53 protein-coding genes and 12 tRNA genes (1 of these 65 running past the window's edge) are annotated in these 57,671 nt (G+C 44.6%); 38 read left to right on the top strand and 27 right to left on the bottom strand.

What is annotated here, in order from left to right; all coding sequences use genetic code 11:
- The 4 genes from DWX33_RS15695 to meaB form a co-directional block, all read left to right on the top strand.
- On the top strand, window positions 1–967 hold the 3' end of the coding sequence (locus DWX33_RS15695) for an alpha-2-macroglobulin (protein ID WP_122380652.1). 4,715 nt of this gene lie to the left of the window's left edge; the window shows 967 of its 5,682 coding nt (coding positions 4,716–5,682); its start codon lies beyond the left edge, outside the window; its stop codon occupies window positions 965–967.
- 192 nt (window positions 968–1,159) lie between these two features.
- Window positions 1,160–1,537: a DUF1573 domain-containing protein gene (locus DWX33_RS15690; RefSeq protein WP_005858893.1), complete on the top strand. Its 378-nt coding sequence runs from the start codon at window positions 1,160–1,162 to the stop codon at window positions 1,535–1,537.
- A gap of 27 nt (window positions 1,538–1,564) precedes the next feature.
- Entirely contained in the window at window positions 1,565–2,674 is a 1,110-nt protein-coding gene (locus DWX33_RS15685; RefSeq protein WP_008772628.1) for a DUF1573 domain-containing protein, read from the top strand.
- A gap of 9 nt (window positions 2,675–2,683) precedes the next feature.
- Window positions 2,684–3,781: a methylmalonyl Co-A mutase-associated GTPase MeaB gene (meaB, locus tag DWX33_RS15680; RefSeq protein WP_122380651.1), complete on the top strand. Its 1,098-nt coding sequence runs from the start codon at window positions 2,684–2,686 to the stop codon at window positions 3,779–3,781.
- A 49-nt stretch (window positions 3,782–3,830) separates the two neighbouring features.
- Here meaB and DWX33_RS15675 read toward each other — a convergent pair whose 3' ends face one another.
- The 6 genes from DWX33_RS15675 to porQ all read right to left on the bottom strand — a co-directional run bounded on the left by DWX33_RS15675 (window position 3,831) and on the right by porQ (window position 10,995).
- Window positions 3,831–5,303, bottom strand: coding sequence for a PD40 domain-containing protein (locus tag DWX33_RS15675; protein WP_122380650.1), 1,473 nt, complete (start codon window positions 5,301–5,303; stop codon window positions 3,831–3,833).
- A 3-nt stretch (window positions 5,304–5,306) separates the two neighbouring features.
- Window positions 5,307–7,058 carry a DUF6057 family protein gene (locus tag DWX33_RS15670; RefSeq protein WP_005867939.1) on the bottom strand — a complete coding sequence of 584 codons (1,752 nt, stop codon included), beginning with the start codon at window positions 7,056–7,058 and terminating at the stop codon, window positions 5,307–5,309.
- A gap of 81 nt (window positions 7,059–7,139) precedes the next feature.
- Entirely contained in the window at window positions 7,140–8,120 is a 981-nt protein-coding gene (gene pfkA, locus DWX33_RS15665; protein ID WP_005858904.1) for a 6-phosphofructokinase, read from the bottom strand.
- Window positions 8,121–8,217: 97 nt separating this feature from the next.
- Window positions 8,218–9,090, bottom strand: coding sequence for a 4-hydroxy-3-methylbut-2-enyl diphosphate reductase (locus DWX33_RS15660; RefSeq protein WP_005867938.1), 873 nt, complete (start codon window positions 9,088–9,090; stop codon window positions 8,218–8,220).
- A gap of 184 nt (window positions 9,091–9,274) precedes the next feature.
- Complete coding sequence (gene cmk / locus DWX33_RS15655; RefSeq protein WP_122380649.1) at window positions 9,275–9,964, bottom strand: (d)CMP kinase; 690 nt, start codon at window positions 9,962–9,964, stop codon at window positions 9,275–9,277.
- 20 nt (window positions 9,965–9,984) lie between these two features.
- Entirely contained in the window at window positions 9,985–10,995 is a 1,011-nt protein-coding gene (gene porQ, locus DWX33_RS15650; protein WP_008772632.1) for a type IX secretion system protein PorQ, read from the bottom strand.
- 207 nt (window positions 10,996–11,202) lie between these two features.
- On the opposite strand from porQ, the gene DWX33_RS15645 reads away from it, so the two are divergent.
- The 8 genes from DWX33_RS15645 (at window position 11,203) to DWX33_RS15610 (ending at window position 16,362) form a co-directional block, all read left to right on the top strand.
- Window positions 11,203–11,895: an energy transducer TonB gene (locus DWX33_RS15645; protein ID WP_122380648.1), complete on the top strand. Its 693-nt coding sequence runs from the start codon at window positions 11,203–11,205 to the stop codon at window positions 11,893–11,895.
- A gap of 80 nt (window positions 11,896–11,975) precedes the next feature.
- Entirely contained in the window at window positions 11,976–12,950 is a 975-nt protein-coding gene (locus DWX33_RS15640) for a polyprenyl synthetase family protein (RefSeq protein WP_122380647.1), read from the top strand.
- 3 nt (window positions 12,951–12,953) lie between these two features.
- Complete coding sequence (locus tag DWX33_RS15635; protein WP_048928151.1) at window positions 12,954–13,739, top strand: TatD family hydrolase; 786 nt, start codon at window positions 12,954–12,956, stop codon at window positions 13,737–13,739.
- Between the two features lie 147 nt (window positions 13,740–13,886).
- Window positions 13,887–13,974, top strand: a tRNA-Ser gene (locus DWX33_RS15630).
- A gap of 80 nt (window positions 13,975–14,054) precedes the next feature.
- Window positions 14,055–14,789 carry a MotA/TolQ/ExbB proton channel family protein gene (locus DWX33_RS15625; RefSeq protein ID WP_005867929.1) on the top strand — a complete coding sequence of 245 codons (735 nt, stop codon included), beginning with the start codon at window positions 14,055–14,057 and terminating at the stop codon, window positions 14,787–14,789.
- Window positions 14,790–14,798: 9 nt separating this feature from the next.
- Window positions 14,799–15,272: a hypothetical protein gene (locus tag DWX33_RS15620; protein WP_005867928.1), complete on the top strand. Its 474-nt coding sequence runs from the start codon at window positions 14,799–14,801 to the stop codon at window positions 15,270–15,272.
- A 32-nt stretch (window positions 15,273–15,304) separates the two neighbouring features.
- Window positions 15,305–15,895 (top strand): biopolymer transporter ExbD, encoded by a 591-nt coding sequence (locus DWX33_RS15615; protein WP_005858924.1) that lies wholly within the window; start codon window positions 15,305–15,307, stop codon window positions 15,893–15,895.
- On the top strand, window positions 15,895–16,362 hold the full coding sequence (locus DWX33_RS15610) for a biopolymer transporter ExbD (protein WP_005867927.1): 468 nt from the start codon (window positions 15,895–15,897) through the stop codon (window positions 16,360–16,362). The genes DWX33_RS15615 and DWX33_RS15610 overlap by 1 nt, the downstream gene beginning before the upstream one ends.
- A 56-nt stretch (window positions 16,363–16,418) precedes the next feature.
- Here DWX33_RS15610 and DWX33_RS15605 read toward each other — a convergent pair whose 3' ends face one another.
- Window positions 16,419–16,967 (bottom strand): GNAT family N-acetyltransferase, encoded by a 549-nt coding sequence (locus DWX33_RS15605; RefSeq protein ID WP_005867926.1) that lies wholly within the window; start codon window positions 16,965–16,967, stop codon window positions 16,419–16,421.
- A gap of 144 nt (window positions 16,968–17,111) precedes the next feature.
- Between DWX33_RS15605 and DWX33_RS15600 the strand changes: the two genes are divergently transcribed.
- Window positions 17,112–17,582, top strand: a complete 471-nt coding sequence (locus DWX33_RS15600) for an Lrp/AsnC family transcriptional regulator (protein ID WP_005858930.1) — start codon at window positions 17,112–17,114, stop codon at window positions 17,580–17,582.
- Window positions 17,583–17,665: 83 nt separating this feature from the next.
- Here DWX33_RS15600 and asnS read toward each other — a convergent pair whose 3' ends face one another.
- The 3 genes from asnS to purB are packed head-to-tail and all read right to left on the bottom strand — an operon-like array spanning window position 17,666 to window position 21,977.
- Window positions 17,666–19,072 carry an asparagine--tRNA ligase gene (asnS, locus tag DWX33_RS15595; RefSeq protein WP_008772638.1) on the bottom strand — a complete coding sequence of 469 codons (1,407 nt, stop codon included), beginning with the start codon at window positions 19,070–19,072 and terminating at the stop codon, window positions 17,666–17,668.
- 14 nt (window positions 19,073–19,086) lie between these two features.
- Complete coding sequence (locus DWX33_RS15590) at window positions 19,087–20,574, bottom strand: pseudouridine synthase (protein WP_122380646.1); 1,488 nt, start codon at window positions 20,572–20,574, stop codon at window positions 19,087–19,089.
- Window positions 20,575–20,633: 59 nt separating this feature from the next.
- Window positions 20,634–21,977: an adenylosuccinate lyase gene (gene purB, locus DWX33_RS15585; RefSeq protein ID WP_005867921.1), complete on the bottom strand. Its 1,344-nt coding sequence runs from the start codon at window positions 21,975–21,977 to the stop codon at window positions 20,634–20,636.
- 236 nt (window positions 21,978–22,213) lie between these two features.
- Here purB and DWX33_RS15580 point away from each other — a divergent pair.
- The 8 genes from DWX33_RS15580 to DWX33_RS15545 all read left to right on the top strand — a co-directional run bounded on the left by DWX33_RS15580 (window position 22,214) and on the right by DWX33_RS15545 (window position 24,557).
- Window positions 22,214–22,288: transfer RNA gene (locus tag DWX33_RS15580), tRNA-Val, on the top strand.
- 33 nt (window positions 22,289–22,321) lie between these two features.
- Window positions 22,322–22,396, top strand: a tRNA-Val gene (locus DWX33_RS15575).
- Window positions 22,397–22,428: 32 nt separating this feature from the next.
- A tRNA-Val gene (locus DWX33_RS15570) sits at window positions 22,429–22,503 on the top strand.
- A gap of 32 nt (window positions 22,504–22,535) precedes the next feature.
- Window positions 22,536–22,610, top strand: a tRNA-Val gene (locus DWX33_RS15565).
- Window positions 22,611–22,642: 32 nt separating this feature from the next.
- Window positions 22,643–22,717: transfer RNA gene (locus DWX33_RS15560), tRNA-Val, on the top strand.
- A 32-nt stretch (window positions 22,718–22,749) separates the two neighbouring features.
- Window positions 22,750–22,824, top strand: a tRNA-Val gene (locus tag DWX33_RS15555).
- Window positions 22,825–22,856: 32 nt separating this feature from the next.
- Window positions 22,857–22,931, top strand: a tRNA-Val gene (locus tag DWX33_RS15550).
- An 87-nt stretch (window positions 22,932–23,018) separates the two neighbouring features.
- On the top strand, window positions 23,019–24,557 hold the full coding sequence (locus DWX33_RS15545) for a lipopolysaccharide biosynthesis protein (RefSeq protein WP_122380645.1): 1,539 nt from the start codon (window positions 23,019–23,021) through the stop codon (window positions 24,555–24,557).
- On the opposite strand, the gene DWX33_RS15540 is transcribed toward DWX33_RS15545, so the two are convergent.
- Together DWX33_RS15540 and DWX33_RS15535 are read right to left on the bottom strand one after the other, a co-directional pair.
- Window positions 24,554–25,762 (bottom strand): glycosyl transferase, encoded by a 1,209-nt coding sequence (locus DWX33_RS15540; RefSeq protein ID WP_122380644.1) that lies wholly within the window; start codon window positions 25,760–25,762, stop codon window positions 24,554–24,556. The two genes, DWX33_RS15545 and DWX33_RS15540, sit on opposite strands and share 4 nt — an antisense overlap.
- A gap of 309 nt (window positions 25,763–26,071) precedes the next feature.
- Window positions 26,072–26,512 carry a DoxX family protein gene (locus DWX33_RS15535; RefSeq protein ID WP_121961455.1) on the bottom strand — a complete coding sequence of 147 codons (441 nt, stop codon included), beginning with the start codon at window positions 26,510–26,512 and terminating at the stop codon, window positions 26,072–26,074.
- Window positions 26,513–26,713: 201 nt separating this feature from the next.
- Here DWX33_RS15535 and DWX33_RS15530 point away from each other — a divergent pair, with 201 nt between their 5' ends.
- Complete coding sequence (locus DWX33_RS15530; protein WP_121961456.1) at window positions 26,714–27,136, top strand: GNAT family N-acetyltransferase; 423 nt, start codon at window positions 26,714–26,716, stop codon at window positions 27,134–27,136.
- A gap of 113 nt (window positions 27,137–27,249) precedes the next feature.
- On the opposite strand, the gene DWX33_RS15525 is transcribed toward DWX33_RS15530, so the two are convergent.
- A tRNA-Arg gene (locus DWX33_RS15525) sits at window positions 27,250–27,323 on the bottom strand.
- A gap of 196 nt (window positions 27,324–27,519) precedes the next feature.
- Here DWX33_RS15525 and asnA point away from each other — a divergent pair.
- Both asnA and DWX33_RS15515 read left to right on the top strand, forming a co-directional pair.
- Window positions 27,520–28,557, top strand: coding sequence for an aspartate--ammonia ligase (asnA, locus tag DWX33_RS15520; protein WP_022193225.1), 1,038 nt, complete (start codon window positions 27,520–27,522; stop codon window positions 28,555–28,557).
- Window positions 28,558–28,578: 21 nt separating this feature from the next.
- Window positions 28,579–29,250 (top strand): uracil-DNA glycosylase, encoded by a 672-nt coding sequence (locus DWX33_RS15515; RefSeq protein WP_005867913.1) that lies wholly within the window; start codon window positions 28,579–28,581, stop codon window positions 29,248–29,250.
- 70 nt (window positions 29,251–29,320) lie between these two features.
- Here the strand turns inward: DWX33_RS15515 and DWX33_RS15510 are convergent, their stop codons facing one another.
- The 3 genes from DWX33_RS15510 to DWX33_RS15500 all read right to left on the bottom strand — a co-directional run bounded on the left by DWX33_RS15510 (window position 29,321) and on the right by DWX33_RS15500 (window position 35,147).
- Entirely contained in the window at window positions 29,321–32,065 is a 2,745-nt protein-coding gene (locus DWX33_RS15510) for a putative LPS assembly protein LptD (protein ID WP_044544688.1), read from the bottom strand.
- Between the two features lie 65 nt (window positions 32,066–32,130).
- Window positions 32,131–32,673: an HDIG domain-containing metalloprotein gene (locus tag DWX33_RS15505; protein ID WP_005867908.1), complete on the bottom strand. Its 543-nt coding sequence runs from the start codon at window positions 32,671–32,673 to the stop codon at window positions 32,131–32,133.
- 59 nt (window positions 32,674–32,732) lie between these two features.
- On the bottom strand, window positions 32,733–35,147 hold the full coding sequence (locus DWX33_RS15500; protein ID WP_122380643.1) for a DPP IV N-terminal domain-containing protein: 2,415 nt from the start codon (window positions 35,145–35,147) through the stop codon (window positions 32,733–32,735).
- A gap of 95 nt (window positions 35,148–35,242) precedes the next feature.
- On the opposite strand from DWX33_RS15500, the gene DWX33_RS15495 reads away from it, so the two are divergent.
- Window positions 35,243–36,436, top strand: coding sequence for an exo-beta-N-acetylmuramidase NamZ domain-containing protein (locus tag DWX33_RS15495; protein ID WP_122380642.1), 1,194 nt, complete (start codon window positions 35,243–35,245; stop codon window positions 36,434–36,436).
- Between the two features lie 6 nt (window positions 36,437–36,442).
- Window positions 36,443–38,500 carry a TonB-dependent siderophore receptor gene (locus DWX33_RS15490; RefSeq protein ID WP_122380641.1) on the top strand — a complete coding sequence of 686 codons (2,058 nt, stop codon included), beginning with the start codon at window positions 36,443–36,445 and terminating at the stop codon, window positions 38,498–38,500.
- Window positions 38,501–38,549: 49 nt separating this feature from the next.
- Here DWX33_RS15490 and DWX33_RS15485 read toward each other — a convergent pair whose 3' ends face one another.
- The 3 genes from DWX33_RS15485 to DWX33_RS15475 all read right to left on the bottom strand — a co-directional run bounded on the left by DWX33_RS15485 (window position 38,550) and on the right by DWX33_RS15475 (window position 40,878).
- Window positions 38,550–38,999, bottom strand: coding sequence for an META domain-containing protein (locus tag DWX33_RS15485; protein WP_005858959.1), 450 nt, complete (start codon window positions 38,997–38,999; stop codon window positions 38,550–38,552).
- Window positions 38,999–39,424: an META domain-containing protein gene (locus DWX33_RS15480; RefSeq protein ID WP_005858961.1), complete on the bottom strand. Its 426-nt coding sequence runs from the start codon at window positions 39,422–39,424 to the stop codon at window positions 38,999–39,001. The genes DWX33_RS15485 and DWX33_RS15480 overlap by 1 nt, the downstream gene beginning before the upstream one ends.
- A gap of 83 nt (window positions 39,425–39,507) precedes the next feature.
- Window positions 39,508–40,878 (bottom strand): MATE family efflux transporter, encoded by a 1,371-nt coding sequence (locus DWX33_RS15475; protein ID WP_044545557.1) that lies wholly within the window; start codon window positions 40,876–40,878, stop codon window positions 39,508–39,510.
- A 144-nt stretch (window positions 40,879–41,022) separates the two neighbouring features.
- Here DWX33_RS15475 and DWX33_RS15470 point away from each other — a divergent pair, with 144 nt between their 5' ends.
- On the top strand, window positions 41,023–42,321 hold the full coding sequence (locus DWX33_RS15470; RefSeq protein ID WP_008772654.1) for a M23 family metallopeptidase: 1,299 nt from the start codon (window positions 41,023–41,025) through the stop codon (window positions 42,319–42,321).
- 3 nt (window positions 42,322–42,324) lie between these two features.
- Window positions 42,325–42,693 (top strand): YccF domain-containing protein, encoded by a 369-nt coding sequence (locus DWX33_RS15465; protein WP_005867901.1) that lies wholly within the window; start codon window positions 42,325–42,327, stop codon window positions 42,691–42,693.
- Window positions 42,694–43,004: 311 nt separating this feature from the next.
- On the opposite strand, the gene murI is transcribed toward DWX33_RS15465, so the two are convergent.
- The 8 genes from murI to ribD all read right to left on the bottom strand — a co-directional run bounded on the left by murI (window position 43,005) and on the right by ribD (window position 52,004).
- Window positions 43,005–43,835 carry a glutamate racemase gene (gene murI, locus DWX33_RS15460; protein WP_087346629.1) on the bottom strand — a complete coding sequence of 277 codons (831 nt, stop codon included), beginning with the start codon at window positions 43,833–43,835 and terminating at the stop codon, window positions 43,005–43,007.
- A gap of 90 nt (window positions 43,836–43,925) precedes the next feature.
- Window positions 43,926–44,420, bottom strand: coding sequence for an OmpH family outer membrane protein (locus tag DWX33_RS15455; protein ID WP_005858972.1), 495 nt, complete (start codon window positions 44,418–44,420; stop codon window positions 43,926–43,928).
- A 74-nt stretch (window positions 44,421–44,494) separates the two neighbouring features.
- Complete coding sequence (locus DWX33_RS15450; RefSeq protein ID WP_122144015.1) at window positions 44,495–45,010, bottom strand: OmpH family outer membrane protein; 516 nt, start codon at window positions 45,008–45,010, stop codon at window positions 44,495–44,497.
- Window positions 45,011–45,182: 172 nt separating this feature from the next.
- Entirely contained in the window at window positions 45,183–47,873 is a 2,691-nt protein-coding gene (gene bamA, locus DWX33_RS15445) for an outer membrane protein assembly factor BamA (RefSeq protein WP_122144016.1), read from the bottom strand.
- A 14-nt stretch (window positions 47,874–47,887) separates the two neighbouring features.
- Complete coding sequence (locus DWX33_RS15440; protein ID WP_005858978.1) at window positions 47,888–48,631, bottom strand: isoprenyl transferase; 744 nt, start codon at window positions 48,629–48,631, stop codon at window positions 47,888–47,890.
- A gap of 11 nt (window positions 48,632–48,642) precedes the next feature.
- Entirely contained in the window at window positions 48,643–49,347 is a 705-nt protein-coding gene (locus DWX33_RS15435; protein WP_122369028.1) for a DUF6089 family protein, read from the bottom strand.
- Between the two features lie 81 nt (window positions 49,348–49,428).
- The gene (locus DWX33_RS15430) at window positions 49,429–50,805 is read right to left on the bottom strand and encodes a DUF6242 domain-containing protein (protein ID WP_036653426.1); all 1,377 of its coding nucleotides are present in this window, start codon (window positions 50,803–50,805) and stop codon (window positions 49,429–49,431) included.
- A 119-nt stretch (window positions 50,806–50,924) separates the two neighbouring features.
- Window positions 50,925–52,004: a bifunctional diaminohydroxyphosphoribosylaminopyrimidine deaminase/5-amino-6-(5-phosphoribosylamino)uracil reductase RibD gene (ribD, locus tag DWX33_RS15425; RefSeq protein ID WP_122380640.1), complete on the bottom strand. Its 1,080-nt coding sequence runs from the start codon at window positions 52,002–52,004 to the stop codon at window positions 50,925–50,927.
- 56 nt (window positions 52,005–52,060) lie between these two features.
- Between ribD and DWX33_RS15420 the strand changes: the two genes are divergently transcribed.
- The 10 genes from DWX33_RS15420 to DWX33_RS15375 all read left to right on the top strand — a co-directional run bounded on the left by DWX33_RS15420 (window position 52,061) and on the right by DWX33_RS15375 (window position 57,504).
- Window positions 52,061–53,017 carry a HemK/PrmC family methyltransferase gene (locus tag DWX33_RS15420; RefSeq protein ID WP_122380639.1) on the top strand — a complete coding sequence of 319 codons (957 nt, stop codon included), beginning with the start codon at window positions 52,061–52,063 and terminating at the stop codon, window positions 53,015–53,017.
- Entirely contained in the window at window positions 53,014–53,514 is a 501-nt protein-coding gene (locus DWX33_RS15415; protein WP_044545209.1) for a regulatory protein RecX, read from the top strand. The genes DWX33_RS15420 and DWX33_RS15415 overlap by 4 nt, the downstream gene beginning before the upstream one ends.
- Entirely contained in the window at window positions 53,495–54,184 is a 690-nt protein-coding gene (locus tag DWX33_RS15410) for a ComF family protein (protein WP_122380638.1), read from the top strand. The genes DWX33_RS15415 and DWX33_RS15410 overlap by 20 nt, the downstream gene beginning before the upstream one ends.
- A gap of 86 nt (window positions 54,185–54,270) precedes the next feature.
- Complete coding sequence (pyrE, locus tag DWX33_RS15405; RefSeq protein WP_005858992.1) at window positions 54,271–54,906, top strand: orotate phosphoribosyltransferase; 636 nt, start codon at window positions 54,271–54,273, stop codon at window positions 54,904–54,906.
- 22 nt (window positions 54,907–54,928) lie between these two features.
- The gene (locus tag DWX33_RS15400) at window positions 54,929–55,342 is read left to right on the top strand and encodes a polyketide cyclase (RefSeq protein ID WP_005858994.1); all 414 of its coding nucleotides are present in this window, start codon (window positions 54,929–54,931) and stop codon (window positions 55,340–55,342) included.
- A gap of 13 nt (window positions 55,343–55,355) precedes the next feature.
- Window positions 55,356–56,696 (top strand): argininosuccinate lyase, encoded by a 1,341-nt coding sequence (argH, locus tag DWX33_RS15395; RefSeq protein WP_005867884.1) that lies wholly within the window; start codon window positions 55,356–55,358, stop codon window positions 56,694–56,696.
- Window positions 56,689–57,162: a (2Fe-2S)-binding protein gene (locus DWX33_RS15390; RefSeq protein WP_005867883.1), complete on the top strand. Its 474-nt coding sequence runs from the start codon at window positions 56,689–56,691 to the stop codon at window positions 57,160–57,162. Before argH ends, DWX33_RS15390 begins: the two co-directional genes overlap by 8 nt.
- A gap of 73 nt (window positions 57,163–57,235) precedes the next feature.
- A tRNA-Gly gene (locus DWX33_RS15385) sits at window positions 57,236–57,308 on the top strand.
- A 23-nt stretch (window positions 57,309–57,331) separates the two neighbouring features.
- A tRNA-Leu gene (locus DWX33_RS15380) sits at window positions 57,332–57,416 on the top strand.
- Between the two features lie 15 nt (window positions 57,417–57,431).
- Window positions 57,432–57,504 (top strand) — tRNA-Gly (locus DWX33_RS15375).
- Window positions 57,505–57,671 lie beyond the last annotated feature (167 nt).

Genomic DNA, 57,671 nt, shown 5'->3' with positions numbered 1-57,671 from the left:
CGAAATCGCCTTGTTAATGCATCGAAACGGTAAAAAGGAGGTGGCGACAGCAATCCTGACATGGCTAAAGAAGACCGCTACGATCTCCGAGGAGAAAGGTATGTATTGGGCAAACAACCGCAGGGGGAGTGATTATTTCACCTCACCGATCGACACGCATTGCTTATTAATGTCCGTCTTTAACGAAATCGCGCCGGATACCCAGCATACAAACCGGATGAAACAATGGTTGCTAAACCAGAAACGTACACAAAACTGGGAATCCGTACCCGCCACGGTAAACGCCATTTACGCCTTGCTACTCACAGGTAGCGATTGGCTGAACACGCAAAACACCTGTGTAGCGACATGGGACGGCAAGACCTATAGTACAGCGGAAGGGGAAATCGCTACCGGTTACCTCAAAACGATACTTCCGAACGAGCCGGCAAATAGTTCCGCCAACCCCGTGCTCTCGATCCGCAAGGAAGGAAACACTCCGGCATGGGGAGCTGTTTACGAGCAATACTTCCAAGAGATCGACAAGGTAAAAGGACAAAAAGGGGTGTTGAGTGTCGAGAAGAAATTATTCGTCGAGACCAATAACGGTACCAACTGCCAAATCCGTCCCGTAACGCCGGAGCAGCCGCTCCGCATCGGAGACAAGGTAATCGTTCGGCTAACGATCCGGACAGACCGTGAAATGAATTACGTATTCTTGAAAGATCTACGTGCGGGCTGCTTCGAACCGGCCGATCAACTTTCCGGCCCGGAATCAAGAGACGGTATCTGGTATTACAGATCCCCGAAAGACGTATCCGAGAATTTCTTCATCAATCGTCTGCCGGAAGGTACGTTTGTCTTGGAATATCCGGTCTACGTATCCCGTAGCGGCGAATACGCCGGAGGTATCAGTACGATTCAATGTATGTACGCCCCGGAATTCGTGTCGCACACCGCCGGAGAAAGCTTGCGGATCATGCCCTAAACAAGCCTTTTCTTACAATGCCCGTTCTAACCTCCTTACAATGCCCAGTATAAGGAGGTTAGAATGGGCACCGTAAGAAGGTAAGAATAGGCATCGCAAGAAGCGTTATCTTCCTCTAATTTTCAATTTTCAATTCTCAACTTTCAATTGAAATGACTATCTTTGTAATTCGAATTAAAACTAAACGATAAGATGAAACAAATAGTTTTTATTTTCATGGCGATCCTGTTAGCGACAGGAATGGCTTCAGCTCAGAAGAAAGCAGTTATTTCCGCGGAAACAACCAGTTTCGATTTTGGTACCATCAAGGAAGCAGACGGAAAAGTATCCCATACGTTTGAAGTATCCAATACGGGCGATATGCCTCTAGTCATTACACGTGTAATCGCGTCTTGCGGATGTACGACCCCGGAATGGCCGAAAGAACCGGTAGCTCCGGGTAAGAAAGCCCAGATCAAGGTTACTTTCGATCCGGCAGGACGTCCGGGTCCTTTCACGAAGACCATTTCCGTATACAGTAACGGGAAAACCGGAAGCTTCATCATGAACATCCGGGGAGAGGTTGAATAAGAAATACGTAAAAAACCCCCAATTGAAATGCTGAATATAAAAAGGTTGATCCTTGCTCTTACAGCAATTATATCTATAACGACAGCTTGGGCACAACAAGGCGCCCAAATCTTGTCGGACGAGTTGACTTATAATTTCGGGACAATAGCCGAGGCCGATGGATTCGCCAGTCATACTTTCACGATAAAGAATACGGGAGATGCCCCTTTGGTCATCACCCGTGTTACCGCGTCATGCGGTTGTACACGGCCTGAATGGACCAAGTCGCCGATCGCTCCCGGTAAGACCGGTGAAGTTAAGATAACGTATAATCCGAAAGGACGCCCCGGCCCGTTTTATAAAACCGTATCGATATTCAGCAATGGAAAGAAAGGGAGTTACAGTCTAGCCATTAAGGGAAATGTCACCCCGAAACCTTCGCAGCCGGTCTTTACGTATCCTTATTCTATCGGTGATCTGAAGCTGCATACGAAGACTGTTCTATTCAGCAGTATCCGTCCGGAGGAAACGTTGGGCGAGAAGATCAACATTAAGAACGAGGGAAAGACCTCGGCTACGATTCATCTGGGTAAAGTACCTCACTATCTCAACGTACAGGTGAACCCGGCTACCCTTCAACCGGACGAGGTCGGTGCCATTACGATCCTTATGGACGCCAAGGTCCTGAAGCGGAAAGGACGAGTCTCTACGCTTTTGCCGATCATGGTACAGAGCGCCGGAAAGAAGGAAGTATCCGGAGAGATCCAGATCTCCGCCAACGTGATCGATAATTTCAGCAAACTATCCGCTGCGGATAAAGCCCAAGCCCCAATAGCGGAATTATCCGGCACTTTACTGGAATTCGGCAAGCTACCGAACAAGAAAAACATCGTTCCGTTGATCGGTGGTAAGGTATCGGGTACATTTGAGATTACGAATGCCGGAAAGACTCCGCTCACGATCTACAGCGTCACTTGTGATGATGAGCGTGTCGATTTGTCCGGCGGCAAGAAAGAACTTAAACCGGGAGCGACCGCTACTTTCAAAGTAACCTTGCGACCGAAAGAGATAAAGACAAAACTTGAAGCACTTATTAATGTCGTATGCAACGACCCGAACGGGCCTATTCGCTTGATCAAGGTGACGGCATACAAATAATAGATTGATATGGAACATCCAGAAAACGATGATCAGTACAAGGGATTGAAAGTGAATAAGGGCATTGCGGATGTCCCTACCGTAAATCCTTATATAAAAAAGCGTGTCCAACGCAAGGTATATACGCCTTCCGAATTCGTGGAAGGTATCTTAAAAGGGAATATCACGATACTCAGTCAAGCGGTTACCTTGGTGGAAAGCTCTAAGCATGAGCACCAACAGGTGGCGCAGGAGATTATCGAGAAATGTTTGCCTTTCGCCGGAAAATCGGTCCGTATCGGTATTACGGGTGTTCCCGGAGCGGGAAAGAGTACCTCTATCGACTCTTTCGGCATGCACTTGATCAACCAAGGGCGTAAGCTTGCCGTACTAGCGATCGACCCGAGTAGCGAACGCTCGAAAGGTAGTATCCTAGGAGATAAGACTCGTATGGAGGCCTTGTCGAGAGAGAAAAACGCCTTTATCCGTCCTTCACCATCCGCAGGCTCCTTAGGGGGGGTCGCCCGTAAGACCCGTGAGACGATCGTATTATGCGAGGCCGCCGGTTTCGACACCGTATTCGTAGAGACCGTGGGTGTCGGACAAAGCGAGACGGCCGTACATTCTATGGTGGACTTCTTCCTGTTGATTCAATTGGCCGGTACCGGAGATGAGTTGCAGGGTATCAAGCGAGGTATCATGGAAATGGCGGACGGTATTATTATCAATAAAGCGGATGGAGACAATATCGATAAGGCGAATCTCGCCGCCGCTCAGTTCCGGAACGCCTTGCATCTTTTCCCACCTTCGGAATCAGGTTGGTTCCCGAAAGTATTGACTTATTCCGGTTATTACAACATAGGTATCAAGGAAATATGGGATATGGTCGGAGAGTATATGGAGTTCACCAAAAAGAATGGCTACTTCAACTATAAACGTAACGAGCAAGCTAAATACTGGATGTACGAAAGCATCAACGACACGCTGCGGGATAAGTTCTACCATAACCCGGCGGTAGAAGGCATGCTGGAACAGACGGAGAAACAAGTCTTGAACAACGAGATCAGCTCTTTCGTGGCAGCCAAACGGATGATCGATCTGTTCTTGGATAATATCGCTACGAAATAGGTATAAAAGCACAAGAGTGTCGCACGATCTGATCATGCGACACTCTTTTTTACTTGAACCTTACATCGACTCCTTTGTCTTCTTTCGCTTTCACGGCCAACGCACGCCCTTGTCTCTTTACCTCTCCTGTGATGAATTCAGGTATATTGTAGGATTTCATAAAACGAAAATAAAAATCCGTATCCTTCTGAGGTAACAGGAAAGGTTTGCAAGCCTGTCCTTTCTCATCGATATAAGCGATAAACGGTCTTGTATACAAACCATCCATCCGCCGGCTGCTAAACACGATCCAACGGCTATCGCTACTCCATGAATGATAGCTTTCCACATCGTCGCTATTCGCCGCCTCCAATGGATAACTTCGCAGAGTCGATAAATCAATCATGTACAAATCGGCATCCTTATGCCAAATAGAGAAATTCCCATAACCGGACAAGGTATAGAGCAAATACTTTCCATCCGGGGAAACCCGGGGAAAAGAAACGCTTTTATCGATCTCCGATGCCTTATATAAAGTATCGACTACCGTCCCGAAACGGCGTGTAGCGGGATCGAACGAGACTGAGCATAGATCGTATCTCACTTGATCGTATTCCTTGGGCATCGTACGGGCTTTAGCCGAACAGAAATAGAGCGTATTTCCATCCGGGGAAAATGTAGGGAAAGTCTCGAACGCTCCCTCTGAAGACAACAGCGGAGAAGTCACGATCTCATGCTTTTGCGTATCATAGACGACCACATCCGAAGCCGAGTCGAATACCTCCACCCGATTCCTATCGTTCATATGAAACGCTTGCTTGGTTTTATTCACAGAGAAAGCGACATATTTTCCGGAAGGATGCCAAGAAGGATAGACCAGTGGAGAAAGGGTCTGATCGGTCTTCGTATTCAGCTTCTCCACCCTATCTCCATCGATCAATAAGGTACAAGAATAGGTCTCACGCATATGGAAAAGCATTTTCTCCGGATTCTGCATACAGAAAGAATGGCAGTTCATACAGTTATTGCCGCTCATCTTATTTTCGATGATCGCGTTCTCCGTATAATTTTCCAAGTTACGTTGATAGATACCCATACGGTTCCACAACTCATAGCCCGGTTCGATTAAACGATAAGCCAACCAACCATCGACCGGCTCCTTCGCCACCTTGATGATGAAGGGGGCATACGCGATCCATTCATCATTCACGAAGGCTTGTACGGTTACATTCAGATGATTCCCGGAAGCGATACGCAACAGCCTTTTCCAACCGGAGGCCGGGATCACGAAACAAGCGTCTTTCCCGGTCTTGATCTCTAATTTCTCCGGGCCACATTCGAGAATGGCACGGGCCTCAGCGCAAGCGTCTTTCAGCTTAAAATTCAAGGGAGCTATATTCGGCGGGATTGTCACATCCGCATAATCCGGAAAGATCTCCGGCTTGACTTCCAGATTCTTCTGTATACGTACCGGACCGGAACAAGCCATCAAGCCCAGAATCATCCACAGACATATACATCTTATTATATACATTTTTCTCATCTCCTATTTAAACATATAATAATACCAATACGTATCGCCATAAGAGCGATACATCAAACCGGGCAGCGCATTACTATTATTCCGCCCAGCGAGCACTTGCCTCTTATAATCGGTGAATCGCCCTACGATAGATTCCGAAACACCGAAACGTTTCCAGTAATCCGGATCTTTCTCCGATAGGATGATGACCGCCTCTTGAAAAGAGACCGGTAAAGAAGGGAGTAAATCCGTTCCGTAATAGGTTTCCACCAACGTCTTAAAGCGCGTCACATCTTTTGCTAAAAGATAGAATACGCCGGCATAGTGGAAAGCGGCTTTATTGGAAGGATTCTGCTCCGCCAAGCGAATCAAGTCCGTGTCGAATCCATCCATCTGGATCAGATGATTCTCAGCTAGCAGGTTCCTGCGCATATTCCCCAATAGAGGATCTGTCTCGACCGCCTCATCATTATACAGGAATTTCCGCTGCGCTTTGGCCCAATCCTTATAATAGAAAGTATTCTCTAAGACAGCGATATATTTCTCCGCGACCGGATAGGCTCCATAAATCAAGTTCGTTTGTACCAAACGTTGCGTCATGCGGGGATTTCCATCACATAAGGCACCAATATTACTTTCGAAAGCCATCTCTTGAGCCGCAGCGACATTTCCCATCGTAAAATAAACATCACTCAGCAAGGCGGATATGGTAGTCGATTTATTCCATGCCACCATTAATCCACGAGGCCCGTGCTGCGTGTACTTAAACGCCTCATCCGCCAGAATACCTTTCCGAGCCAAAGCCATATTTTGGTAACATAAATAGAGTTGATTAGTGGTCGGCTCCTTGCATGATACCAAGATCCGGTCCCATTGCTCTGTCCGGGTAAAATAGTCCATCATCTTCAAGCGGTATGATTTCTGTTCGCCATATAGATCGAAGCCTTTCCAGAAGATAAGCCCTAAGATAATGAATTGGGAGATTCCCAGCGCTAGACGCTTTTTACCAGCCCATGATTCCTTGTTTTTACAGAGGCAGGTTACAACCAGCGCCGCATAGAAAGCGATCCATGAGAAATAAATTACCTTATCCGGCACCAAACGGAAATAATAATAACTATCCGGTAAAAAGACAAAGCGGTATTCTCCGATCACCGAGTAACGCACACATAATCCACCCAAGATCAACACGATCATCGGTAAAATCGCGGAATAATACCAACGGGGCGTCCGGCTCATGGCCTCGTATCCCATCATGGACAAGGCAAACAACAAAGAGACCGGCCCGGCCAACCCAAAGAGTAACAGGGAGGCAAACAGACTTGCTATCAAACGAGGTATGAAATTCCTTATCCCTAAAACGAGATATAAAGCAAGCAGCATCATACCGAAGGCTACCGTTCCTTGAAACCTGTAATTAAAATCCCATTGCACAAACAACAAGGATAGGACGGGAAGCCAAGCCCATAAAATACCATGGCTTCGCGGATCGATCCGCCTCAAGATCGCCCAGAACAAGGCCCCTAGGCTTGTCAGCAGGGCCGCCGTTATCATAGCTCCCACATTCGGGAGAATGAAGAACTGCACCAAACAACCGGAAAGAACCATCGCTAAACCTCCCGGTTGCATTAACTTATCGATAATAAAAATGGGAGTCAACTGGAATAACTGGTTCTGCTCGACACAGTAAAAGTGGTACTCACTGAATATCCTCAAGAAGATAAACAGAAAGACAAATACGATTACATTCAAGGCCACGCCGCTATACTTCTTCATGATATCAGGTTCTTCAAATAAAAACCCGGATGTACGCAATCGCTACATCCGGGTTCCTATTCGTATAAATATATGCCTTATTTAGATTGAAGAAACACGGAGCGTGTTCAACAAATCCCGGTTAATAGGCTTATCATTCTTGATCGCTTTAGAGAACGGTACATAAACGATCTGGTCGTTCTGGATACCCATCATCACGTTACGTTGATCATCCAACAAGGCATCGATCGCGGCCACACCCATACGAGTCGCCAAGATCCGGTCTTGTGCCGTAGGAGAACCACCACGCTGCAAGTGACCTAAAATAGAGACACGCACATCGAACTGCGGATATTCCTTCTTCACACGCTCAGCGACACCCATAGCGCCACCGGTTACCTCACTTTCGGCAACCAATACGATACTACTGTTCTTGGACTTACGGAATCCATTCTCGATCATCTCGGCCAATTGGTCTTTCTCCAAGGAGATTTCCGGGATAATAGCGGCTTCGGCGCCAGAAGCGATCGCTCCGTTCAACGCCAAGAAACCCGCATCGCGCCCCATAACCTCCACAAAGAACAGACGATCATGCGAGGTAGCGGTATCACGGATCTTATCCACGCATTCCATGATCGTGTTCAAGGCCGTATCATAACCGATCGTCGTATCCGTGCCATACAAGTCATTATCAATCGTACCCGGCAATCCTACGATCGGGAAATTAAACTCCTGAGCGAAAATACGCGCTCCCGTCAACGTTCCGTCACCACCGATAGCGATCAAGGCATCGATCCCATGCTCTTGCAACTTATCATAGGCCTGTTTTCGTCCCTCGGGAGTCTTGAACTCCACGCAACGGGCGGTCTTAAGAATTGTTCCACCGCGCTGAATTATATTACTGACATTTTGTGTCTTAAACTCTTCAATCTCATCTAGGATCAACCCTTTGTAACCACGGTAAATACCTTTCACTCTCATTCCGTTATAAATAGCGGAACGTGTTACCGCACGAATAGCGGCATTCATTCCCGGGGCATCACCTCCGGACGTTAAAATACCAACACACTTTACTGTAGACATAGCGTCATTGATTTTAATGTTCTCCGGCAAAAGTAGTAAATATTTAGTTATCCTTCTGTCTTTCTCCCGGAAAGTTCACGTAATTTTAATCAAAATATCATTCCGAAGCATTCAGTTCCTTGATCCGGACCGCCACTTCCTCCATCAACCACTTGGGAGTGGATGTAGCGCCGCAAACCCCGACCCGGCGCACGCCCTCGGGCAAAGGCTCGGTAATCTCTGATACCTCGGAAATAAAAAGCGTATTCGGGTTCGCTTTCCGGCACTCCTCGAACAGCATCTTTCCGTTGGAACTTTTACGACCGGCCACAAAATAGACCCAATCGTGGCTGGAGGCGAACGCTTTTATATTCGGAAGACGATTCGCCACCTGACGGCAAATCGTATCGTAATAATTAAACTCCACCCCTTCCGCCATCCGCTGCTTGATCTCAGCCACTACCGCCTTGAATCCATCCAAGGACTTCGTGGTTTGGGAAAACAGACTGATCGCACGGGTAAAGTCCAGACGATCGAGGTCTTCTATTTTCTCGATAACAATCGCCGTACCTTCCGTCTGCCCCACCAAGCCATTCACCTCCGCATGGCCTTTCTTTCCATAGATAACCAACTGGGTGTTATTCGCCCGGGTCTCTTGATAACATTTATGGATCTTGCGCTGCAAACGCAAGACAACCGGGCAAGTAGCGTCTATAATCGTGATATTGTTTCGCTTCGCTAAAGAATAGGTAGAAGGTGGCTCGCCATGCGCCCGGAGCAACACCTTCCGGTCTCTCAACTTTGAAAGGCCATCATGATCGATCGTATGCAGCCCCATATGCTCCAACCGCTCCACCTCCAAACTGTTATGAACGATATCGCCTAGGCAATACAGCGTATCCGTATTACCCAGCTCCCGCTCCGCGCTTTCTATGGCGGTAACAACCCCAAAGCAGAATCCGGAATCTTTATCTATCTCGACTTCTATCATATCTATAATATCATTAACAAACAAGCACTTACAGTTTTCTTAATTTTCAATCACAAGAAACTAAAGTTTCTTCATAACAAAACTAGAGTTTTCCCTAAGAGAAACTTTTGTTTCCTAGTAACGAAACTATAGTTTTCATTCGAAGAGACAAAAGTTTTCTTTACAGGAAACTCCAAGCACTCGTTTATGAACCGATCGCTTTATGATATTGTTCTAGCAACCAAGCCTTTTGCTCGTCCAAGGTCATATGGGAATTATCCAGCACCAAGGCATCATCCGCCTGTCTCAAAGGACTTTCTTCCCGGTTTGAATCTATATAATCCCGCTTCTTCACATTCTCCAGCACTTCCTCGTAAGAAGCGGGGATCCCCTTCGCCTCCAGCTCATCGACCCGGCGCTTGGCACGTACCTCCGGCGAGGCCGTCACGAAAAGCTTCAACTCCGCATCCGGGAATACGACCGTACCGATATCACGGCCATCCATCACGATGCCTTTCGCCTTCCCCATCTCTTGTTGCTTAGCGACCAACGCACGGCGCACAAAGCCTAGAGTGGCTACCGGACTCACTTTATCCGCCACTTCCATGCCACGAATCTCTTTCTCTACATTCACACCGTTCAAATAGGTATCTGGCCGGCCGGTCTCCGCATTCAAACGAAATGAAATATCGATATCATGGATAGAAGCCTTCAGCTCTTCCTCCTTAATCTTCTCTCCCTCAAAAAATCCATGCTGGATGCAATACAAAGTCACGGCCCGATACATGGCACCCGTATCGATATACGTATATCCGATCTCCTTGGCAAGATCTTTTGCCATGGTACTTTTGCCACTGGAAGAGTGCCCGTCTATAGCGATAACTATTTTCTTCATATATATATTAATGTATAGGTTTATTCTGTCACCTTCTTAAAATCGGCCAAGGTCGTAGATACGCTAATCATCATCGACATGGCGGACGGATGATATTTCGCCAGCGAGAAGCCCACATCAAACATCTTGATCCTTACGCCTGCGCCAGCCGAGAAGCCGGAGAAACTTCCCCCGCCTTTCAACTTCATATCCATATTGACCTTCGGATTGAATCCTACACCCACCCAAAAGTTCTCGGACGGGATAAAATCCACGCCGATGATAAAATGCTTCGCCAACGTCTTAACGAAAGAATCCCCGTCATACTCTTTATCCGTATTATCGATATAATCGAACTTCCAACGGTTCAAGTATTGGGCCGTCAAAGAAAAACGAATCGGGGCATGCGCCATTTTCTGCGTGATACCCATCTGGATATCCCAAGGCATCTTTTGTCGCTCATCCTCGTAAGCTTTCAGTTGCGCGCCGATATTCTTCAAGGCGAAACCAAAAGAAAAACCCTTATCCGAATTATAATAACTCAATCCCGCATCCACGCATAAACCGATAGAGGTATAATCAGCCAAGCCCGAATACAAGAACTTCAACGACAATCCACCCCGCCAACGCTCGCTCAAGTCGCGGGAGTAGAAACCATTTACGCTGATATCTTTCGCCGAAAGACTCGCTCCGGTCACGACATTATCCGGCAACACCTCCTGGATATCGCCATAGCTTATAAACGTAGCGCCTACGCCCCAAGCCCCTTTCTCGCCATGCGCTTTCGTGAACAAGGCACTCCCTACGTTGATATCCGAGATGTAATTCATATAATTCAAGTTGATCATCCCATCCATCTCCGCGCCTAGCAACGCCGGATTATGGAAAATAAGTGAAGGATCTCTTTCTACCAACGCCACGGTATGCCCACCCAAGGCGTTAGCCCGGGTCGAGGTCGGAAAACGTAAGAAAGTATACGCCTCGCTCCCGTTTTGCGCTGAGACAGACAGTGTAACAACGAATAAAATCAGTATAAATAGTTTATTTCTCATATTTTCATGCAAAAAATCGTTCAAAGATACATTAATTCGGAAAAATGTTTTTACTTTACACCCGCAAATCTCAGAAATACGGATTTCACATTAACAGAAACGGGAAAAATGCCAAAAAGGTATATAATCGCTCTCATTTTTGTTTGATATATGAAATAATTTGTATTTTTGCAGAAGTGAAAAACACTTATAAATTATTATAAACGTATGGAAATTAAAAAATCACCGAAAGCGGACCTTGAGAAAGGTAAGACCCTAAGCATCCTTATGGGATTTATAGTGGGCTTAGCTGTCTTGTTCGTGGGCTTCGAATGGAGTACCCGCGATGTAATGGTCGTTCAGGCTAGCGAGGGTGTAGCAGACATCATCGCTGAGGAAGAAGTGGAAATCACGAGACCGGAGAATACGCCTCCTCCACCTCCACCACCTCCAGCACCAGTTGTAACCGAGGTTTTGAACGTTGTTGAAGACGACGTTGAATTGGAACAGCAAGATATCTTATCATCAGAGGATGACCAAACCTCAGCGCAGGAGGCTGTTTATACTCCCCCCGCAGTTGTAGAAGAGGAAGAAGAGTCCGCACAACAGATCTTTACAGTTGTAGAAGAAATGCCGAAGTTCCCCGGTGGAGACGCAGAATTGCTGAAGTTTATCGCTAAATCAATCAAGTATCCGGTAATCGCACAGGAAAACGGTATCCAAGGTCGTGTAATCTGCGCATTCGTGGTTAACCGAGACGGATCAGTAGTAGACGCTGAGGTATTACGTGGTGTAGACCCATCATTGGACAAAGAGGCTCTTCGTGTGATCGGTACCATGCCTAAATGGACTCCGGGTAAGCAGAGAGGTAAACCAGTACGTGTTAAGTATACTGTGCCTATCACGTTCAGATTGCAATAGTATAACATTAAACATATCAAAAAGGCTGCTTCATTTTCGCAGCCTTTTTTTATTTCATAACTCCATTAATTGATACAGCTATGTTAGCATTCGAGAATATACTTCAAAGAATAGAAAGCGAGATCTCTCAACTACAATTCACCAATCCTCCCAAGAGCTTATACGAGCCGATAGAGTACATCTTGTCCCTCGGAGGAAAAAGAATACGTCCGGCGTTAACGTTGATGGCATGTAATATATATAATAATAGTATAGAGAATGCGATCAAGCCCGCTTTAGGTCTGGAAGTTTTCCATAACTTCACCTTGCTGCACGACGACCTGATGGATGAAGCTGATAAAAGAAGGAACAAACCTACCGTACACAAGGTATGGAATGCCAATACGGCGATTCTTTCTGGAGACGCGATGCTAATAGCGGCTTATCAATTAATCGGATCAACGGAACACGGCCACCTCAAACAAGTGTTGGATTTATTTACGCAAACCGCGGCGGAAATATGTGGCGGCCAACAATTCGACATGGAATTCGAGTCTCGCATGGATGTGAGCGAGGAAGAATACATCGAGATGATCCGGCTAAAGACAGCCGTACTACTGGCCTGCTCCCTTAAGACGGGTGCCCTACTCGGAGGTGCCTCACAGGAAGACGCAGGCAACTTATATGCGTTTGGTATCAATATAGGTCTAGCGTTTCAACTGCAAGATGATTTACTAGATGTATATGGTGACACCGCCACTTTCGGGAAAAACATTGGCGGCGATATCCTTTGCAACAAGAAAACATTCTTATTGATCAACGCTCTCAGACTGGCCAATAAAGAACAAGCGGAAGCTCTCCGTAGCTGGATGGATAAAAAAGAATTCGACCCGGCTCAAAAGATACAGGCATTCACCTCTATCTACAACGAATTGCAGCTAAAACAATTAACAGAAAATAAAATCCAAGCCTATTACGACGCATCCGTAGAGAACTTAAACGCTTTACAAGTCGCCCCCGAAAAATTAACGATCCTAAAAGAGGTTTGTGATCATTTAATGCATAGACAATCCTAATCCATGAGCTTAATAGACACACATTGCCATTTATATCTGGAGGATTTCGATCCGGAGCAAGACGAACTGGCTCAAAAAGCAAAAGACTCAGGTATCGACACCCTGCTTCTGCCAAACGTAGACCTGACGACGATTGACAGAATGCACGATTTATGCGATCGATACCCAGAGTTCGCTTTCCCCATGATGGGATTGCATCCGACCAGTGTGGATAGCAATTATATCGATATCCTAAAACAAACGGAATCCTATCTATCTAAACGTACTTATTGCGGTATCGGTGAAATCGGGATCGATCTATATTGGGATAAGACTTATTTGAAGGAGCAACAAATCGTTTTCGAGGAACAACTGCGTTGGAGCATCGATCTAAACCTGCCCGTAGCCATCCATACCCGTGACGCATATCCGGAAGTTCTGGAATGCATACATAAAGTCGGAGCGGAAAGACTTAAGGGCGTATTTCATAGTTTTACCGGCACAACGGAAGAGCTGGAAGAAATAAAGAAACTGCCCACCTTCAAGATCGGGATAAACGGGGTTGTCACCTTTAAAAATTCAAAACTGTCCGAAGTCATCCGGCAAACAGATCTTGAAAAGATACTCTTGGAAACAGATGCCCCCTATCTTTCACCAGTCCCCTACAGAGGTAGACGGAATGAGCCTACTTACATATGGAAGACGGCCGAGAAAGTGGCGGAAACATTCGGCCTCACGCTAGAGGAAACCGTAAACGCTACTCGAAAAAACACATTAGAATTGTTTAAAAGCCTAAATAAACCCATATAGACACTTTTTTTCGAATGAAGTCAAAATTTATTTCGCGGATATTGTGTATATGTCAAGCAAAAACTATAGATTTGTGCACTGAAAAGATTGCATATGGGAATTTTTTCGTATTTTGCGGTCGTTTTAGAAGAAGCTAGGCGAATAATTGGAGAGATGCTCGAGTGGTTGAAGAGGCACGCCTGGAAAGCGTGTAAACCCCTAAAGGGTTTCGCGGGTTCGAATCCCGCTCTCTCCGCAGTGGAGAATACCATGAATTAATTAACAATAAAATAAAAACAAATAAGAGAATTATTAATCTTAAAAATTAAACACACAATGAAAAAGTTATTTGCAAAAGCATTCTTGGGTTTATGTGCCCTTGGAACTTCTACCGTAGCATTCGCGCAGGATGCGGCTCCAGCAATTGAAGGAGGTATGTATCAAGCATTAAAGACAAAGTTTATCGAAGGTGGTGCCGACTTCATGAGTTTGGTCGCTATCGCTTTGATTTTCGGTTTGGCATTCTGCTTAGAGAGAATTATCTACTTAAACTTGGCTGAGACAAACTCCAGCAAACTGTTGAAAGGTATTGAGGATGCTTTAGACAAAGGTGATGTTGAAGGCGCTAAAGCTATCGCTCGCGACACAAGAGGCCCTATCGCTTCTATCGCTTACCAAGGATTGATGAGAATTGACCAAGGTATTGACGTTGTAGAGAAATCTATCGTTTCTTACGGTGGTGTTCAAGGCGGTCTTTTGGAAAAGAATATGTCTTGGATCACATTGTTTATCGCAATGGCTCCGTCTTTGGGATTCTTGGGTACTGTAGTAGGTATGATCATGGCGTTCGATAAAATCGAGCAAGTTGGTGATATCAGCCCGACGGTTGTAGCAGGTGGTATGAAAGTGGCCTTGATTACTACTGTAGGTGGTTTGATCGTAGCCTTGATTCTTCAGGTATTCTATAACTATTTGTTAAGCAAATTGGAGGCTATTTTGAACCAGATGGAAGATGCTTCTATCTCTTTGCTTGACTTGGTTATCAAATACAACGTCAAATTCAAAAAATAATAACGAATTATGGCAGTTACTAAAATAAGAAAAATATCCAGTTGGACTTTACTGATAAGTTCTATTATCAGTATCATTGTGCTGGGTATGTTTTATGCGGGTGGAGTCGTTGACCCTGCCGCAGAAATGAAAGAACCCATCTATACAGGGTTATTGATTAACTGGACTTCTGTATTGTTCTTCGTGACAATCATCAGTACAGTATTGTTTGCGGTTTGGCAATTCTTGACTTTGCTGAAGACTAACGCTAAATCAGCTATCATGTCTTTGGTAGTATTAGTTTGTTTCGTAGCCGTATTGTTCATCACCTATACAATGGGTGACGCGACTCCTTTAGCAGGCTTGAACGCAGACTCTCAAGTTTACAATACTCCGGGTTGGTTAAAGATCACAGACATGTGGATCATGTCTACAATCGTACTTTTGGTTCTGATCGTAGCATGTGTAGTTTGGGGTTCTGTAAAGAGAATCATGGGTAAATAATAGTAATAACGAACTGATAAAACAAGAAAGAAATGGGTAAGAAAAGAAAGACACCGGGTATCAATGGTTCTTCTTCGGCCGATATCGCTTTCATGTTGCTTATCTTCTTCCTTATTACTACATCAATGGATACAGATAAAGGTTTGGCAAGACGTTTGCCGCCCCCTGTACCTAAAGATCAGAAGAACGATACCGATGTTGACATCAAAAAGAGAAACTTGTTGGTTGTATTGATCAACAGTAATAACCAGATTCTCTGTGGTGATCAATTTGTCGATATCAAGCAATTGAAAGAAAGAATCAAAGAGTTCATTGATAATCCTTACAATGACGAACATAAGCCTGAACGTGTTGAGGCTGATGTTCCATTCTTCGGAAAGATGATGGTAACGAAGAACCACGTAATTTCTTTACAGAATGACCGTGGTACCGAATACCAAGCTTATATCGATGTGCAGAATGAAATCGCGGCTGCTTATAACGAATTGAGAAATAAGGTTTCTAAGGAAAAATTCGGGAAGAATTTCGCTGATTTGGACGAAGAACAACAAAAAGCTGTACAGCAGATTTATCCGCAAAAGATATCAGAAGCTGAACCTAAAAATTATGGAGGTAAAAAGTAATGGGAAAGTTTAGTAAAGCGGGCGGTCGTGAAATGCCCGAATTGAATACATCATCATTACCTGACTTGGTGTTCGCTTTCTTGTTCTTCATCATGATGGTAACATCTATGCGTGAGGTAACATTGAAAGTAGAGTTCCATGCTCCACAAGCTACAGAGCTTCAAAAATTGGAGAAGAAATCTTTGGTTACATTTATCTATGTAGGTAAGCCGACTAGAGATTTGAGAGCGAAGATGGGTTCTGAGACTCGTATCCAGTTGAATGACGCTTTTGCAGAGACTTCGGAAATTCAGGATTATATCGCACAAGAAAAGTCCAGTATGAAAGAAGAGGACCAGCCGTTTATGACAGTTTCTATTAAGGCTGATAAAGAGACCAAGATGGGAACGATCACCGATATCAAGCAGGCTCTTCGTGAGGCATACGCATTGAAGATTAGTTATTCCGCAGCACAACGTGTAGAGTAATAATTATTCAGATATAGCATTATAAAAAGGGGCGGGATTTATTTCCCGCCCCTTTTTTATTCCACTCCATAAACGTTTTGGTGAATAATGGTCTTAACTCGCTCAAAAGATTGCTCAAGATCAAGTTTCCCATGAGTCATCAAACGCATTTCTAAAAATGCCTCTCCCTTACGATAGGGAGGTTGGAAATATACATGGTGATCCAAGACAAACCCCAGACGTTCATAAAAACCGATTCTACGTTTACTCATCTCCTCTGTCGGCATCTCTACCTCTAAGACAACCGGATCTTCGTGGAGAGCTAAAAAACTTGTCATTGCTTTCGCTCCGATTCCTCCGTTACGAGCGGACTCGTCGATTGCGAAATGCTCCGCATAAACAAAGCCCTCAAATTGCCATCCCGTAATGAAACCCACATAAATACCATCCCGTAGCAAGGCATACATCTCGAAACGGCTATCTTCCTCCAAAAGCTTACGTACCAAAGAGAAATCACGACGCTCTTCCTCAGGGAAAGAACTAGTATATGTTTTCTCTACTAGATCCAATAAAGGATCGGCTATCTCCCGGACAGGCTTACTAATTATTACATGATCTTCGCTCATAAAAAAAATACTTAATAATTGAATAAAGAATGCTTACAAAATCAAAATAATCTACCATAATCTTTAGGTGATTATAAGATTATCATTATATTTGTATTAAATATGAAAGATATAATCTAACAGTAATACAAATATACTGAATATATGGCACATCATCAACTAGATGAACTGGACGAGAAGATACTTAAACTAATCATCGGCAATGCGCGTATGCCATTTTTGGAAGTAGCGAGGGAATGTAACGTATCCGGAGCGGCTATTCATCAACGCATACAAAAGCTGACTAATTTAGGGGTTATCAAAGGTTCAGAATTCATCGTGGATAACACAAAAGTTGGGTATGAAACTTGCGCATATATGGGGTTATTCCTAAAGTCTCCCGGACAATTTCCAAGCGTTACCGAAGCGCTGTTGCAGATACCGGAAGTCGTGGAATGCCATTATACAACGGGGCAATACGACCTGTTTATAAAAATATACGCAAAGAACAACCAGCATTTGCTAAGCATCATCCACAACAAGCTTCAACCATTGGGCTTGGCTCGCACCGAATCGCTTATATCCTTTAAGGAGGCATTCAAAAGGCAAATTCCTATTGATCTGGACGACGATTAAACAAAGGAAGCTATATAAGAAAAGGGTCCGTAATCCGGTTGAAACCGGTTACGAACCCTTTTTATCATGATCACTAAGCGCTATTAGAACTCAGCGTTATTCGGTGTACGCGGGAAAGGTATCACGTCACGGATATTTCCCATACCCGTAACGAACAACAAAAGACGCTCAAAGCCCAAACCGAAACCAGAGTGAGGCACCGTACCAAAACGGCGAGTATCTAAGTACCACCACATATCCTTCATCGGGATGCCCAATTCGTCAATACGACTCATTAGCTTATCATAGTCAGCCTCACGCTCGGAACCGCCGATGATCTCTCCGATCTTCGGGAATAATACGTCCATCGCACGTACCGTCTTTCCATCCTCGTTTTGCTTCATATAAAAAGCCTTGATCTCTTTCGGGTAATCCGTTAAAATTACAGGACGTTTGAAGTGATCCTCCACTAAGAAACGTTCGTGCTCGGAAGCCAAATCTACACCCCAATAAACAGGGAACTCAAATTTATGTCCTTTAGCGACAGCCTCTTCCAATATCTTGATTCCTTCAGTGTACGGCAAGCGAACGAATGAGTCTTTCAAGACCCCTTCCAGACGAGCGATCAATTCCTTATCGAACATATCGTTCAAGAACTTGATATCCTCCATACAGTTATCCAACGCCCATTGTACGCAATATTTAATGAACTCCTCGGCCAACTCCATATTGTCCGTGATATCATTAAAAGCTACTTCCGGCTCAATCATCCAGAATTCCGCCAAATGACGAGGCGTATTTGAGTTCTCCGCACGGAACGTAGGGCCAAACGTATAAATCTGTCCCAAGGCTGTAGCTGCCAACTCACCCTCCAACTGTCCGGAAACCGTCAAGCTAGCCTGCTTGCCGAAGAAGTCGTCCTCATAAATGATAGAGCCGTTCTCATCCTTTTTCAAGTCGTACAAATTCTTGGTAGTAACTTGGAACATCTGTCCGGCACCCTCACAGTCGGAAGCCGTGATGATCGGCGTATGGAAATAGAAAAAGCCTCTATCATGGAAAAACTTATGGATAGCGTAAGCCATATTATGACGAATACGGAATACCGCTCCAAATGTATTCGTACGAGGACGCAAATGAGCGATCTCACGCAAAAACTCCATGGAGTGTCCTTTTTTCTGCAATGGATAAGTAGCTGGATCAGCCGTACCGAAGATCTCAATCTCGGTAGCCTGTATCTCCACATTTTGCCCCTTACCTTGGGATTGTGTCAAGATACCATTTACGCTGATACTAGCTCCCGTGGTAATCGGTTTCAAGAACTCATCACCCAATTTATCTACATCCACAACGATCTGAACATTATTGATTGTAGAACCGTCATTCAAGGCGATAAAATTCACCTGTTTGCTACCACGGCGGGTGCGAACCCATCCTTTCACGTTCACGGTAGTACCGAAAGCGTCGCTTTTCAGCACGTCTACAATTTTTGTTCGTTTAATTGTTTCCATCTGTATCGTTTTTTTTATTCGAAAGCTCCCATCCTAAGAGCGTTCACTTCCCTTTCATTTAAGTAACGCCATTTACCGCGGCCTAAGTTCTTCTTAGTCAAACCGGCGAAATAAACACGATCCAATTTCGTCACATGATATCCCAACGATTCGAAAATACGGCGCACGATACGGTTACGGCCGGAATGGATCTCGATACCCACTTGGCTCTTATCGTCCTCGCTAGCATAGCTGATAGCGTCCGCATGGATCTCCCCATCCTCAAGCTCAAGGCCGTTAGCGATTTTCTCCATATCCTCGATAGCCACGTTCTTATCCAACCACACATGGTAGATCTTCTTCTTCTTGAAAGATGGGTGAGTCAATTTAGAAGCTAAATCACCATCGTTCGTCAACAACAAGACTCCTGTCGTATTTCGGTCCAAACGGCCTACCGGATAAATACGTTCTTGGCAAGCGTTCTTCACCAAATCCATCACCGTCAGGCGTTCTTGAGGATCATCAGAAGTCGTTACGCAATTCTTCGGCTTGTTCAATACGATATACACCTTGCTCTCGATCTGAACCGGCTTCTCGTTAAATGTAACAACATCTTGACGAGTAATCTTAGTACCCAATTCCGTTACCACGACATCGTTTACCTTAACAGCTCCTTTCTGGATAAACTCATCAGCCTCACGACGAGAACAAACACCAGCGTTAGATAAGAATTTGTTCAAACGAATCGGTTCGTTTGGATCCGCCAAGACTTCCTTATACTTGATCTGTTTCGGACGAACGTTGTATCCCTGCGATCTTTGGAAGCCACCTCCTCCACCGGGACGGCGATTATTATTGTAAGAAGGACGGCGATTATTTCCATATCCACCACCCCCTTGACGATTACCGCCATAAGAGTTATCGTTACCATACGAACGTCTGGGTGCGTAACCGTCCCCGCCGCTTGAACGTGAATCATTGTAATCAACCCGGGTATCACCTACTCTAGGTCTTCTTTTCTTCATACCATCCGCAGACATTCCCTCTCCGGAAGGACTAGCGGAATAAGCCTTTGCCGGTCCATCATAATTAGGACGAGACGGACGATTGTATTGCCCTCCTCCATTCCCATATGACGGGCGGTTATTTCCATAAGACGAGCGGCCGCTGTTGTAGCCACCTTCACGGTTGTTGCCATAAGACGGGCGATTATTTCCATACCCACCTTCGCGATTGTTGCCATAAGATGGACGACTATTACCATAGCCCCCCTCACGGTTGTTGCCATACCCGCCTTCACGGTTATTATCGTAAGAACGCGGACGGCTCGGACGATCCCCGTATGAAGGACGGTTATTTTCTCCATAAGACCGATACGGTCTACGTTCATAGCTACCCTCAGGTCTATTATACCCCTGATTGTAAGGTCTTCTTTCACCTTCTTGGTCTGTGTTTTCCCGTCTGATACTTGGTATCACTTTTTTTGGACGCAGTTGAGATTCATCTCTTTCTTCTGTACTCATTTGTTATAAATTAAACAATGGTTAAAAACTTGGTAGCCTCACGGCTACCTGTATTATCACTAAATTCCTGTATAATTATGAGGCGTTATAGCCCTTAATTCATCTTTAATCCGGTCGCTAACATTCAAGGTTTCGATAAACTCCTTGATAGATTGCTCCGTAACAGTCTGGTTCGTACGTGTCAAAGCTTTTAATGCCTCGTAAGGCTTCGGATAACCCTCACGGCGTAAGACCGTCTGGATACCCTCGGCTACCACAGCCCAGCAATTATTCAAATCCCTACTTAGGGCGCTCTCGTTCAATAACAATTTACCCAAGCCTTTTGTTAAGCTCTTGAAGGCAATTTCTATATGTGCCAAAGGCACGCCTACGTTTCTCAACACGGTAGAATCCGTCAAGTCTCTTTGTAAACGAGATACCGGCAATTTCGTAGCCAAATGCTCTAAAATAGCGTTAGCGATCCCTAGATTACCCTCAGCGTTCTCGAAATCAATCGGGTTCACCTTATGTGGCATAGCAGACGAACCGATCTCACCCGCCTTGATCTTTTGCTTGAAATACTCCATGGAGATATATTGCCAGAAGTCACGATTCAAGTCGATCAAGATCGTATTGATACGCTTCAAGCCATCGAAGATCGCTGCCAGATTATCATAATTAGAGATCTGGGTAGTCCACTCCTCACGCTTCAAGCCTAACACCTCACTAACGAACTTGTTACCGAATGCCCTCCAATCATATTCCGGATACGCTACATGATGCGCATTGAAGTTTCCTGTAGCGCCACCGAATTTAGCGGAGATAGGAACGGCCTTTAATAATGCCAACTGTTGCTCCAAACGGTAAACAAAAACCATCACCTCCTTACCCAAACGAGTCGGAGATGCCGGTTGCCCATGTGTCTTAGCCAACATCGGGATATCCATCCATTCCTCGGCGTATTTTTTCAAGGCACCGATCACCTCTTCCAAACCCGGATAATAAACCTCTTGCAAAGCGTCCTTGATCGATAAAGGCACAGATGTGTTATTAATATCCTGAGAAGTCAATCCAAAATGAATAAACTCGTGGTATTTCTCCGCAAGGAAATGATTTGTTTTTTCCTTAATAAAGTACTCCACCGCTTTCACATCGTGGTTTGTCACGCTCTCGATCTCCTTCACTCGTAAAGCGTCCTCCTCCGTAAACTCCTGATAAATCTTCCGGAGCCCCTTTTTTACTTCCGCCGCATTTAACTCGCTCAATTGCGGAAGAAACTCAGATAGAGTAATAAAATACTCGATCTCAACTCGCACCCTATACTTGATAAGTGCGTATTCTGAAAAATAAGCCGCCAGATTCTCAGCCTTATTCCTGTATCGCCCATCCACGGGCGAAATAGCAGTCAGTGTCGATAATACCATATACATTATTAATATAGAGTCGCAAAGTTAAGTCTTTTCCATTGAATAATAAGGTAAGCAATCGTTATTTTTAACTAAATGCCCCGTTTTTAGGACCATCAGACACTTACGCAGCCACATCCAAACAAAATTCATATTCATCCACATTTTTTCGTCAAAAAGTTTGGTGGTAATAAAAAAAGCCGTATCTTTGCAGCGCTTTAGAGAGATAAAGCGAACGAAAAAATAAGTTTAAAGGGCGTTTAGCTCAGCTGGTTCAGAGCATCTGCCTTACAAGCAGAGGGTCGGCGGTTCGAATCCGTCAACGCCCACCTTTAAATTTATTATTTCACCGAAAGATTTTCGGGCGTTTAGCTCAGCTGGTTCAGAGCATCTGCCTTACAAGCAGAGGGTCGGCGGTTCGAATCCGTCAACGCCCACTTTTAATTTATTATTATACCGAAAGAACTTCGGGCGTTTAGCTCAGCTGGTTCAGAGCATCTGCCTTACAAGCAGAGGGTCGGCGGTTCGAATCCGTCAACGCCCACTTTTAATTTATTATTATACCGAAAGAACTTCGGGCGTTTAGCTCAGCTGGTTCAGAGCATCTGCCTTACAAGCAGAGGGTCGGCGGTTCGAATCCGTCAACGCCCACTTTTAATTTATTATTATACCGAAAGAACTTCGGGCGTTTAGCTCAGCTGGTTCAGAGCATCTGCCTTACAAGCAGAGGGTCGGCGGTTCGAATCCGTCAACGCCCACTTTTAATTTATTATTATACCGAAAGAACTTCGGGCGTTTAGCTCAGCTGGTTCAGAGCATCTGCCTTACAAGCAGAGGGTCGGCGGTTCGAATCCGTCAACGCCCACTTTTAATTTATTATTATACCGAAAGAACTTCGGGCGTTTAGCTCAGCTGGTTCAGAGCATCTGCCTTACAAGCAGAGGGTCGGCGGTTCGAATCCGTCAACGCCCACGAAATTTAATTCCTCTTGAATACTTTTCTACAATATATCATTATATAGCTAACCTACAAAATTCATTGTAAAATTATCAGTGTCTAATGCAATCTAAGATTTTGAAAAAATGCGATAATCGTACTATTCAAGTTCTATTGCTGATGTTGGCGAACTTAATATCACATAGTACCGGATTAATAACATCCATAGTATTCAGTCATCTTATGCCACAAAATGAATATGGTACATACCGCCAAGTTATTTATGTTTATTCGATTTTACTTATTGTCTTTTCCCTTGGATTGCCCAAAGCTTATTCCTATTTCCTAGCCCGTGTCCCAATTGAGGAAGGTCTAAATATTATAAAAAGACTAAACTTGATATTCCTTGGAATATCTGCTATCGTTTCTTGTATTTTACTGTTTGGAGCTTATCAAATAGCGGATTTATTAAAAAATCCGTCGCTAACTTACAACCTCATGTATTTCTCAATAACTCCCATGTTACTAATGCCTGTTATGGGGGTAGAGAGTATTCTTACAGTATATGGTATGTTAAGAATCGTAATTATATATGTTGCCATCAGCCGTACATTTATGATTATATGTACCATACTACCCGTTATACTTATAAACGCCAACGCATCTAGTGCCATTATAGGCTTTGTCATATCAGCTATTATCACTTGCCTAACCGGGCTTATATTAATTACCATACCGTTCAGAGGTGTTAAGCCAAGAAAGTCTCAAATATCTATGAGTGAAATATTTAGATTTATAAAACCTATATCCACCGCTAGCTTATATGGCTTTATAATCAGTTCTGCCAGCCAGTTTTTCATAAGCAGATATTTCGGGGTAAAAGACTTCGCGGCATTTAGCAACGGATACCGCGAATTACCATTTGCAGGAATGCTCATTAGCGCTACAGCGACTATCCTGCTTCCAGAATTCTCAAAGATGTCAAACCACGGTATCAACAAGTATGAATTTATAAAGTTATGGAAATCCGTAACCTACAAATCCTCAGCAATTATTTATCCATTATCAATATTTTGTTTCATTTTCGCAGAAGAGATCATAAACCTCTTATATGGAGAAAAATATCTGCAATCGGTAACTTTATTCAGAATCGCTACCATTATTAATTTAATACGCATCGTTCCTTATTCTCCTATCATGCTAGCATTGGGGAAAGGCAAGGCTTTTTCTGACACACAATTGATCACCGCAATACTGCTTGTCTGCTTAAATCTATTGTGTATAAACTTTTTCCCATCCACGATAGGTATTGCGATTGTTACTACGTTCAGCACTCTTTTTTGCTTAATAATTTTTATCCTAATTATAGCTCGTTCGCTAGAAACTACAATCGTTAAATTCACGCCTTGGGTAAAGATGCTCAAAATGCTATTCGCTGCCATCCTCTCATGTATCACGACAAAGATGGCTATTTCTTCAATAAACACGACACATATTTATACTCTCTTGGCTCTTGAATTCGGCATATATCTTCCGCTTTACATCTTCATTTCCAATTCATTGGGCATTAATTATCAAAAGGTATTAAAACCGATAATATCAAGAACCAAGAAAAAGGAACAATTCTGGAAAACATCTGTCGATAAATATTTATCAATCTAAACAGCATATATTCCTGTTTCATTAGCAAGATACTCAAGAAGTATCTTACATTGATTCTTCCGTGTATATCGACGAATCTTTTCCCAGTCGCGTGGCAATACCTCCTTGTTTTTCCATATAGAATAACATCGCAGTATCATTTTCTTTATGCCCTCAATATCTGCATTGTCCACCGTAAACCCGGCCTTAGTCTCATCCAGTAACCGACCTACTACATCTTCGGGATCACAAAGTGCCAATATTGGTTTATTGGTAGCCAGATAATCAAATAGTTTACCCGTATACACTCCTTTTCTTCCCGTAGAATAAATCACGACAAGCGTATCCACATCCAACGACATCCGGATCGCTTCCGTGTGAGCCACAGGCTCTATATGCGAGACATTAGGAGCTATATCCTCGGGAACCTCTAGCTTCGAAAGATTTCCAATGATCTTTATCTGGCAATCCGAAGGCAACTTTTCTTCATTTATAAGTTCAGAAAATGCTTTAAACCAATTAGTTGGATTTGCTTCCCGGTAAAAACGGCCGACAAACGCCATGGTAAATTGAGATTGGAAACGAACATCGTGTACCTCTTCATAATCATAACCATTCTTGATCTCCAAAAAATTATCATGCCTACAATAACATTTGAAATCACTAAGCAAAGGTTGGGATACCGATAATACCAAATCCGATGAATTTACGACCTTACGCTCATATGCCATAAGTAGCCTAGCCTGATAACGGGGTATATAAATATTCTTTGACATCTCGTCACGCATATCAGCTATCCAATAAAACTTGTACCCATTTCTTCGCAATCTAAATGCGACCATGTGAGGAGCCAATGGACAAAATGAGCTTAAAACCACATCAAAAGAGTTTGCCTCACACAACGAAACAGCTTTGTTATAAGCTTTAAAACGCCACATAAACTTACTATCAGCAGTAACACGACACAACAAACCATTCACGATTCGTCTTGGCACCCACCTCTTTCCCGCTTTTACACAACGAGCCATATAAGAATATGTAATCAAAGGATTCTTAACATAATTAATCTCACATCCATACCATAATTTAGTCTCGTCAACTTCTCCCTCTGTCACTACCGTAACCGAATGTCCTGCCAACTGAAAGTATTTAGCGAAAGCTTCTATTCGAAACGCCGCTATTACGTTATTTGGATAAAACCAATTACTGATAATAAGCACTCTCATTATTACAATATATTTAATAAAGTTCCCCCAGAACTACGTATTTTTAGGTTGCGTTTTCTCAAAAGTGTGTCCATTTGTAAGAACTAAAACAGCTATATTCATTAACCCTGTCATCCTTAACTGACGACAAAGAGATCTGTAACAGCCAAGCCACACAATTTTCGTGTGCTTGCCTTGATCTCCAGCAATGAACGTGAAAAAAAATTGTGTATTTTTGTTCTCCAATAATAAGAATGGTTACAAAAATACGTAGTTCTGGGGGAACTTTATTAAACATATTGCATTATAATGCAGAATAAAAAAAGAGACCTACTTAGCTAACCGAGTGACAAAAACTGCGATCAGACGATCTAACGAGAACTTACCAGGTCCTGCTATATACATCAAGATAAAAACGACCAAGTAAACGAACGCCAACTCTTTCAAAGAAAACGGATCATTCCCATGAATCACGAAGAAAGCCACTCCCATGGTAAAAATCATCGGGATCATTGCCAACCGATAGAGCGCACCGAAAATAAAGCCAATCGAACAAAAAAGCTCCCCAAAAATGGCCAAGCCAAGAGAAACCGAATGTCCAACTCCCAGTGGGTCCGGAAATGCGGCAGACATGCTCTCAAAATTCGTCCACTTCTGTATCCCATGTGAAAGCAATAAACCTCCGAATAACAAACGAAGCGCCAACAACAGTAACGATATAGCTGTACCATCCGGCTTCATTGGAAAAAGAAATTTGTAAAATGCTGACATAATTCCCCTATTTTTTATCTTATCAATTCATCTTTCTGGTAATAAAACAAAAACGGAATAAGGTTAGTTCTGCAAAAGCGCGGAAATCGGGTACCACACCGCAAGCACTAAACAGAATCCATAAACGTATTTTTTAACTTAGACTCAGTGCTTTAAATGTAAAAGTTCCGAACTTTGCAGCTTCAAATAGTAATTACAATTATGATTAGAAAAATTAAAGTAACGGATCATCCACGTTTGATGGAAATCTGGGAAAGTGCAGTATTAAATACACATGACTTTCTTAAAGAGGAAGATTTTCTATACTATGAGGAACAACTTCCAGTATATTTTCAACATGTCACTCTATTCGGATTTGAACAAGAGGGAATCTTAGTAGGATTTATGGGAATCGCAAAAGGAAATCTTGAAATGTTATTCATTGATAATAATTATCGAGGTATAGGAATAGGAAAAAAATTAATCACTTATGCCATAGATAATTTGCAAGTAACAAAAGTCGATGTGAATGAGCAAAATAGTCAAGCTGTCGGTTTTTATAAACATATAGGCTTTAACACATACAAAAGGTCTGATTTGGACGGAGAAGGTAAAGAATATCCTATTTTACACATGCAGTTATAGTTTTTAGGGTAAACAAGAACGAGTAGAGCAAGAATGTATCCAGATGATAGCTTACCTTAAAATCACATAAACAAAAAATCCTCAATAATCTAGCGATTACCAAGGATTTTTTGTGACCCGGGTGGGACTCAAACCCACGACCTTCAGAACCGGAATCTGACGCTCTATTCAACTAAGCTACCGAGCCAAAGACTGCACAAAAGTACATATAATATCTTATTTAAACAAGTACAGGATAGAAATATTTCACTTCTGATATTTTGCATATAAGTCTTTTGTATATTCTGCCATTTTGCAAATAAAAACGATCATATTCTTGTTATTTTGCCATTAATCATTATCTTTGCCGCACATATTTCACAAACACAAAGTACAACAAGTATATGAGCTATCTTATTAAACCCGCAGGGTATAAAGCCTTACTTAACTTATCCCAGACTGAAATGGGAATCAAGAAGATCAAGGACTTTTTCCAGCAAAACCTCTCATCCGAGCTACGCCTAAGGCGCGTAACCGCACCTTTATTCGTACTTAAGGGCATGGGTATCAATGATGATCTTAACGGGACCGAGCGAGCCGTCACTTTTCCTATCAAGGATTTAAACGACTCTAAAGCAGAGATCGTACACTCACTCGCCAAATGGAAACGACTGACACTCGCCGATTATCACATTGAAGAAGGTTACGGTATTTACACCGACATGAACGCCATCCGCTCAGACGAGGAGCTAGGTAATTTACACTCTTTATACGTGGACCAATGGGACTGGGAACGTGTAATGAGCGAAAGCGAACGTAATATCGATTTCCTCAAGGAAATCGTCCGTCGCATATATGCCGCTATGGTCCGTACCGAATATTTAGTTTACGAGATGTTTCCTCAAATCCGCCCGACGCTCCCCCAACAGATTCATTTCATCCATTCCGAGGATTTGTTACAAAAATATCCTACCTTTACACCGAAAGAGCGGGAAGACGCTATCACCAAGGAATACGGGGCCGTATTCATTATCGGTATCGGATGCTCGCTAAGCAATGGGGAGAAGCATGACGGACGTGCTCCGGACTACGATGATTGGTCTACGATCGCCGAGAACGGACAAACCGGATTGAACGGGGATTTATTGGTTTGGGATGATGTACTAAACCGTTCTATGGAACTATCCTCTATGGGTATCCGCGTCAATAAGGAAGCCTTGCTACGCCAGTTGGATATTTGCAAAGCCGGGGAGAAAAAGGAACTATATTTCCACAAACGCCTCTTGAGCGGTGAACTTCCGCAAAGTATCGGCGGTGGTATCGGACAAAGCCGGTTGTGTATGTTCTATCTTCGTAAGGCCCATATCGGAGAGATACAGGCAAGTATCTGGCCGGAGGAGATGCGCAAGGAAGCACGTGCGGCTGGAATGATGCTTATTTAGTTAACAGCCAACTATTATATTATGGATGTAAAGATTGAAGAAAGCTGGAAAAAACGGTTAGCCGACGAGTTTGAAAAAGATTATTTCAAGCAATTGACCGATTTCGTTAAACAAGAATACCGCCAAGGTACTGTTTATCCTCCCGGTCCTTATATGTTCAACGCTTTTGAGCACTGCCCGTTCGATAAAGTGAAGGTCGTTATCCTCGGCCAAGATCCTTATCACGAGCCGGGACAGGCGCACGGACTTTGTTTCTCCGTGCAGGATGGGGTACCTTTCCCCCCTTCCCTCATCAATATATTCAAAGAAATACAAGATGATCTAGGGCATCCGGTTCCAACAACTGGCAATTTGATTCGTTGGGCAGATCAAGGCGTATTATTGCTAAATGCCACTCTCACAGTACGAGCGCATCAAGCCGGTTCCCATCAAAATAGAGGTTGGGAGACCTTTACTGATGCTGTTATTCATCGTCTGGCGGCTGAAAGAAGCCATATCGTTTACATATTATGGGGTTCCTACGCACAAAGGAAAGGTGCTTTCATCGATTCATCCCGTAATCTGGTTCTTAAATCAGCTCATCCGTCCCCACTTTCCGCTTACCGGGGATTCTTCGGAAACAAGCATTTCAGCAAAGCCAATGATTATTTAATCGCAACTGGGCAAACCCCCATCAAATGGGGCGAGAATTAAAAATTGAGAATTGAGAATTATTGGATTGTGTAACTTTAATTTTCAATTCTCAATTCTCAATTTTCAATTATTAATACCACTGCTGTCCATCCCTATAATTACTTCTCTTATCATACTTCAAATCTTTCAATAAAGCAGAGCTTACAGCGATACTGAATGTATAGGATTTATAAGGACCGACCGGAACGAAACTAGCCGTCATTTGCCAGCAGTGCAAGTTACGAGTTACGTTACAAGTCATATAAGAGATCTTCTTAGCGTCAAAATCATAAGTAGCGTTAAAGTTAAAACGCCAGTTCTTTGTCGGCTGGATATTTCCGTTAAAGCTCAAAGAGTGAGTCAAGGCGTAATCATACTCCAGTTTAGAACGATTAAAATCACCATACCGCAAGCTCAAACCATAACTAAACGAGAGGCTCCAAGGAATCTTGGAAATTAAATAGCCATCGGCATCTGTCTCACCGGTCTCTTTCTTTTTGCCCAACAGACGGCCACCACTTTCCTTATTCTCGCCCTCTCCTTCTCCATCCGGGTTCAATCCATCCGGATCTGCATTCGGATCCGTGGAAGCCGATTGATTCCCGGATTTATCCGATGAGCTATCACCTCCTCCAAACAACTTCTTGAACGTATCATTATTAAATGTATAGGAAAAACTGGTGCTAGTCCCTCTCAAACGGCCAATACCCTTGCCTGCTTTCCAACGGGGAATATCGACACGATGCCCATTCTCATCGTACGTATAGGTATCGAACTGACCATTCAAGTTCAACGTATAGCTCTTGGATAATTTCAAACGTAAACCTACACTCAAGTCACTCCACTTAAATGAATCCGCCGCCATATTATAACTCATGCCTAACGACAGCTTATCGATCAGACTAATTTTCTTGAATCCGGTAGAGTCCTTATCCGAACGCACCTTCATCTCGATATTGTTATTTACGTCAAAACTGATATTTCCTTGTTTTCCCGTTCCCGGAACGCCATACATATTATGAGCGAACGGAGAATACGTATATTCACGATCCTCACCATTCGCGTCTTGATATACATAAGTCTCATAAAAACCAAAACGAGAAGAAGCGAAGTCCGGCTGGGCGCTTACCGTAATAGACGGCTCGAAGCGGTGACGGATCATCTCAACCTTATTACCCAAGAATGGCAACGGTTTATAAAAACCATACAAGGTAGTAGACGCAGAGATAGAAGCGTTAAAATCGTAAATACGATAAAAACCATACGTAGTGTCGCGGGCTACCAAAGCCTGTTTCTGCGTATCATATTCCTGTTCGATCTTGCTGGTGTACCAACGTTCCTTATAATTGAAAGAGGGAGAAATATTCAAGTACTTGAGCACGGAGAATGTAGCGCTTACCGGAATCGAGTGCTGCATAGCATTCTGCCAATCTTTGATCAAATTCGATTTGAATAATAAGTTTTCTTTTGTCGTTATACTATTACTAAACGTACCGGAATAACTCATGGAGATCTTCTCGTACCAACGCTCCTTCCCGACCGGATGTTTCCGCTTAAAAGGGAAGATACGACTCATCGTAACCGTCATGCTAGGCAAGGTCACGGCGATAGAAGAATCACGGGTCGTCTGGTTTATACTCATCGTACCGGAGATCGTGAACGGGTTATTCGGGAAACGTTTCGTTACGTTGATGGATGAACTCTTCGTATTCTGGTTCACATCGGCATATCCATTCGCATTCGGGTATAAACTATTCTGATTATTACGGTCATACGAAGAGGTCGAGAAGTTTACGCTCGCCGAGAAAGACAGATAAGGATTCGCCTTAGGGTCTTGCGTATGCGTCCAGTTTACCTTGAAGTCCTTAGACAAATTATAGTCGGGTAATCCCTTATCGCCCAATTTCGTCACCAAATAAGAAGCATTAAAACTGCCCGAGAATTTATAGCGTTTGCGGTAAGCCGAACGGGCCGACAATCCCCAAGATCCCTTGGTATAAATCTCTCCCAACAAAGCCAAGTCCATATAATCGCTCAAGGCGAAATAATATCCACCGTCACGCAAGAAGAAACCTCTGGTAGACTCGTCTCCGAAAGTCGGCATAATAATACCGGATGAATATGTACTCGAGAACGGGAAGAAACAGAAAGGTAACCCGATCGGATACAACGGCACGTCCTCCAAAACTAGATAGACCGGACCCGTTACGATATTCTTTTTCGGGCGCACCTTCGCTTTCGTCATCTGAATGTAAAAGTGAGGATGCTCATGCTCGTCGCAGGTCGTATACTTACCACCCACCATGTTCAAGATATCCCCTTCCATCTTTTTCGTTCGCCCGGCGGTAACATACCCTTCGCCCTGCTGGGTAATCACGTCCGTGATATATCCTTTCTTGGTACCAAAATTATACCGCATCGTCTTCGACTCATACTGCTGATCGCCCTCCTTAAACAACGGATAGCCAAACTCCTGCCCGATAGAGTCGAGTCCAAACTTAGCGAACACGATGCTACTATCCATATTCATCTCGATCAATTCGGATTGCAGCTCGATATTCTGGTATTTGACATCGCCTTCCCCGTAAAGATATGCCCAGTTGCCAGCCGTCATCACGATAGAATCGGTCGCTTGATAACTGACCGGAGCATCTAGCCCGGTCTGCTTTTCTGGAATCGAATCTCCCGCTAACGTTGTACTATCCGTAGGAGCCACCAAGAGAGAATCAGTCTGAGCCAAGCTATCGGCAGGAGCGACAATCTCCTGCGCTTGCACGCCCAAGCCTCCCAAGAGGAAAACGAATAGAATGATTAGGACTCTATATATCAAAAACATTACTTCGTTCTTTGCAGTGTGTTACAGCGTGCAAATGTATAATAAATAAACGAGCCCTTATGCTTTTATTCCCCTAAAAAGAGTTTACACCAGTGTTCAAACTGCTCAACTGTCTCATTTCCATACTTGGATAAGCTCTGTTTTATCTTATCAGCCGGTTTCTCTTTCGTCAATTTAGTCTTGCTAAAGAATTTATCAGCGAAACAGATCAATTGTTCTTCCAATGACACAGGACGCATATCCCGATGTGGAACAGGCAGGTTCCGTTCCTCGATCATGGCAAGCGAAAGCCCCGTTCCCGTATGCCTCTCGCAAACTAAGGCGTGGCGAGGATACCCCTCTTTCCGCATTAAATCGGCTCCCAGATAGCCATGGCAGATATAATCGGCCTCCCCATGGCAATCGATATCCGGTGCGTTACACAAAAAGATCCCTATGTCATGCAACATCGCCGCTTCCTCAATAAAAGTCAGATCCAGATTCATCTCCGGATGCAAACGGGCCAATGCCAATGCCTTATCCGCCACGCTGCGGCTATGAGTCACCAAAATCCGGTAGGCATCCGAACTTTCCGGATAATATTTCTTTATTATATCAAGAGGTTTCATCCTATTTATTTTTTTGCGAGACAAAAATAAACAATCTCTCTCACATATACTACTTCTCATCACTGATACCCCTGAAACCAATTGCCCAGTTTCAAATCTTTTATATCCGCACCTGTTTCCCGTTCGCCTCTCAAATACTCAGAGAAGTAATCGACCATCCGCCAGTAATAATACTCATTATAGTCATCAAAATGATGACGTTTTCCCGGTACGATCAACATATCAAAGCGTTTGCCAGCCTTGATCAACTCGTCCACGACAACAATGGTATTCGCCGGATGCACATTATTATCGATATCGCCATGGATCAATAACAGATGGCCTTTCAAATTCCTCGCCAATTCCTGATTGGTCGGGATGCGAATATCGAACGAGATATTTCCCATATCATCCGTGATCTCCTTTACCCCATGATGTTTCTCTCCCCACCACCGGTTATAAATGTTATTGTCATGATTGCCGGCACAAGATACCGCTACCTTAAAGAAATCCGGATAAAGCAGCATAGCCGCTGTAGACATGAAACCGCCACCGGAGTGTCCGTGTATGCCGACCCGGTTGATATCCATGAATTTATATCGAGCGCACAACTGCTCAATAGCTACTTTATGATCCGCCATCGGATAATCACGCAAATTTCCATATCCATAATTATGATACCACTTGGAGCGACTGGGATGCCCTCCCCTATGTCCCATGCACACCACGACAAATCCGGCTTGCGCCAAACGATCCGTACGAGGATTCATCGGGATGTAGCGAAAGAAAGTTCCCTCCTGTTGCGGTCCGGGGTATACATAGTTAATGACCGGATATACTTTCGTGGAATCAAAATCAAAAGGCTTATACATGACACCATACAAATCGGTCACCCCGTCGGCCGCCTTTACCGAAAAAGGCTCAGGGAATTTATAACCTGCCATGAATAATTGGGAGAAGTCACTCTCCTCCAAGGTCATCAATCGGTTACCTTGGTTATCATACAATGCCGTAGCCGGGATCGTATTGACACGAGAATAGTTATCCACGATATATCGCATGGATTTATCCATAGAGACCAGGTGGAAATAATCGCCCGGAGTAATCAGCTTTAAGCCCGAACCATCCAGATTCACCCGATACAAATGCTCGTAATAAGGAGTCGTATCTCCCTTTTCCCGGGCATTCGCCTTGAAGTAAACGACTCGATTCTTACTGTCCACGTCTACGATGGCGTCCACATGCCAAGGTCCTTTGGTGATACGGTTTTTCAAATTTCCTTGCGCGTCATATAGATACAGATGCGCCCAACCATCCCGTTCGCTCCAATGGATCAATTCCTTACCATTATCGGTCATCGCTAGCGGGCGGGTTTCCATAGAGGTATTTAGACGTTCCTCAATGATCGCTTTTACCGAATCCTCCCCGATCGTATACGAACAGATATCCACCCGTTTCATATCCCGGCTGACACGGGTCAAATAGAAGGTCTGGTTATCTCCCAACCAGATCGAGTTCCGAGTGAGTCCCCTACGCTCCTTATCCGGTCTGGAGGCTAGATTGATTGTTTGATCTTTAAAACAATCCACCCGGATTTCTTTCCGCTTTCCGGCATTTTCCAAATCAAAGAGATATAAATGAACGATCGGAGAACCCGCCTCTCCCGGCATCTGATATTTATAGGTCTCAAGTGTAGGACGAGGTTTGGCGATCGAGTTAATCACCCATAAATCTTGCACCTCACGTTGATCCGACAAAGTCGCGACGAAATAACGACCATCGGGAGACCAGTTCCCCATTACATATTTCCGCTTATGGTCACATAAAGTATCGGTATTCAAGAAGGTCCGGGGCATACCAAAGCCAAAATCTTTTTCGCCATCCGTAGTCAAGGCGATCTCGGATATCGTCTTATCCTCCGGATTCTTCACGGCCTTCTCATAATCCTCATAACTCATGACATACAGGTTCAAATCTTTTGCGAAGACGACCCGCTTTTTATCCGGCGATATATTCGCCCAACGGATTTTAGCAGGAATCTCGTCTTTCGTAATCCGAGTCAACCGGGAGGACGGATAATCATACGAGAAAAAATAGTTCCCGTTCGTACCCTTTATCGAGAAAGTAAACGTGCGATCATCTTCCTTTAAGCGTAAATCTTCGATAGGAAGTTGTTGTCCGGTAAAAGGCTCTCTCACGATCTCGCTTATCTGTGCCGCCAACTCATCCCGATCGAATAATAATCGTTTATTTCTCGAATCGGGGTCCACCAGATACCAGTTTGTCCCCTCACTCGTCTTATACTCGTACCAGAATTTGTTACTATTATTAAAATAATTGGGGGTAAGGGTATAAGAGAAAAGTAACTGTTCCGCATTCGACGGGGCGAAACGGCGTGCTTGCGTATATTCCGGTAGGACATCTTGCGCATAGGTGAAAGACGCCCATGATAAACTCAAGAAGGCTACCGCATAAAAAAGTGTTTTTACATTCATATTCTAGTATTGTCTGTTATTCGCCTCAAAAGTATAAACTTTCTGTGAAAAACATTTCGTACTTTTGCGGTTAGTATACAGTTATTATATATGTAATGAAACAGATCTTTATATTTCTAGTCATACTTTTTAGCCTGACGCCAACGGTCTATTCACAAAACGCCCCGTTAAAGCTAGGTGCCGAGCGGATGGATGTCGTCACTCGTTTACTGAAGGGCAAGCGGGTAGGATTAGTGGTCAACCAGACTTCCATTTTGGAAAAGCGGCAGATTCATTTATTAGATGCGCTAGTAGCGGAAGGCATAGACGTTAAGAAGGTGTTCGCTCCGGAACATGGATTCCGGGGAACCGGTGATGCCGGAGAGGAGATAAAAGATAGCCGAGACTTGAAAACAGGCATCCCCATCATCTCTATTTATGGGAAAAACAAGAAACCGTCCGCCGAGCAACTGGGCGACCTCGACGTGATTGTTTTCGATATACAAGATGTAGGTGCCCGTTTCTACACCTATATCAGTACGATGCATTACGTGATGGAAGCCTGCGCCGAAAACAACAAAGAGTTTATCGTGTTGGACCGCCCGAACCCGAATGACTTCGTAGACGGACCGATCCGCCAGAAAGGATTCGAGTCTTTCGTCGGTGTCGATCCGCTCCCGATCTTGCACGGCTTGACCGTAGGGGAATTGGCATGGATGATCAATAAGGAAGGCTGGCTGAAAAGTACGCCCGATACCTGCCGGTTAAAGATCGTAAAGATGGAGAATTGGAAACACGGAGATCCCTATTGGTTGCCGGTCAAGCCCTCTCCGAACCTCCCGAATGACCAGTCTATCCGTCTGTATCCGTCGCTTTGCTTTTTTGAGGCTACGAACGTTAGCGTGGGAAGAGGAACCTATTATCCGTTTCAAGTACTAGGCTTCCCGGATCCTAAATACGGGGATTTCACTTTTACCCCGACCTCCTTGCCCGGATTCGATACCAATCCCTTGCAAAAGGATAAAGTATGTTACGGCATCGATCTGCGGGAATATCCGTTCGAAGGAGGATTAACCTTGCGATTCTTCCTCGACTTCTACAATAAAGCGGGAAAGGATCAAGCCTTTTTCTTCTCCCGTCCGAACTGGTTCGATTTATTGGCAGGCACGAAGCAGCTCCGCTACCAGATCGTAAGGGGCTTATCCGAGAAAGAGATCCGGGAAAGTTGGAAACCCGAGCTGGATCAATACAAGGCCATGCGTAAAAAGTATTTACTTTATCCGGACTATCCTACTCAAAATAAAAAATAAGAACGAATGAATTATTGGGAATCGCATACCCAAGTCGCCGTACGTTTCCGCCGATTCGACCGGAAACGTTACGCCGTGTTCCGGAGTATGCACAAAGTCATTAACATTGGAGTCGTAACAGCAAGTACGCTACTATTCGCCCTGCCCGACACGGCGCAAGCTCAAAAGACAATCGAGCCTAACCGGACCGGCGAGGAAGCTTCCGTAGAGCTGGAAGAGGTAGAAGTTACCGCCTCCCGTGCGCCTATCGCACGGAATCAAGTGACCAAGATCGTGACAGTCATTCCCGCCCGTGAGATCGCGGCGGCACCTGTCACCAGTATCCAGGATCTTTTAGAATATGCCGCGGGAATAGACGTCCGGCAACGAGGAGAAGGAGGCACCCAAGCCGATATCTCCATCCGGGGAGGGACGTTCGACCAAATAGCGGTTCTCTTAAACGGGGTCAACCTCTCCAACCCACAAACTGGCCATTATAGTTTTGACCTCCCGGTGAATCTCTCGGACATAGAGCGCATCGAGGTGGTATCCGGCCCTTCTTCCCGTATATTCGGGGCCAGCGCTTTCGCCGGAGCGATCAATATCATCACGAAAACAGGAAAAGAGAACAGGATCTCGACCGACAATTACGCTGGAATGCATAAGCTCTGGAAACTGGAAGCTGCCATCAATCACGCGACCACTCATTTCGGACAGCGCCTTTCCGCAGGGTATGCCTCGTCCGGAGGGTATATAGACAATACAGACTTCAAACAATTAAATCTTTTTTGGCAATCGGAACTTAAAAGCGAGGAGGCCGATTTCCAATTCCAAGCTGGATACAACGACAAAGGTTATGGAGCGAATAGCTTCTACTCCGCTTCCTACCCCAACCAATACGACAAGACTCGCCGCTTTTTCCTCTCCGCCGGAGGAGAAACACATGGCAAAATCAAGTTCACCCCCAAGGTATACTGGACCCGACATTTCGACCGGTACGAGTTGTTCCGTAGCGATCCCGCCGATTGGTATACCGGGCATAATTACCATGAGACGGAAGTATTCGGAGCCAACCTCAACGCCACGACACAGTGGAAACTAGGAAGAACCAGTATGGGCGTGGAATTCCGAAACGAGGGAGTAAGGAGTAACGTATTAGGCAAGCCGATGAAGGAACCGCAGGATGTTCCTTTCGAGAAAGAGGGGCAATATCTAAAAAGCGATAACCGAAGTAACATCAGCTACTTTCTTGAGCATAACGTATTATTACGCCGCTTCACGTTGTCAGTCGGGGTCTTGGCAAACTATAATTCGGCCTTAAACGAAGGGATTCATTTCTATCCGGGAATAGATGCCAGTTACCGTATCGGGGACAATGTCCGTCTGTATGGGAGCTGGAACCGGGCATTGCGTATGCCGACTTTCACCGATCTTTATTATGAGGGTAAGACGAATAAAGGAAATCCTGACCTAAAACCGGAAGAAAGCGAGGCTTTCGAGGTCGGACTGAAATACAACACTTACTTCCTCCGGGCTCATATAGCCGGCTTTTACCGAAAAGGCAAGAACATGATCGATTGGGTGAAAGAGAAACCGGAAGATATCTGGGAAAGCCGAAATCTGACAAAAGTCGATAACCTTGGTTTCGAGACTAACCTGAGTTTATTACCAAGGGAACTGGGCAACGAACGGTTCTTTATCCGGAAAATAGAACTGGGATATGCGTTTATCCATCAAGACAAGGATAGTGAGGGGTATATATCGAATTATGCGTTAGATTATCTGAAGCACAAGTTCACGGCTCAATTAAGCCATTCTATCTGGAAAGGTTTTTCGGCCACTTGGTATGTCCGTTGGCAAGACCGGGCAGGTAGTTATACTAAATACGAGAATCTTAAGCCGGCTTATGAGGAACCTTACGCTCCTTATTGCTTAGTAGATATGAAAGTAAATTGGGAATATCAGCGGTTAAATCTATATGCGGAGTTAAATAATCTGCTCAATTCCACTTATTATGATCTGGGAAATATCCCCCAACCGGGTATTTGGTTTAAGGCAGGATTCCGTTATAGTTTCAAATATTAATACCCAGTTGTAGAGACGGGGCGTGCCCCGTCTCTACAACTGGGTGATTTTATTTTTGCTTTTTGATCACCAACAACTTATCATTATTGGTCCCGAACAAAGCGATTTCCGTAACAGGAGCCGCCTCACCCTGTGCCTCAAAGCGCACCACCTTATTAAGCGCTTCCAGCAACTCACGTTCGCCGCTCATATCCGGGCAAGCCATTCGGGTAGTCGCTACCTGTGGGAACTTAATGATATTTTTATAAGCATCATTATATTCGATCTTCCCCATCAACCGATTGCAACCGGCATTTCCTGAAAGCCCTTGACGAGCCACGTCGAACACCAAAACCTGATGAGTCTCCTCGGGATTCAACGTCTTACCGTTCATCTCCACGACACCCCATTCACCATCCAGATCCGAGAAAGAAGCTACCACCGCTTTCTTGGATTTACAGCCGGCGAACAAACCGACGCCTACCAAAAGCAGGCAAATATAAAAAAGACCTTTTCTCATTAATTTCTCTCCAATACTAATAATACATTACCATCTTGGTCTACCAACAACATCTCATTCTCATCTTTTCCGGCCTTCACGGAACGAACCTGATCCATCGATTGAAGCACGCTCGTCTCCAAATCCATATTCGGACAAGCCATCATAGTCGTAGCGCCCGGAGCGATCGTAATAGAAGATACATCTTCCGGATCTAACGTGATCGTCGTATTGAATAAATTACAGCCTGTATTTCCATGTAATTTCTTCTCAGCCATATTGAAGTCCATCTGCGGCAGGCCTTCTTCCAAGACTTTCTCACCTTTCACTTCTACCACATTCCATTTACCTTCCAACTTCTTCACATCTGTCTTGACGTCTGAACAAGAAAACATCATCCCAACGAAAGCGGGAAGCAAAAACGCATAAAACAATACCTTTTTCATCTTCATCATAATCTTTTATAAAATATCTATTGTAATTAGTAAGACGCAAATAGAAGGCGAAATGTTCCCAAGAACACCCTGTTTTAGCTTATATTAACAGGATTCTTGATTAACATCCTCTTTTTCCACTTCTGCGTTCGCCATCGCAAACAGAGTACCGCTCCCCTGGAACACTCGTCCAAAGCAAAAGCGAACCACATCCCCGCTAAGCCTAATCCGAACACGATACCGAACATATACCCGCAGAACACGGCAAAGAACCACATACAGAATAACTCGATAATTACCGGGACCACGACGTCGCCTACCGAACGCAAGCAGAATAAGAACAGCAGTACCGTGGCCCGCCCTTGCTCCAAGAGTACATCTACCAGCAAGGCTCCCATCGCGATCGTTATGATTGCTTGATTCTCAGTAAATATCCCCAATAAAGGACGTCCCAGCAGATAAACCCCGGTACTAGCGACTAACGTAATCAGCAACGACCTCCTCCAAGCATACCAACTCAATAAATAAGCGGCTTGCTTCTTCCTCGCGCCCACCAAATTGCCGGTACAAATAGAAGTAGCTTGCGCGATCGACAAAGAAAAGATATAGCCGATTATCACGATATTCATCACATAAACACGAGCTGTCAAGTACTCATTACCCAGCATATTGATAAAGTAGACAATCGTCACCTGCGAGGCATCATACGAGATTTGTTCCGCTGCCGAAGGTAAGCCGATCTTCAACACATCTTTCAACTTCTGAAACGGGAACGGACGGAAATAAGCCAAAGGGATACGAGGCACCAACCGCTTGAACAGCATGATAAACAAAAGTGTCATCGCCACTCCCCGGCAAACAGAGGTAGAGATAGCCGCTCCTTGTACACCGAGGGCAGGGAAACCGAAATGGCCAAATATCAACGCATAATTTCCAAACACATTCAATACATTGATCAGCAAGGTCACCTGCATCGCGTAATTCGGCTTGTTCGCCGCACGGAGCACCGCCGATATCGTAAAACTAACCGCTTGGAAGAAGCCGAACCCTCCGACAATGTGCATATAAGTCTCAGCGTCCGGCATCAGATCCGGACGGATATCCATCAGGACCAACATCTCCCTACCGAACAAGAAAAGCATCAAGCTGATCAAGCAACCTACGCCGGCGTTAAACAACAAGGAGGTTCCTAACACCTGAATAAAACTCTTATTATCTTTCGCCCCGAAATAAAGGGCGCACATGACGGAAGTTCCGGTCGTGGTAATATTGAACAGCAGGAATACCATGTTCAGCAATTGATTAACCACACCTACCGCTGCCACCGCATTATCGGAATGATGGCTCAACATAAGCGTATCCACCACGCCTAAAGTCAACATCAGCAAGGTTTCCAGAAAGATAGGCCCTGTTAATTTAAATAATTTACCTCTCAGCCCTCTCGGGGCACGGAATAGTCTATACATGTCCATTGATCTGCTTTCTACCTAAACACCTTTTTACGAGTCCGCGAAGGTACAAAGCTTTACGCTAAATAGGTTTCGCTATTTCTATTATTTTCCGTAAGTTTGTATCCGGTTGAATAATTTTTGATGAACAAACGAAGACAAATGGACAAGAAACTACCTATATGTATCGTATTAGTCATGTTGATGAGTTGTTTCTCCTGCAAACAGCCCCAACAGCCCACGGAAGACGCGGACATGGATACGCAGTGGGTGGATAGCTCACAACATCTGTATCAATACGGCATCTGTATCGATTCCTTGGACGTAAAAGAGTATTTGATGAAAAACGGGGATAATCCCGCCTCCATCTTCTCCGGGCTGGGCTTCACGGCCTTGAAAGCAGACAGTATCAGCAGGGCATCCACCCATGTCCTCGATCCGACGAAACTGCGAGCCGGCATGCATTATTACACATTTTCCACGGTAGATTCCTTAGAGACGATCCGATATATCGCCTTCGCCAAGTCGCTGACCGATTATGCCGTAATCGACTTGACCGGAGATACGATCAACGCCTATGAATTTAATAAGCCGATCACCCTCAAGAAAAAATATACGGAAGGAGTCTTAAACTCTTCCCTATGGAACGTGATCAAGGCCAATGGAGGTGATCCGTATCTGGCGATCAAGATATCGGACGTGTACGCTTGGCAAATCGATTTCTTCGATATCAAAGATGGAGACTCATTCAAGGTTCTATACAATGAGGCTTACATCGACGATACCACCGCCTTGAGCATCGCCTCTATCGAGGGGGCGATCTTTACGCATCAAGGCAAAGAGTTTGTAGCGATTCCTTTCACCCAAGACAGTATCTTCGAATACTTTGATGAGGAAGGGAACAGCCTTCGCAAAGCGTTCTTGAAAGCCCCATTAGACTTTTTCCGGATCACATCCCGTTTTACGAACGCCCGTTTCCACCCGATCCTCAAACGATACCGGGCGCATCATGGGGTTGATTACGCGGCACCGACCGGTACACCGGTACGCAGCATCGGAGCTGGTACGGTTATCGCCAAGGGATATCAAAACGGCGGGGGCAATTTCCTGAAAGTGAAACATAACTCCGTATACACCACGACTTATATGCACTTAAGCCGCTTCGCCAAAGGAATCCAAGTAGGCAGCCATGTGCAACAAGGCCAAGAGATCGCTTATGTAGGCTCCACCGGACTCTCTACCGGGCCGCACCTAGACTTCCGTGTCCATAAGAACGGGCAACCTATCGATCCGCTAAAAATGGAAGCTCCCCCTTCTGAACCGGTGAAACCGGCCTATAGGGATAGTTTCGCTTTCGTTAAGCGGCAAATCTTGGCGGAAATAGATAGCTTTCATGTAGCCACAGTTAGTAAAGCATCTGTTATATATGAGAAAGATAGTATCAACCATTTAAATAACTAGCGTATGAAATTCTTGGGGAATATAATATGGTTACTCTTCGGAGGGATTATAACAAGTGTAGAATATCTGATATCCAGCCTAATACTAATGATAACGATCATTGGTATACCTTTTGGCCTCCAGACCTTAAAATTAGCGATACTGGCTTTATGGCCTTTTGGCAGCCGTGTCGTAGACGAGGGGAATTCCGGAGGATGCTTGTCACTTATCATGAACATTATCTGGATATTCGTCGGAGGCTTTTGGATTTGCCTTACGCATCTGGGATTCGGCCTTTTGCTATGTATCACGATCATCGGCATCCCTTTCGGCATGCAACATTTTAAGATGGCAGCTTTAGCCTTGGCTCCTTTCGGAAAGAGCATCCAATAAGAAAGCATCTAACTTTTCCGTAGAAGGCAGACGTCCGGCAAGAATTTAAGATAGGATAAGGTATTATACCTATTTCTTTCTATACCTATACGTTCTCGCTCCTTATTTTATTTTCTAATTCACGTCATGGTCTGTACAGACCACAACGTGAACTATACAAACCACGCCGTGAACTCTACAGACCACGGCGTGATCTGTAGAATTATACTAGATATTCAAATGAATTCATCCGATATCTTTCAAGTATTCATAAGGAAGGAGGGAAGTATAAATAGCGTTCATATACATCTCCCTCATAGGGCCTAGGGACGTTATAGCTCGATCTGGGAAACCGAGACCGGAGTATTCATGAAGATAGAGGCCGCCTCAGAAAACTTCTCTGCCGACTCCGTGGTAAGAAAACGGCAACTTCCTCCCTTCGTGAGTTTACGATCCATTTCCGGGTGACGCCCTAAATAATCTCGCAAACTCTCCGCTACATGCTCGCCTTGCGAGAATAGAGTGATGCCGGAAGGAAGAAAAGCACGGATCTTATCCATCAAAAGGGGATAGTGAGTACATCCCAAGATAAGCGTATCGATTTGCGGATCTACGGATAATAGATGGTCGATATGCTTTTTCACGAAATAATCCGCTCCCGGAGAATTAAACTCATTATTCTCCACCAAAGGAACCCACATGGGGCAAGCCTCGCCTGTCACTTGGATATGTGGGTACATCCTGCCAATCTCGATCGTATAAGAATTGGACGTAATCGTACCGCTCGTACCTACGATACCGATATGTTTAGTACGGCTGATTGTATCCACTAACTCAACTGTAGGACGGATGACTCCCAATACCCGACGATCGGGGTCCCATGTAGGCAAGTCTTTTTGTTGGATCGTACGAAGCGCTTTCGCGGATGCCGTATTACAAGCCAAGATCACCAATTGGCAACCCGACTCAAACAGACGCGATACCGCCTGACGGGTAAATTGATAAACGACCTCGAACGAACGGGTTCCATAAGGAGAACGTGCGTTATCGCCCAGATAAACGTAATCATAACCGGGCATCAACTGATGAATCTTATCGAAAATCGTAAGTCCGCCATAACCTGAATCAAAAAGACCGATCGGACCGGGAGTTTGTGGAAACATATCAGAAACCTTCTTTTATAAAGTACAAAGGGTGCAATCCTTTCGGAAAACACCCCCTCTCTTATTCTATAGAATAAATTTTCTCGCTAATTACAAACCGAGTTTCGTACGAACAAACGGAGTTGCGTCTACCGCGTTAGTACCCGTATAAAGCAAAGCTGCCGGATCGATGATATACGTATATCCCTTCTCCTCGCCTACCTTCTGGATAGCCTCGTGCAACTTCTGTTGGATCGGTTGCAATAATTCTTGTTGTTTCTTTTGTACGTCTTGCTGAGCTACCTGAACGAAGTTATCCATACGTTCTTGGATATCTTGAATCTCTTGCATTCTTCTCAACTTGATATTTTCTGTCAATGAATCTTGCTGCGCTACGAAGTCTGAATATTTCTTTTGGTATTCATCTTGCATTTGCTTCAATTCAACTCTATATTTCTCATTCAAGTCTGCCATTTGTTTTTCCATACCAGATACCTCCGGCATAGCCATAAACACCTCTTGAGTTTTTACAAACGCAATTTTAACTTCCTGAGCGATAGCTCCCAACGGGAGAATCATCAACAATAAAACAATAAGTTTCTTCATTTTTACTATATAATTACTTTGTTATTAATCAAGCTTTCACACTTTTCATGCATAAAGCGCACAAATGTAAGCATTTATTTTGAATATCCTAACTTAATCAGCACTTCATTACTGATATCGATCTTCGGAGAAGCGAAAATAATGCTCATAGCTGAAGCTCGATCCCAAACAATTTGATATCCCTTGTCTTCCGAGATTTCTTTCACCGCATTATACACCTCGTCTTGAATCGGTTTCATCAAACTCTCGCGTTTCTTATATAACTCACCCTCAGGACCGAAATATTTACGTTTCAGATCTTGCGCCTCTTGCTCTTTCTTCACGATCTCTTCCTCACGTTTCGTTTTCATCTCGGCGGAAAGGAATACCAGATCGCTCTGATAATTCTTATACATATTCTGAGCTTCTTGCTGAATCGCTTCCACCTCATTTTGCCATTTCTTGGAAACTTGGCTCAACTGCTCATTGGTCATTTCGTAAGCCGGAATATTCTTCAATATATATTCCATGTCGATTAAAGCGAACTTCTGTGCCATGCCGACAAAAGAACAAAGCAACATCAGACAGCTCAATGTGATAATCTTTTTCATACTCTCTTTATTTATAGTTCTACTTTATGACTGCAAATATAACAGAGGGTTTACTTACAGCCTACCAATATTCGTTAAAAGTATTTATTTAAATGTAGAGACGGGGCGTGCCCCGTCTCCACATACGGAACACGCCCCGTCTCTACATACGAAGCTATACCCGATCTATATTTTAGAATTCCTGTCCGATGATAAAGTGCAGGTTACTACCGCTACGTTTACCATTAGATCCATAATTCGGCTCGTCGAAACCATAAGCCCAGTCGAGTCCCATCAAACCGATCATCGGCAAGAATATACGGACACCGACACCAGCGGAACGTTTCAAGTTAAACGGATTAAAATTCTTCAAATCAGTCCAAGCGTTACCAGCCTCCACAAATACCAATCCGTAGATCGTAGAGGAAGGCTCCAGCAAGAACGGATATCTCAACTCCATAGCCAAACGAGAATAAGCGTATCCATAAGAGTTGTAACCACCATTACCGGCGATACTACCATTCTCATAACCTCTCAAACCGATCGTTTCCTGAGCATAGGTACTGGAGTAACCACTCATACCGTCACCACCCATATAGAAGGTCTCGAACGGAGACTTCTTATTTTTATTATAAGTACCTAAGAAACCATACTCAACACGGGTCATCAATACCGGCGTACGTTTCACGGTCAACGGAGCCAACGGAGAGAAGATCTTCGCTTTGAACTTCCATTTATGATACTCGATGAATTTATACTTATCCGGGTCTGAGCTTGACATCGACGCATAATCCTTACCATCGAATAAAGAGTAAGGAGGCGTAGCAGCTACAGACAACATGAATTGTGAACCCTTACGAGTATACAACGGGTTATCGATAGAATTACGTTGCAACATCAACTCCAAGTTGATATTATGGCAATTTCCGTTATTAACCAAGAAATAATCCCAATCATGCATCATATACAGCTGATAGTTCAACGTCGCCATGAACTGGAAGTAGTCATCCGGCCAATTCAAGCGTTTACCATAACCAGCCGCTAAACCGAACATCATGATAGACTTATCCGGGTCGTAAGCATACTCATAACTATTATTGTAACCATAGTTGCCGTAATAGTTGCTACCATAGCCATAACCGCCCCCATAATAACCGGGATAACCATAGCCATAGCCCGGATAGCCATAACCATAACCGGAATTGGTCAAGTAATTGCTACTGATATCGGTTTGCTTTGAGAAATAAGCGCTGACAGACAATGTATTCGGTCGTTTACCGCCGAACCAAGGATCCATGAAGGAGATGCTGTAAGCCTGATAGTAACGCCCGTTCGTCTGGCCGCTCAAGGTCAATGTCTGTCCCTCACCTTGCGGGATGATGCCCTTATAGGTTTTCGGGTTCAAGAAGTTCTTCATAGAGAAGTTCGTAAACTTCAAACTTAACTTACCGATCACACCCGTCTGTCCCCAACCAGCGGAGAACTCGATCTGGTCATTCGCCTTGGAAACCAAGTTATACTCAATATCCACGGTTCCATTCTCAGGATCAGGCAGCGGCACCGGATTCATGTTTTCCGGGTCGAAGTGTCCCATCTGGGCCAACTCACGAACGGAACGCATCAAGTCGTCACGGCTGAACAACATACCCGGCTTGGTACGCAACTCACGGCGAACGATATCCTCATACAAACGGTCATTACCATTAATGATAATACGGTTGATCGTCGCCTGCGGACCCTCTTGGATACGGATCTCTAACGAGATAGAGTCATTCGCTACATCCACCTCTACCGGATCGGCGTTGAAGAACAAATAACCGTTATTAAAATAGACATTCGAAACGGCATCATCATCCGTACTCAAACGTTCGTTCAATTTCTTTTGATTATACACCTCGCCTGGCTTCATACCCAACACGGCCATCAAATAGTCCGTAGAATATTGCGTATTACCCACGAAGCGAATATCTTTCAAATAGTATTTCTCACCTTCATCCACTTTCAAGAAGATATCTACCTTCTTCTCGTTAAAGTTCGCTACGCTATCAAACAACAATACGGCGTCGCGATAACCATGCTCGTTATATTTAGCGATTATATTTTTCTTATCGTTCTCATATTCCTCAGTCGTGAACTTCTTCGTGCTGAACATCTCCATGATACTGGTTTTCCAGTCGTTCGGCAAGCTAAACTTCTCGTTCGTCTTCTTCATCGCCTTCTTCAACTCCCGGGCAGTCAGTTTTTCGTTACCCTCAAAATAGATACGATGGATCTTGGTCTTTTCATTCTTATCGATATTGATATCCACGATCACCTCGCCTTCATTCGCGGGATCGTCCTTTTGCTCGATCTCGACATCCACGTTCTTAAAGCCTTTGCCATCGAAGAACTTCTGGATCACGATCTTGGCACGGTCCATGACGTTCGGTGTCACCTGAAAACCTTTCTTCAAACCCAGCTTCGCCTCCAAGTCCTCACGCTCGCCTTTCTTGATCCCGTGGTAATTGACTTGCGAGATACGCGGACGCTGCTTCAGCTGGATCTCCAGCCAAATCTGGTCGCCCTCGATCTTCGTTGCCAAAATCTTCACATCCGAAAACAAGCCATGTTTCCAAAAACGCTTCACTGCTGTAGTGATCTCCTCTCCCGGTACGGTAATCTCATCGCCTACCGACAAGCCCGAGAAGCCGATCAACACAAAATCATCATAATTCTTGATACCCGTAATCTTTATATCCGCAATCTTGTATTTCTTCGGAGCTAACGAGTACGAAATGACCGGCACTTCTGCCGGCGCCTCAACTTGGGTAGTGTCTATTTCTTGGGCAAACGCACCGCAAGCGAAACCCAAGCAAATAAAAAACAGCACTATTCTTTTGTACATATAACAGCTATTGTTTATAAGATTAATTGCTCACTTGTCTTACCGAAACGACGCTCACGTTGCTGGTAATACAATATAGCCTCATACAACTCTTCTTCTCTGAAATCCGGCCAAAACACATCCGTAAAGAAGAATTCAGCATATGACAACTGCCATAGCAAGAAGTTACTGATGCGTTTCTCTCCTCCGGTCCGTATCAAAAGATCGGGATCGGGGATATTTTTGGTCGTCAAGTGGTCCGAGACCATAGCCTCGGTTATATCATTGGGGTTTATTTTCTGTTCCAAGACCTCTTGGGCGAGTTGCCTAGCCGCTCTGGTGATCTCCCACCGGGAAGAATAACTAAGCGCCAGAACAAGTGTGGTTCCCGTATTCGCCGAAGTCGTATCGATACATTCTTGCAATGTATTATACGCATCCTCACGCAAGCGGGAAAGGTCGCCTATGGCGGTAAGGCGGACGTTTTTCTTCATCATGTCCGGAGTCTCCCGGTGAATGGCGGAGACCAACAAGCTCATCAATGCTTGGACCTCTTCTTCCGGACGATTCCAGTTCTCGGTAGAGAAAGTGTACAACGTCAGATATTTCAATCCGAGTTGAGTGACCGCATCCATAATCTTACGGACCGAAACGACGCCTTCCTGATGCCCGAAGCTACGGTCTTTCCCCTTCGCCTTGGCCCAACGTCCGTTCCCGTCCATAATAATTGCCACGTGCCGTGGCAAGCGATTCTTGTCTATTTTCTCAATCAACGACATTTTTTATCTTACTAATATTCACTTATATTTTTCGCATTGTTACAAGTACGGCACCTCGGGCCGAAATCCCATGTAACAGACAACAACAAGAAAGAGTACCAATCTTTATTCTTAAGAGCGCTACCCTTAACACCATACGGATCGTCCAACATGTCCTTTCCCTCTAGGCCATCGCCAAATAACTTACGAAACGAGAACTCGCACCCTAAATTAAGGCGGTTCTTGATCTTATATTTCATGCCCACGCCTAAAGGAATATTCGGGCTGGCGAAAGTCTTCCCGCCACCCGGAGCCACCGTCAGCCCAATGCCCACCAAGACATAAGGAGAGAAACGCTTCGCCCCCGCATAGTCGAACTTATCGCTATACGGGAAAAAGTTGAACTCCGCCTGTCCCCCCAACTCCATGATACTACGGTTGAAAGAGGTTTGGGCATTATTCGGAAAAACGTTCTCCATACCTTCGGTCTTACCGGAAACCTGTCCCCACATCAAGTTGGCTTTCAAGGCCCAACGAAAGTTGATGTTATACCGGAACACGGCTCCCACCGCCGGATTCATTCCTTTAAATATCGTATTCTTGTTGGCGTCACCCATATAAAAGGCACCACCAGCTATACCACCGATCTCGTACTTATATTCCTGCGCCCAAAGCGTAGGGACCGTACCCGCTAATAGGATGATTATGAGAAGCCGCTGAAAAAAAGTTGAAGTCATAAGCCTTGCTGTTATATATACCACACTTCTTTTTCTAACGCTAAAAGCCTCATAAAATTATACATCTCCTATCGAACTTTTCTATTCCTTCGGGATCAAACGATTGATACGGCCTCTCCAAAGTTGGTTCAAGTCATTGGAACCAGTGCTGGTCTTTCCCCCGAAAATGTTCACGAAATTCTCTTTATCCACAATAATTGAGGAAAAGCCTCTCGCCGCATAGTCGGTCGGTAACACCACCATCGAGTCGATCAACGACCAAGAAATACCATAATCTATCGATTGATACATATCTTTCAATGCCTTGTTCGAAGCGTCGATACCTCCGATCAAGAAAAACTTATCGTCATAATTCGTGATCATCGCTCCCTCACGCTTCGTGAAGTTTGCGTCACCGGAAGCCATCAACGCCCAAGAGATACCATCCATGGTCGCCCAAGTCGTATTAACCACTTGGTTGTCCACGGTACGTCCGCTGGCGGTCATCAAGTACTCATGATACATTGCGGCATATTGGAGATTGCTAAATCCGGTAACAGGGAATCCGCTAGGCACCGCATCTCCGGCGATCCACTCCATGGATTCGTTCATCGCATAGAACGCTAACTTTCCTTCCTGATCCACGATCGTAGCTAAGGCGGAAGGCTGTTTCGTGCCCTGCTTCACGCTACCCAAAACGTATTTCACGGAAGGGGCGTTCTCTACAGCGCTCCAAGTCAAGCCATCCTCGGATCTATATAAAGTGCCATTTGTAGCCGGCACATATAAAGCATTGTTATACTCGGTAATCTGGGAGATCAAAAGCCCATCGGAAGGCAGACCGGTCAAGGATAATGACTGCCAGCCCTTAGGCGCGCTTACCGGAGCGTAATATAATTGGTAAGGTTTACCGGACTCGGCGGGTTTCACATACATAAAGTAATTCTCCGATCCATTATAATCGTAAGTTACCACCTTCTGATCCTTCACGGTAATGCCAATCATAGGATTCGCGTACATACTCCAAACCATAGAGTCCGGAACCACTTGATGGATATTCACCTGCGCCATATAGACTTTTGTCGTGACTTGGTCATACGCATGAACCACGAACTTTACCGGAGCGGAGAAATTAATGGAGTCTGATAAATTGTTTAAGTAATAAGTAGAGTCCGGATAAGCATACGGGCTTACCTCTATACCGCTAAGCGCATAGCTACTGGCTGCCGTAATCGTACAAACAACTTTCTCGATCTTCGTGCCAAAAGGCAGAGAGTCAATGTTAAAAATCCGCCCCGTCAGTTGGTCGATCGTAAACTTCACGGTATCCAACCCCGAGATAGAATCACTACTTAGCTTAAAAGAGGATATTTGGCAGTTCTTAACCAATTCTATATCAGTGACATCTTCTGATTTCAAACAAGAAGACAACACTAATGCAAAACAACCTGTTATAAATAGTACTAATTTATTTTTCATCAAAAACATAAGTTTGTCGCATATAAAGGCACAAAAGTAGAAACATTTTTTGCTTTCACCCTAATACCTGCTAATATTTATAATATTTTAGTTGATTATATGAGCCTTAAAATTCATAGTTATGATTTTTCGAACTCATCGTTATGATTTAAAATTTCATAGTTATGATTTTTAATGCTCATAACAGAACGTCCGGAGATGCCGCTAACAGCCTCCTTTCCAAGCATCGGCGCATGCACCCCTTGATACAGGCGAACCGGGGCCGTTTCCACCCTCGCCTCGTCCCATACATCCGCTTCCACAAAAGAATTAATCAGCTGAGTCCCACCTTCCACCAATAAGGAATCCAACTTCCGGACAGCAAGATGATCTAGCACTTGCCGGATCACCGGACCCTCGAAATCTATCCGGATATACTCCACGTTCTCTCGGTTTTCCACTTCCTTCTCCGTAAATATTAATGTACGTGAGGAACCATTCAGCAACCGATAAGAATCGGGAATAACGAGCCGGCGATCCAATACGACCCTAACCGGAGAATTACCGGACCAATGGCGCACGTTCAATGAAGGATTGTCCAATAAAGCGGTCCGTGTACCGACCATGATAGCCGCCACCTCCGAGCGAAGTTTATGCACCAAGCGTGAAGTCTCCGGAGAAGACAAAACCGTGACCGGCTCCGACACGTCCGTACGCAAACGATCGATAAACCCATCCTCGCTCTGCGCCCATTTCAAGATAATATAAGGACGGCCTTTCGTTTGTAGCGTCATAAACGCCTTGTTCAACGCACGGGCTTCTTCCTCCATCACGCCTGTGACCACCTCGACACCGGCCTCACGCAACATCCGCACGCCTCGCCCCGACACCTCGGGAAAAGGATCCAAGCAACCGACCACCACCCGTGGAATCCCTTTCCGGATAATCAACTCGGCGCAAGGAGGCGTCTTCCCATAATGAGAGCAAGGCTCCAGACTCACATAAATCGTACTGTCTTTCAACAAAGACTCGTCTTTCACGGAAGCGATAGCATTCACCTCGGCATGCGCCTCCCCACATTTCCTGTGAAATCCCTCACCGATAATACGGCCCTTATGCACAACCACCGCGCCAACCATCGGATTCGGACTGACATTTCCCCTCCCTCCTTTGGCCAACTCGATGCAACGAGCCATGTATTTCTCTTCAACCTCTATCATAATCTTTGCATATAAACGGTTTTTACACTACTTTCGCGATAAAACAAGAGTAAGATATGACTGAGACCATCGCCTACATCCGAAATTCCCTCAAAGATATTTATCCTCCCGGCGAAGCCCAAGCGCTCGTCCGGCTCATCATGGAACGTGTTTGCGGTCTTTCTACCCATCAACTCCTGTTAGGCAAAGGTAAAGAATTATCTGATACGGAGAAATTTAAAATCAAGGAGATTGTAGAAGGACTGCGTTTATACAAGCCCATACAATACTTATTAGGCATAGCGGATTTTTACGGGATAGAGTTTAAGGTGACGCCGGACGTATTGATTCCCCGCCCGGAAACCGCCGAGTTGGTCGAGCGGATCATCACGGACTACCGAGGCCAAGCCCCTCGTATATTAGATATTGGTACGGGAAGCGGCTGTATCGCTATTTCCTTGGCGAAACATCTTCCGAAGGCTGAGGTAGCGGCGGTGGATATATCACCCGAAGCGCTCGCCGTGGCCGAGGAGAACGCCCGACTGAATCAAGTTTCCGTATCTTTCCTCGAATTGGATATCCTTTCCGAAGGTTATCCCAGTTTCATGCAAGGAAAACTAAAGTTTCACGTAGAAGAAACAAAAGTTTCACGTAAGGAAAACAAAAGTTTCACGTACATGAAACCAAAATCCCATACGGAAGAAACCGCTGTTTCTCCTATAGGCAACTTCAATTGCATCGTCAGCAACCCTCCTTATATAATGAATAAGGAGAAAGCGACCATGGAAGCGAACGTTTTGGAGAACGAGCCTCACATGGCCTTGTTCGTTCCCGATGACGATCCGCTTCTCTTTTACCGGGCCATCGCCCGCTTCGGACAAAGGCATTTGGTGGAAGGCGGGCATCTTTACTTCGAGATCAACGCCCTTTGCGGAAAAGAGACCGTAGCGATGCTACGTCAAGAGAATTACACCGAAGTCGAATTAATACAAGATTTATACGGAAAAGACCGTATCGTAAAAGCAAAAATATGAAAGAGATAACCGAACCCGAGATGTTGCACCGGGCAGCCGCCTATTGCTCCACCGCCGAACGCTGCATACAAGACGTACAGAAAAAGATCGATGCCGCCGGACTTCCTCCCGACGCCTCCGAGCGTATCATCGCCCGATTGCTGAAAGAGCGGTTTATCGACGAATCCCGTTACACCCGTTTCTTCGTGAACGATAAGCTACGGTTCAATAAATGGGGACGGGTAAAAATAGGCTACGAGCTTTATAAGAAAAACATCCCCTCCCCGATCCGGGAAGAATCGCTCGCCGCCATCGACGAGGGAGAATACCGCTCCATCTTACTCGATTTACTAAAAAGCAAAAAGAAATCGACAAAAGGAAAAGACGAGCGGGACCTATTCAACAAGTTACTCCGTTTCGCCGCCGGACGAGGTTTCGAAAGCCGGATCACGTTGGATTGCCTAAGCCAATTATTCAAAGGAACAGACTGCGAGGATTATGCCGACGACATGGAATAATCTGCTCAACCTGTTTTTCCCAAACTTATGTAAAATATGTAAACGACCACTCGTCGAGGGAGAAGAACAAATTTGCCTGAAATGCCTATGCGACCTGCCGCACACGGGATATCATCAACTGGTGAACAACCCCGTCGAGCAACTTTTTATCGGAAAAGACCGGATCGAATACGCCACCGCTTATCTACGATACGAGAAAGGCGGAAAAGTACAAAGCCTGATACACTCGCTCAAATACCATGATAATAAAGAGCTGGGCTATCTACTCGGACGGCAGATAGCGAGAGAGCTCCAAACGGATCACAGCCCGATATGTACCGTAGACCTCCTTATCCCCGTTCCCCTGCATCCCCGCAAAAAACGGCAAAGAGGTTACAACCAGTCCGAATGGATCGCCTCCGGCATCCGTTCCATATGGGATATCCCCATCGATACGCAAAGTCTGGCCCGCACCACCCACACAAGCACCCAAACTCGTAAGGCCATTTACGACCGCTGGTTAAATGTATGTTCTATTTTTAATGTCATTCATCCGGAAAGCTTAAAAAACAAACATATCCTGCTCATAGACGACGTGATCACAACCGGAGCCACGATTTCCGCTTGCGCAAAGGCTTTATCAGGGATTCCGGGCATACGCATCAGCATTTTAGCCCTATCTGTCGCATAAATATTAATAAAAAATTAACGTACGATATTCAAGGTAATGTCATTCAGTTTATCTATTTTTGCAGACTGATATAAATATAGGATTGTATGAAAACACTGGAAAGTTTAGTAGCAGAAAAATTATTAAAGATTAAAGCCGTAAAGTTGCAACCGGCCAATCCGTTTACTTGGGCATCCGGCTGGAAATCTCCGATCTACAATGACAACCGAAAGACTCTTTCTTATCCGGTCGTTCGTAGCTTCATTAAATTGGAGTTGGCTCGTGTGATTAGTGAAAAATTCGAGAACGTAGATGCCATTGCCGGTGTTGCTACAGGCGCGATCGCTCAAGGTGCTTTAGTAGCCGATTTATTAGGATTGCCATTCGTATACATCCGCTCTACGCCAAAAGATCATGGATTGGAAAACCTTATCGAAGGAGAATTGAAACCGGGTTCTAAAGTAGTGATCATCGAGGATTTGGTATCTACCGGAGGTAGTAGCTTGAAAGCCGTACAGGCCGTACGTAACTTTGGTTGCGATGTCGCGGGTATGGTAGCTATCTTTACCTATGGATTCCCTGTAGCGGAAGCCGCTTTCAAAGACGCTAAAGTAACATTGACTACATTGAGTAACTACGACGCAGTCTTGGAAGAAGCTGTCCGTACGCATTACATCGATGAGTCTGAGATCGCGGTTCTTCAGGAATGGCGTAAAGATCCGGCTAACTGGGACCCGAAATAAGTAATAAACAAAAAGACACTCAATGACTGAAGAATTTGTGAGTGAGGTCAAACAGATCCCACACAATGATGAACGTATCTTCACGATGTTGTCCGATCTTTCCAACTTGGAACGTATCAAGGATCGCATCCCGCAAGATAAAATAAAAAATTTTGAGTTCGACAGCGATACCTGTAGTTTCGCTGTCGATCCCGTTGGTAAGATTACCTTCCAGATCGTAGAAAGAGAGCCGAATAAATTAATCAAGTTCACGACGACCAACTCTCCTGTTCCCCTTTTCTTGTGGATACAATTGAAACAGGTGGCCGAGGACGACACACGGTTAAAAATCACGGTTCGTGCCGATCTGAATCCGTTCTTGAAACCAATGGTATCGAAACCTTTGCAAGAGGCTGTGGATAAAATCTCGACCGTTATCGCCTCCTTGCCTTATTAATTCCTTTTTCATTATGGCTCAGAAACTTTGGGAAAAAAATGTACAGGTAGATCATGAAGTAGATATCTTCACGGTAGGTAAGGACCGTGAGATGGATCTTTACCTCGCTAAATATGACGTATTAGGCTCTATGGCGCATATCACGATGCTGGAAAGTATCGGTTTATTGACCAAAGAGGAACTAAACGTCTTATTAGCAGAATTACGGAATATATACGCCGTAGCGGATCGTGGAGAATTCATCATCGAGGAAGGCATCGAGGATGTGCACTCGCAGGTGGAACTCATGCTTACACGCCGTTTGGGCGATATGGGCAAGAAGATCCATAGCGGGCGTTCCCGCAATGATCAGGTTCTATTGGATCTGAAACTTTTCACCCGTTCGCAAATACAAGAATTGGTTGAGTTGGTTTCCGGCTTGTTCGACGTTTTGATCTCCCAGAGTAACCGGTACAAGGATGTACTGCTTCCCGGATATACGCATCTACAGGTAGCTATGCCCTCTTCGTTCGGACTTTGGTTCGGCGCTTACGCGGAGAGCTTGGTAGATGATTTGCAACTTATGCAAGCCGCATACCGTATTTGCAACCGTAACCCGCTGGGTTCCGCCGCCGGATATGGTTCATCCTTCCCGCTAAACCGCCAGATGACTACGGATTTATTAGGTTTCGACTCGCTGGACTACAATGTGGTATACGCCCAGATGGGACGTGGCAAGATGGAACGCACCGTGGCTTTCGCTATGGCGGGTATCGCCGCTACGCTCTCCAAGTTAGCGTTCGACGCTTGTATGTTCAATAGCCAGAACTTTGGCTTCATCAAACTGCCGGATCAGTTCACGACCGGCTCCAGTATCATGCCGCATAAGAAGAATCCGGATGTATTTGAGTTGACACGTGCCAAATGCAATAAGCTTCAAGGCTTGCCTCAGCAAATCATCTTGATCAGCAATAATCTTCCTTCCGGTTACTTCCGGGATCTCCAGATCATCAAGGAAGTCTTCCTACCGGCTTTCGACGAGCTGAAGGATTGCTTACGCATGGTAACTCATATGATGCGTGAGGTGAAAGTGAACGAGCATATATTGGACGATGATAAATATTCTCTATTGTTTAGCGTGGAAGAAGTGAACCGCCGTGTCTTGGCCGGAATGCCTTTCCGTGACGCTTATAAGCAAGTAGGTTTGGATATCGAGGCCGGTAAATTCGTTCCTTCGAAGAGCGTTAACCATACACACGAAGGCAGTATCGGTAATCTATGTAACGAACCAATCGCCACCATGATGCGTAGCGTGATAGGTTCTTTCTCTTTCGAACGGATGAACGAGGCTGAAAAGAAATTGATCCATGGATAAGATAAGACGGATATTTCCACTTTTGATCTTGTTTACGCTATTATCTTGCGCAGATACGATAGAGACTCGCATTCCCTATCGTGCGGTCTATCTGGAACTAGATCTGACTTATCAAGATAAAGCGTTGAATGCAATACAGGCTTATAAGATCTACACCTCTAAAGATGTAGACCAAGCTGGCGAGCAAACAGGGTTTGGAGGCGTATTGGTTTATCATGGATTGTCCAGTAACGGAACCGGTGCATTCTTTGCGTTCGATGCCGCTTGTCCTCATGAGGCATCCGCTAATGTCATCGTAGATGTGGACGAATCTGCCGTATACGCCATTTGTCCGAAATGCGGTAGTAAATTTGAACTTTTAAACGGTATCGGCAATCCGGTGGAAGGACCTTGCGCTGAGGAGAAACAAGCCCTCAAACAATATGTCGTCGATACAAACGGTAATAAAATTTACATCCATAATTAAATTTTTCACCGGAAATGTTTGGCAGTATAAATATTTGTACTACCTTTGCACTCGCAAAAGAGAAACAAACAATGCGGAAGTAGCTCAGTTGGTAGAGCATAACCTTGCCAAGGTTAGGGTCGCGGGTTCGAGTCCCGTCTTCCGCTCAACTCTTAGAGAAGAGGTGGATGCTCGAATGGTGGAATCGGTAGACACGAAGGACTTAAAATCCTTTGGCCATTGCGGCTGTGCGGGTTCAAGTCCCGCTTCGAGTACGATCTAATTTAATTGCGGAAGTAGCTCAGTTGGTAGAGCATAACCTTGCCAAGGTTAGGGTCGCGGGTTCGAGTCCCGTCTTCCGCTCGCTTCCAAAAGGCCTCGCTGTTCGAAAGAATAGCGGGGCTTTTTATTTCTAAAATATAATCGTATCTTTATCTTCAATTAAAGTGAGGGTTATGGAATTACGTACAGCGAATGTTACCCGATATATCATGGCTCACCCGATAAATCAGGGGGAAAATTCTTTAATT

The sequence above is a fragment of the Parabacteroides sp. AF19-14 genome, from assembly GCF_003635485.1.
In the GTDB taxonomy this organism is placed as follows: domain Bacteria; phylum Bacteroidota; class Bacteroidia; order Bacteroidales; family Tannerellaceae; genus Parabacteroides; species Parabacteroides distasonis.
This window is presented reverse-complemented; position numbering and strand designations above follow the sequence as displayed.

Bases quoted from the DNA above. Each gene is read 5' to 3' on its own strand.
- DWX33_RS15690 (WP_005858893.1), top strand. From the start codon at position 1,160: ATGAAACAAATAGTTTTTATTTTCATGGCGATCCTGTTAGCGACAGGA.
- DWX33_RS15685 (WP_008772628.1), top strand. From the start codon at position 1,565: ATGCTGAATATAAAAAGGTTGATCCTTGCTCTTACAGCAATTATATCT.
- meaB (WP_122380651.1), top strand. From the start codon at position 2,684: ATGGAACATCCAGAAAACGATGATCAGTACAAGGGATTGAAAGTGAAT.
- DWX33_RS15675 (WP_122380650.1), bottom strand. From the start codon at position 5,303: ATGAGAAAAATGTATATAATAAGATGTATATGTCTGTGGATGATTCTG.
- DWX33_RS15670 (WP_005867939.1), bottom strand. From the start codon at position 7,058: ATGAAGAAGTATAGCGGCGTGGCCTTGAATGTAATCGTATTTGTCTTT.
- pfkA (WP_005858904.1), bottom strand. From the start codon at position 8,120: ATGTCTACAGTAAAGTGTGTTGGTATTTTAACGTCCGGAGGTGATGCC.
- DWX33_RS15660 (WP_005867938.1), bottom strand. From the start codon at position 9,090: ATGATAGAAGTCGAGATAGATAAAGATTCCGGATTCTGCTTTGGGGTT.
- cmk (WP_122380649.1), bottom strand. From the start codon at position 9,964: ATGAAGAAAATAGTTATCGCTATAGACGGGCACTCTTCCAGTGGCAAA.
- porQ (WP_008772632.1), bottom strand. From the start codon at position 10,995: ATGAGAAATAAACTATTTATACTGATTTTATTCGTTGTTACACTGTCT.
- DWX33_RS15645 (WP_122380648.1), top strand. From the start codon at position 11,203: ATGGAAATTAAAAAATCACCGAAAGCGGACCTTGAGAAAGGTAAGACC.
- DWX33_RS15640 (WP_122380647.1), top strand. From the start codon at position 11,976: ATGTTAGCATTCGAGAATATACTTCAAAGAATAGAAAGCGAGATCTCT.
- DWX33_RS15635 (WP_048928151.1), top strand. From the start codon at position 12,954: ATGAGCTTAATAGACACACATTGCCATTTATATCTGGAGGATTTCGAT.
- DWX33_RS15625 (WP_005867929.1), top strand. From the start codon at position 14,055: ATGAAAAAGTTATTTGCAAAAGCATTCTTGGGTTTATGTGCCCTTGGA.
- DWX33_RS15620 (WP_005867928.1), top strand. From the start codon at position 14,799: ATGGCAGTTACTAAAATAAGAAAAATATCCAGTTGGACTTTACTGATA.
- DWX33_RS15615 (WP_005858924.1), top strand. From the start codon at position 15,305: ATGGGTAAGAAAAGAAAGACACCGGGTATCAATGGTTCTTCTTCGGCC.
- DWX33_RS15610 (WP_005867927.1), top strand. From the start codon at position 15,895: ATGGGAAAGTTTAGTAAAGCGGGCGGTCGTGAAATGCCCGAATTGAAT.
- DWX33_RS15605 (WP_005867926.1), bottom strand. From the start codon at position 16,967: ATGAGCGAAGATCATGTAATAATTAGTAAGCCTGTCCGGGAGATAGCC.
- DWX33_RS15600 (WP_005858930.1), top strand. From the start codon at position 17,112: ATGGCACATCATCAACTAGATGAACTGGACGAGAAGATACTTAAACTA.
- asnS (WP_008772638.1), bottom strand. From the start codon at position 19,072: ATGGAAACAATTAAACGAACAAAAATTGTAGACGTGCTGAAAAGCGAC.
- DWX33_RS15590 (WP_122380646.1), bottom strand. From the start codon at position 20,574: ATGAGTACAGAAGAAAGAGATGAATCTCAACTGCGTCCAAAAAAAGTG.
- purB (WP_005867921.1), bottom strand. From the start codon at position 21,977: ATGGTATTATCGACACTGACTGCTATTTCGCCCGTGGATGGGCGATAC.
- DWX33_RS15545 (WP_122380645.1), top strand. From the start codon at position 23,019: ATGCAATCTAAGATTTTGAAAAAATGCGATAATCGTACTATTCAAGTT.
- DWX33_RS15540 (WP_122380644.1), bottom strand. From the start codon at position 25,762: ATGAGAGTGCTTATTATCAGTAATTGGTTTTATCCAAATAACGTAATA.
- DWX33_RS15535 (WP_121961455.1), bottom strand. From the start codon at position 26,512: ATGTCAGCATTTTACAAATTTCTTTTTCCAATGAAGCCGGATGGTACA.
- DWX33_RS15530 (WP_121961456.1), top strand. From the start codon at position 26,714: ATGATTAGAAAAATTAAAGTAACGGATCATCCACGTTTGATGGAAATC.
- asnA (WP_022193225.1), top strand. From the start codon at position 27,520: ATGAGCTATCTTATTAAACCCGCAGGGTATAAAGCCTTACTTAACTTA.
- DWX33_RS15515 (WP_005867913.1), top strand. From the start codon at position 28,579: ATGGATGTAAAGATTGAAGAAAGCTGGAAAAAACGGTTAGCCGACGAG.
- DWX33_RS15510 (WP_044544688.1), bottom strand. From the start codon at position 32,065: ATGTTTTTGATATATAGAGTCCTAATCATTCTATTCGTTTTCCTCTTG.
- DWX33_RS15505 (WP_005867908.1), bottom strand. From the start codon at position 32,673: ATGAAACCTCTTGATATAATAAAGAAATATTATCCGGAAAGTTCGGAT.
- DWX33_RS15500 (WP_122380643.1), bottom strand. From the start codon at position 35,147: ATGAATGTAAAAACACTTTTTTATGCGGTAGCCTTCTTGAGTTTATCA.
- DWX33_RS15495 (WP_122380642.1), top strand. From the start codon at position 35,243: ATGAAACAGATCTTTATATTTCTAGTCATACTTTTTAGCCTGACGCCA.
- DWX33_RS15490 (WP_122380641.1), top strand. From the start codon at position 36,443: ATGAATTATTGGGAATCGCATACCCAAGTCGCCGTACGTTTCCGCCGA.
- DWX33_RS15485 (WP_005858959.1), bottom strand. From the start codon at position 38,999: ATGAGAAAAGGTCTTTTTTATATTTGCCTGCTTTTGGTAGGCGTCGGT.
- DWX33_RS15480 (WP_005858961.1), bottom strand. From the start codon at position 39,424: ATGAAAAAGGTATTGTTTTATGCGTTTTTGCTTCCCGCTTTCGTTGGG.
- DWX33_RS15475 (WP_044545557.1), bottom strand. From the start codon at position 40,878: ATGTATAGACTATTCCGTGCCCCGAGAGGGCTGAGAGGTAAATTATTT.
- DWX33_RS15470 (WP_008772654.1), top strand. From the start codon at position 41,023: ATGGACAAGAAACTACCTATATGTATCGTATTAGTCATGTTGATGAGT.
- DWX33_RS15465 (WP_005867901.1), top strand. From the start codon at position 42,325: ATGAAATTCTTGGGGAATATAATATGGTTACTCTTCGGAGGGATTATA.
- murI (WP_087346629.1), bottom strand. From the start codon at position 43,835: ATGTTTCCACAAACTCCCGGTCCGATCGGTCTTTTTGATTCAGGTTAT.
- DWX33_RS15455 (WP_005858972.1), bottom strand. From the start codon at position 44,420: ATGAAGAAACTTATTGTTTTATTGTTGATGATTCTCCCGTTGGGAGCT.
- DWX33_RS15450 (WP_122144015.1), bottom strand. From the start codon at position 45,010: ATGAAAAAGATTATCACATTGAGCTGTCTGATGTTGCTTTGTTCTTTT.
- bamA (WP_122144016.1), bottom strand. From the start codon at position 47,873: ATGTACAAAAGAATAGTGCTGTTTTTTATTTGCTTGGGTTTCGCTTGC.
- DWX33_RS15440 (WP_005858978.1), bottom strand. From the start codon at position 48,631: ATGTCGTTGATTGAGAAAATAGACAAGAATCGCTTGCCACGGCACGTG.
- DWX33_RS15435 (WP_122369028.1), bottom strand. From the start codon at position 49,347: ATGACTTCAACTTTTTTTCAGCGGCTTCTCATAATCATCCTATTAGCG.
- DWX33_RS15430 (WP_036653426.1), bottom strand. From the start codon at position 50,805: ATGAAAAATAAATTAGTACTATTTATAACAGGTTGTTTTGCATTAGTG.
- ribD (WP_122380640.1), bottom strand. From the start codon at position 52,004: ATGATAGAGGTTGAAGAGAAATACATGGCTCGTTGCATCGAGTTGGCC.
- DWX33_RS15420 (WP_122380639.1), top strand. From the start codon at position 52,061: ATGACTGAGACCATCGCCTACATCCGAAATTCCCTCAAAGATATTTAT.
- DWX33_RS15415 (WP_044545209.1), top strand. From the start codon at position 53,014: ATGAAAGAGATAACCGAACCCGAGATGTTGCACCGGGCAGCCGCCTAT.
- DWX33_RS15410 (WP_122380638.1), top strand. From the start codon at position 53,495: ATGCCGACGACATGGAATAATCTGCTCAACCTGTTTTTCCCAAACTTA.
- pyrE (WP_005858992.1), top strand. From the start codon at position 54,271: ATGAAAACACTGGAAAGTTTAGTAGCAGAAAAATTATTAAAGATTAAA.
- DWX33_RS15400 (WP_005858994.1), top strand. From the start codon at position 54,929: ATGACTGAAGAATTTGTGAGTGAGGTCAAACAGATCCCACACAATGAT.
- argH (WP_005867884.1), top strand. From the start codon at position 55,356: ATGGCTCAGAAACTTTGGGAAAAAAATGTACAGGTAGATCATGAAGTA.
- DWX33_RS15390 (WP_005867883.1), top strand. From the start codon at position 56,689: ATGGATAAGATAAGACGGATATTTCCACTTTTGATCTTGTTTACGCTA.